Below are 57498 nucleotides of genomic sequence, written 5' to 3'. Positions count from 1 at the left end.
CTTTGACTTGTTACATTCTGGAACATAGCACTGTTCCCTTGTCTGCATTTGCTTGTTTTTTCGAAATATCACATTTTAAAATTGTATTGTCATTCTCGGTGACAATACCAACAGACTCACTTTGCCAGAGCGTTACAGACAAGTCATGGACAATTGCGCATACTTTCCATGAATAAACACTATCACCTAAAAAGGTGAAGAGAGAAAAATGCTCGTCAGCTGGCAATAGAAACTTGCCTTCTTCATCAGTGACCACCTCATGATAAGTGTCGGGGCAGCCTTCAGCCGTTTTAGGCCAACTTGTACGCGCAGCTTTGATAGTAATGCCTGGCATAGGCTTAGCACCATCCATAAGCACACCTTCAATTTCCGGCGCCCACATTTCAGTATGTGGATTAATTGCGCACGCCGTTATCAAAAATGTGATTGCTAGCAATATTACTATTTTCATAGCTTTAGAATGTAACAGCCTTATTCAATGCCTCGGAGGCGTAATATATTACGCCTCCGAGGCACATATCCAGAGCTGGACCTTCGTGCCAGCCCAAACTCCCGTTTAATTTCAGTAACTTACCACATTTAAATTCAGCGGGCGTAAAATAAAACGCCTCCGAGGCATATATCCCAGTAACGCATTTTTCCCAGCGTTATTAAAGTCACCCACCCCAACAAATCATTTTCAGGAACCACTAAAGTGGCATATCTACAACCCACCCATCACATTCCAAAAGCCCACTCCCTCCAGCACTTCGCAAGCCACAGGGATGTGGCGCAAGCGACTCAATGCAGGGACGCATTGATGGAGCGGTGAAGTGGTGGGGGGAGTGGGCGCCTGTGCGATGTTCTTTTGCGATATATACAAACAAAGCAGTTGAGCACTCGATATGAAGCTGCCGCAATAAGGGCACCCACCCTAACAAAACATTCCCAGTCACCACTACAACGGCAAATCTACAACCACCCACCACACTCCAAAAGCCCACTCCCCCCAGCACTTCGCAAGCCACAGGGATGTGGCGCGAGCGACTCAATGCAGGGACGCATTGATGGAGCGGTGAAGTGGTGGGGGGAGTGGGCGCCTGCGCGACACTTTTGCGGCCCAGTCAAAAAATCTGGGCGTTCGATATAGAACTGCAATAGTTACCGAAGGCTAAGTTCAGAAAATTAAATGATAGGAAAAGTAAACCGGAGCCTCACCTTGATCTGAGCTACAACCCCTCACAACACACCCGCCACGCATACAAACACGCCTTTGCTAAATCCGTATGGTGCGGCAAGTGCGCCACTTGATCTTTGCTCGGCACAGGCATGGTTTGCAGTTCGCCTTCGGCTTTTTCTGCGCGCGCGCTGGTGATGTCGGCGCGCACGCCCAGGAAGTTGGCCTGCACGGCGCCGGTGTCGGTTTCACGGGTGATGGCGACCCAGGTATCGATGGGCAAGGTTAAATGAATGGCCGCCTCTTCGAAGGCTTCGCGAGTGGCGGTGGTTCGAAGGTCATCGTTGTCGTGCGGCTCGCCGTCGCGGGCGGGATTAAATCCACCGCCCAACACGCTCAGGTAATTTGGAAACAGGTGGCTGCTGGCCGAACGTTTTTGCATGAGCAGCTGCATGCCGGATGGGTCGCACACCAGTGTGGTGGCCGCGATCACTGGCGGCAATTGGCCCGCTTCGCGCAGCGCCAACATTTCGGCAAAACGCAATACGCGATAGTGAATTTGGCTGCCCACATCGGTGCCATCGGGTTCCACCAAGGCGTGCCATTCGTTGGTGCGCAGGCCCTGAGCCAATTGCGAGGCGCGCGCTTTAATGGCGGCAGACACCGGCGCATCGCCCACGTCTACAAGCGCCGGCACCTGCTGTGCAATGCTAAGAAATTCCATGTGTATATCGTGGCTACGACACCAGTGATTTAATTCTTTTAACATTGGCGTGACATCTTGCCTAGTCATTGACCGCTGAGGTTTGCGTTGTGCGCGTGTGTTGTTGTGGGCAGGTCGCTCTGCGTGAGCGGCGCCTGCGCCACAATAGACACGCCATCGGCGCTGTGTTGCACCTGTGCGCGAATGCGATACACGCGAGCCAAATTGTCTTCGGTGAGCACTTGCGTGGGCGTGCCGTCGGCAATTAATTCGCCGTCGTTCATCAATAAAATGCGATCGCAAAAGCGCGCGGCGAGCGTGAGGTCGTGCAGTGCTGCAATGACCAAACCGGTTTCTGCTTTGGTTTTTAAGAGCTGCATAATGTGCAATTGATGCAGTGGATCTAAGGCGGCGATCGGTTCATCGGCCAGCCAAATATCCGCCACCGTGGCGAACAGGCGCGCGCACTGCACGCGCCGCAATTCACCGCCCGAGAGGGTATCCACCGTGCGCTCCGCGAGGTGGGCAACGTCGGCCGCAGTCAGGGCCAAATCAATTAAATTGCCCTCGCGTGCGAGTGCCACCGCTAAACTGCCCGTGTGCGGCAAGCGCCCCAAGGCCACCAACGCACGCACCGACAGCGACCACGCCGGGGCTTCCTGCTGCGCTAACAAGGCCAAGGTTTTTGCCCGCGCTCTGGGCGGCCACTCGGGTAGCGATTGCTGGTTGAGTAGCACTTTGCCGGCGCTGGGTGCCCATAAACCCGCCAAAGTTTTTAGCAGCGTACTCTTACCCGCGCCGTTGGGGCCAATGAGCCCGATAAATTGTCCCGCGCCGGCACTAAAGCCAACATTTTTGAGCAGCGCGCGTGCACCAACGCGGTAGTGCAGCGCCTCGCAGTGCAACGACAAGGGTGTAGTGTTTGTCATCTATATGAGCCGCCGCTTGCCGGTGATTAATAAGTAGATAAAAAAGGGCGCACCTAGCAGCGCCGTTACCACCCCCAGTTTTAGCTCGCGCGCGACATCGAGGTGGCGCACCAATAGATCGGCACCCAACACTAACAGGGCGCCACCCAAGGCCGACAACAGCAACAGCTTGCCCGGCTGATGCTGGGCCCAAGGGCGCAATAAATGCGGCACAATTAAACCCACAAAACCGATGCTGCCGGCCACCGCCACGCCGCCACCCACCGCCAAGGCAATACCCGCCAAGAGCATGGCGCGCTCGCGCCCGGCCGAAAAACCGAGGCTGTTGGCGGTGTCATCGCCCAGGGTCAGTGCATCGAGGTAGGCGTGGCGGCTGTAGATAAGCGCCATGCCCAGCACACAGGTGGGCAGCGCGATCATGACGTGGTCCATGCTGCGATTGGCCAGAGAACCCATAAGCCAAAATATAATCTCCTGCAGCGCAAACATGTTGTCGGCAAAATTGAGTGCCACCGCCACCAGTGCACCAAACAGCGAGTTGAGTGCGACGCCCGCGAGAATTAATACCAACACACTTTGACTGCGACCGGCCAAGGCATAGATGGCAAATAGCGCCACAAAACTGCCCACCATGGCCGCCGCCGGCAACACCAACCAGCCCCATGCGGTGAAGCCAAAATACAGGGTAATCACTGCGCCCAATGCAGCGCCCGCGCTCACCCCCAACACGCCCGGCTCGGCCAAGGGGTTGCGCAACAAGCCCTGCATGGCGGCGCCGCTCATGCCGAGACCGGCACCCACGATTACGGCCAACAGCGCGCGCGGCAGGCGCACATCGAAAACGATACTGCGGCTGGCCGACACGTCGCCCGCCCAGGCATCGGAGAGGGCCGCCCACACCGACACGTCCACGGCGCCCAAGGTCAGCGAGATGGCGAGCAACAGCACTAGCACCACAGACAAACCGAGATACTTCAATGTGATTTCCTTTGCGAGGTCATGCATGGGGTCATCGCGAGACTCCGCCAATGGTAGCAAGGTCAGCGATGCGCGCTTGAATGGCCACCAGCGCCGACAACAATGTATTGATATTGGGCGCTGGACACACCGCTAAATTACTGGGTAGGCGCGCTACGCGCTGGGGCCCAATGGCAGCGTTGAGAGCGGGGTGTTGCAACACCTCGTGCGCCAAGGAGAATTGATGATCGGCGGCGACATCCACAATCAACACGTCGGGCGGTTGCTGCACCAGCTGCTCAAGATTCACCGTGGCAAAGCCCGGTTGATCGGCGGCCCAATTGCGAAAGCCCGCCAAGACCAGCAATTCGTGCTCGAGGGTACCGGCCCCCGGCGCAATGTGGTTCGGCCCGAGCATGAGCGCGCGCGGGCGCGCACTGTCGGGCACCTGTGCATTGGCGGTTTCACGGGCCTTTTTGTGCTCCAGCCACGTTTGCCGGTACGCCTGTAGCGCAGCCGGCTCGCCCAATAGTTCGGCCATGCGCAGTAGATGCGCGTCGATATCCGCCAATTTTTCCGGCAGCGGCACGCGCTCTACCCGATAACCCAATTGAGACAGCAGCGCCGTCGCTTGGCGCGCACCGTAAGCACCGGCCAGCACCACATCCGGCGCCAGCGGAATAATCTCTTCCACTAAACCGTGGTTGCGGTGCAGGCCCTGTGCGTCGGCTGCATAGGGCGACATTGCAGGGTTGTTGGCAAAGTAGGTGACGCTGGCGATGTCGTCGCGGGCGGCAAAGCGCAGCAGCATCTGATCAACACACAGGTTGACCGACACCAGCCGCGCCGCCTGTGCGCTCGACAGCCACAGGCTAAGTGCGCACAGGGCAATCAGTGGGTAGTGGCTTCGCACGCACCGGCCACCCAGCTAGTGAGCCCCGCATTGGCGGCCTTACAGGCATTGCTGTGGGTTTTGCCGTCGCAGCCACACACGGGGGCGTAATCCATGGTGCACATGCGGCTCGGGTTAATTTTGGCGGGATCAACGCACTGCTCTTGCGCTTCCTCTTGCGCCTCCTCTTCAACGCGCTGCTCGGCGCTTGCTGCAGGGGCCACGGCGCTTCCGTCGGTTACAGAGTGGGCAATGGGCGCGCGCTCCTGTCCACAGGCAGTTAACAGCAGACCGGCCAGCAACAGGGAAATAAACGTGGTGGTATTTAACATGGGTGTCCTCCCTAAAGTTGCGCCATTATAGGGACATAACTGCCCGCGAACACCCCACGCGGCGTGGAAAACGACTACACTGGTTAGAGACCTATGACCCATTTGTGGGAGGCCCTGTGACTGATCCGCAAGACCGACGGAACTTTGCCCGCGTCGCCTTCAGTGGCGCAGTCACGCTGCGCCAAGGCGAACAGGTTTGGCTGGGTACCGTGGCTGACATCTCGCTCAAGGGCGCGCTGGTGTGTTTGCCAACGCCCTGTTCATTGGATGGCCAAACACCCATTCAGCTGACGCTGACCCTCACGGACGACATCGTCATCGATATGACCGTCGGCCTTTGCCATCGACAGGGCGACATGATTGGCGTCGCCTGTCAGCAAATCGACGTGGAAAGCATGGCGCACTTGCGGCGCATTATTGAGCTAAATACCGGCGACCCCATCGCCGCCGAACGCGAATTGCACCGGCTCGGTCAGCCCGTTTAAACAACCCTTGGCGAACGGCATCAACAGCACTATAGTACTAAGAAGGTCTTTATCGACCCATCATGGAAGCGCCAGGGCTATCCCCAGACGGCGAAGTACGAAAGGAAAGCAGTATGACCCTAACACCCTCAGAAGAGCGTGAACGCCGATATTTCCCCCGGGTTAATTACCGGGCCTATGCGACGCTCACCACCACCAAAAAGAAATTCGACGTGCACATTGTGGACGTCTCCTTTAACGGTGCATTAGCAGCTTTGGTGCGGCCGCACGACCTGACTCCCGGCGAGGAGATTATCCTCACCATCGAAGCCAGTGACGACAACCTGATTAAGATGCAGGGCAAGCTCGCGCACCAGCGCGACCACATGCTCGGCATTGAGTGCCGCGCCCTCGGTATCGACAACCAGAGCCGCTTGCGCGAACTGCTAAAAACCGAATCTGAGCGCGCCAATGAGCGATCGGTCACCACTATGATGGATGACCACGAACGACGGCAGTAAATCGCTCGCGGTGGATTTTTGCTAAGATGCCGGCTCTATCACCGGCTGGAGAACTCCCGCTTGCGCAGTCTCTGTTTTGTTTGGGCGCTCTTTTGGAACAGCTTGCTACTGGCCGATGCCACCCCGCTGCGGGTGGCTGTAGCCAGCAATTTCAGCCCCGCGCTGAACGAGCTAATACCCGACTTCAATGCCCAGCACCCCGACATCGAACTGCTGGTTAGCACCGGCGCCTCTGGCCAACTGTTCGCCCAGATTACCCAAGGCGCGCCGTTTGATGTCTATCTCGCAGCCAATGGCGCTTACCCACAACAACTGCACGCCCAAGGCCTGGCCGCGGCCCCCGTCACCTACGCGCACGGCCGCCTGCTACTGATAAGCCGGCACGCAGATCCGGACTGGCTCACCGTGCTCGGCAACACGCAGCGCTTGGCCATCGCCAACCCCAAGCTGGCCCCCTACGGCGCTGCCGCCCAATCGTTAATCGCGCGCGCAACCCGTGAAAAGTCAGCCTTTAACGGTCGCATTCTGACGGCCAACGCCGTGGCCCAAGTACAGCATTGGTTTGCTGCCGGCCATGTGGACAGCGCCTTTGCCGCCGCCTCTATGCAACCTGTCGATGCCGATTACCCGCAGCTGGATGTGACCCACCTACTCGCCGCCCCCATCATCCAACAACTTGCCGTGCTGCATCGCACTCGCCACGCTGAAGCCGCCGACGCACTGGTGCAGTTTCTGCAAAGCCGCGCGACTCAGGCCCAACTACAACGGTTGGGTTATGCGGCCCTCACACCAAAAGAGGCGCAACATGCTCAGCGCTAGCGCCTGGCAAGCCGTGGGGCTAACGCTGCAGCTAGCGGCCGTGACCACGCTGCTGCTTATGCTGCTCGCCGCGCCCTTGGCATGGTGGCTACACCACTCCCGCAGCCTAGGCGCCCGCATTATCGAGGTGTGTGTTGCGCTGCCGCTGGTGTTGCCGCCCACCGTCATTGGCTTCTATCTCTTGCTGGCCTTTTCACCCAATCACTGGTTTGGCGCCCAATGGCTTAGCGCGACCGGTCAACCGCTAGCCTTCAGTTTTAGTGGATTGGTGATCGGCTCCATGATCTATTCGCTGCCCTTTGTGGTGCAGCCATTGCAGACCGCCTTCGCCCAACTCGACCACAAATTGCTCGACATGGCGCGCGTGCAAGGGCTCTCTCTTTGGGGGCGCGGTAAACACATCATCTTGCCGCTATGTGCGCGCGGCTTTATCGGCGCCGCGGTGCTTGGCTTTGCCCACACGCTGGGAGAGTTTGGCGTGGTACTCATGATTGGCGGCAATCTGCCCGGCGAAACACAGGTGGCCTCTATTGCCATTTTCGACGCCGTTGAAGGCCTGAATTACGGCGAGGCGCACCGCCTGTCGCTGGTGATGCTTGCCATCGCAGTGCTCGCCATTGCACCGCTGTATCTGCGCCGGAGTCGCCCATGAGTTGGCGCATTCAACTTACGGGCCCCCGCTGCCAGCACAGCTTGGCACTGCCAACGCAGGGTATCACTGTGGTATTTGGCCATTCGGGCAGCGGCAAAACCAGCTTGTTACTCGCCCTCGCCGGCTTGGCGCCATCGCCCGGTGAAATTTATTTTAATGATCAATGCTGGCAAGCCGAAGATCGCTTTATGACACCGGCGCAACGCCACTTGGCCATGGCATTTCAAGAGCCGCGACTGCTGCCTCACCTCAGCGCGGAGCACAATATCCGCCTGGGGCCGCACCTTATTGACCAGCAAAACTTTCAACACTGGGTGAGCCATTTAGGTTTGGCCCCGCTGTTAAAAAAGCGCGCCAGTCAACTCTCAGGCGGCGAGCAGCAGCGGGTGTCGTTGGCGCGGGCGCTTTTAAAGCCTAGCCAAGCGCTGCTGCTCGACGAGCCCTTCACGGGGCTCGACCGCAAACGCCGGCACCAACTGATGCCCGCGCTCAAAATTGCCGCCAAAGCAAAACCCATTGTGATCGTCACCCACGAGTTAGAGGAGCTGCTGGCGCTTGCCGATTACCTGGTGCTCGTCGATCACAGCGGATCGGTGAGTGGCCCCATCACCGAGCGACTCAACCACCCACTCATCACCCAACAGCGCGGGCACGTGGTCAGCATTTTACGCGCACAACCCGCGCCGGCATCGAGCAGTTGTGGGCTACAAAATTTCGATATCGGCAGTGGGCTGCAATTGCGCATTGCCACCGATCACACGCCCAGCGCGCCCTATATCGCCGTCGACGCGCGCGACGTCAGCCTGACCCTGTCGCGCGCCCAAGACACCAGCATTCTCAATATCTTGCCAGTTACCGTAACCGCTATCGATCCATCAATCCAAGGGGTGCAACAGGTGCACTTGCGGATGGGCGAGCAATCACTGGTGGCGCAGTTATCTAGCCACTCCGTTGCGCACTTGCAATTAACGGTGGGGATGAATGTGTTTGCACAGGTAAAAGGAACGGTGTTTGTTGGGCGATAGCTGCCGAGTAAAACGTTTCCTCACGATTGGCGCACGTTAAATTAATCCATTAATGCGGCGCTACAGGGCAGCGAATTGCTCGCGTGCAAACCGTGCTGTTTTTTTAACTCATCCACGCGCGCGCCGTTGCTCACCAAAAACGCATCAAATTTCTGAAGGATTTCCGGGTGTTTAATGGTCGACAGATGGTAATGGCCAGAAACAATTGGCGCACTGCAGTTAAATTGGATCTTCTCTTCAATGCGCAATTGTAACGACACCTGCCGTGCCACCGTCTGTTCGACATAGGCGGCGTCGATGCGCCCCTGAACAAGGGCCCGGAGCATATCGTCTGGGCCATTGAAATAGAGTACTTGCTCAACGAGCAGTAGATTACTTGAAAGCAACTCCGCAGGAGTGATACCCCGAATCGAACCCAGCATATTGACCTTAGCTAGATCGACGTCCTCGCCCCGTCGACTTAACAGGACATTGGCATATGCGATCACCGGACGACTGTAGCTAATCACAGGGTCTGTAGCACTGTTGACCACCCACGTTGGATTGTCGGGAAATTTAAAGCCGATGCGGGCCTCGTCAAAAAGCAACCGATACAACCGGTTGATGGGCAATGGCTCATATTCAAATTGCACGCGGGCCTCGCGTTCAAAATCGGCCAACAAAGCGCCCATAAAGCCTGTCATAACACCGTTGCGATGGCCAAACAACGGCGCATATTGCAGATTCTCAAAGCCAACAACAAACGCGCGCTCGGGCGCCCCGACTGCAACAGGACTGGCCAAGGCAGCGGAAATACCAAGCACCGAAAAGCAATAGGTGAAAATGCGAAGACTCAAATCAGTCCCTCTGACATTGGCCATTGACTGGCCGGAGAATATTAAGGATAGCAAACGTGCTTATAACCAGAGGGCACAATGACACCCCGCGGTAAATCGAAATAGCGCTGTCACGGTTATAGAGTAGTGGTCACATCACCCCGCCAGACTGCTGACTGCTGACTGCTGCTAAACTTACCCGACAGAAATCGCTCCCACAATGCGCAAGGACATCATGACCCAATTACGCACCCTATTCTGGCGGCTTATTTTGATTTCACTTCTGCCGTTCACCGCAGCGCAGGGCGAATCTACCGATGACGCTCGCGCGCTTGTGGTGACCATCCCGCAACAACTGCACAGCAACTCAGCGCAATCCAATTACTTCCACACGTTGCTACAAGATGCGCTCAATCACAGCAAGTCAGACAGTGAAGAAATTCGCGTACAACAAATCGATCGCTACTTATCACAGGGGCGTATGCTGCGCGAATTGAACACGGGTAACTCGCTCGATGTGGTGTGGACCATGACCTCTGTGGAGCGCGAACAAAACATGCTCCCTATCAGGATTCCACTGCTTAAAGGATTGCTCGGACATCGCGTCTTTCTGATTCGCGCCGATCGCCAAGCCACGTTTTCAAACATTCACCACCCCGACCAACTGCGCCAACTCATGGCGGGCCAGGGCTCACACTGGCCCGACACCGGCGTGCTGCAGGCGAATGGATTTCCGGTGATGGGCACAACTAAATTCGAACAGCTATTTACCATGCTCAAAAATGGCCGCTTCGATTACTTTCCCCGCGGGCTGAATGAGGCATGGGTAGAACTTGCGCTGCACCCGCACAAACAACTCGCCGTGGAAACGACACTGATGCTGTCCTACCCCGCACCCATGTACTTTTTTGTGCGCAATGGCAACACGGCAATGGCGGCGCGCATCGAATCAGGCTTGAACGCCATGATCGACGATGGCTGCTTCGACAAATTGTTCAATAGCCACCCCACCACGGGCAAAGCCATCGAGCGCGCCCAACCCCACACCCGCCGGGTATTCCGTTTGGAAAATCCCGCGCTGCCTGAAAAAACACCCTTAGATGTTCCGCATTACTGGCTAGATTTTAGTCACCCGACGACGACAGATGGTGACCCCCGCGCCGAAACACACCACTAGCGATACAACGCGGTACCACACTATAGAAAAATATAATCTATTTATTGGTAGCCCCATATCACTCTGAAAATAATTTGTGCACAACCGCTTTGCACTTGATACCATCTGCCTTCCTCACAAATAATCACAACAAGGAATCGAGATGTTTAGCCATATCTTCAATGGAAATACGCTGAAATTTACTGCCCTTGCGGGGCTTATAGGCCTGTCCCAGGCTTGTACTATTGCACCCTTTCAAACGGAAATTGATAGCCCTGAGCCATCCAAGGCGGCGTTTGTGTCCGAGGACACCGACACTGCCACAGCGCTTGGCTATAGCCATCAGTTGCCTGAGCAAAAGGTACACGCCAAGGGCGCGATACTGAATTACATTTATCAGCAAAACAAACAACCCATTGATACACCCGAATTTTTTAAAGCAGCGCTCAGCAACGAACTTACCGCGCGCGCACTGCCCGTTGAGCTGGCCGATCAAGGCGCGGGCCAATTGGCGCTCTTGCAATACGACACCATCGTGCATCGCAACAATGGGTTTTCACCGCTTGTAATGATCGCGCTCGCAAAATTGGATTTAACAGCCAACGACAAGCGCTATCGCATTGGGGCGATGATCAAGCGTGCAAAAGTGCCAATCTGGACACTCACCGAAGAGCCGTTGGTGGAAGCCACCATCAACCAACCACAGGAATTGTTGGTTAAAGAGGTGGCCGCAAAAATCAATTTGGCGTTGTTTAACAATAAATTGCCGGACGCACAGGTAGCCGCACTGGTGCAAAGCATCAAGACCAACTTAAACACCGATGAAGATAGTGCCTATCAAGATGTGTATGAACTGGGTTACTCCAACAACCCTGCCGCGCTGCCCGCACTGAGAGAATTTAGCCAGCACAGCGCTGAGTACATTCGCTTAGCGGCAATTTCCGGCATGGGCATGATTGGTAAAAATGCAGTATTGGAAGAACTTAAGTCGCTCTACGCATCGGGTCGCCAATGGCAAGATCGCGCCGTTGCTTTGAAGGCAATTGGCGACATTCAGTCGGAGGAATCCACTGCGTTTTTGATGCAAGAACGTGAAAAGTGGAAAGGTCAGCACTCGCTAGAAGCGAGCTGGAACAAGCAGATTCTAGCCATCTACCTCGATTAAGCATTCAAAAGACCCGCGCCCCAGCTCATCTGGGGCGCGTTTCACTCGATTGCGGTGAGTTCATTTTGATAGTTTACTCGGTATCAATTTGCCAAACCTGACACCGATGCCCACATAACCACAAGGCTAGCACTGTAATTTCAACACCTATTCTGCGCGCACCATTACCGCGACAAACATCGTATCCGCATCTTCAGACGGACAACCTAACAAACGCTGTGACACCAAGCTGAAGCCATTGTGCTGCGCTAAAAACCACGCCACTTGCGCCTCGTTTTCTGCCACATCCCACGAGCAGGTGGCGTACACCAAATGACCACCCGCGCGCACCGCAGGTGCCGCCTGCGTCAAAATTTGTTGCTGAATGGCAACCAGCTCACGGGAATCGGTAGCAGAGAAGCGCCAGCGCGCATCGGGATTGCGCCGCCAAGTACCGGCCGACGTGCAGGGCGCATCTACCAGCACCCAATCAAAACCCTGTTGGCGCGCCACCTCTTGCGGCAACTTCAAGGGCGCCTTGGCATCCCAGGTGAAACTGCGAATATTAGAAATTTCAGCGCGTTTAGCGCGGCGCTTGAGCTCCGTTAATTTGTGCTCGTGTAAATCCGTGGCGTAGAGAGATCCCTTGTTGTGCATGCGCGCAGCAATGGCCAGTGATTTTCCACCCGCGCCGGCGCAGGCATCCCACACTTTTTGGCCGGGTTGAACGCCTACTGCGGCAGCAATTTGCTGACTGGCGAGATCTTGAATTTCCAACTGGCCACGTTTATAGGGCAAAGTGGCCTGCACGCCGCGACCGCCCAAGGCGCACAGGTGCTCGCCCACAATTTTGGCGTTGACGTCATCGGCCTGCAGCTGTGCGCACACCGCCTGCAGATCTTGATTCGGCAACAGGCGCAGCCAGAGCGGCGGGGTTTGGGTTTGGCGCGTGATGAAATGGGCGCGGTCGCGGTCGGACCAACCACTGGCGGCGGCGCGCTGGTCGAGCAAGCTGCGCCAACTTGGGCGCAAGCCATGCCACAGCAGCTGTAGTGGACTGCCGGCCACCACGGCGCCAGACAGCGAGCCAAAACAGTGCCGACGCCCCTGCCATTCAAACTGATGGTAGGCGCGCCCGTTGGGCAACTTACCCTCAACGCGCAGGCTCAGCCAACCCCAAAAAACCGTGGGGTCCATGGGCGCTAACTGCTGTGGCTGCCACTGGGCATCCCATGCGTGCCAGTCGATGGGGGCGTCATCCTCCTGCTCAAAAGCACACTCGCACGCCGCCACTAATTGCTGAAAGCGCAGGGCTTCAATCATCGCCAGCGCGAGGCTTGCGCGCTCGGTTTTGGCATCCTCAAAACGCAAATGCAATTTCGGCAGCTGATACTTCAACCATTTATCGAGGGCTTGGCCTGGGGGCGCTTTTTGCCACTCTTGCCACACCTCGATTAAGCGCGGGTCAGAAAAGTTTGGGGCGGAGGCTTTTTGAGTTTGTTTCATTTTTGGGGCCAGCTTAGGGAGCAGTCGCTCAGTGTAGGCTATGGGTGAGGCGGACATAAAAAAACCGGCCGCAGCCGGTTTTTTAAAACAGCCTAGAATTACTTCTTGGCGCGCTTACGCTCGTTTTCGGTGAGCAATTTTTTGCGCAGACGAATGCTTTGTGGCGTAACTTCCACCAGCTCGTCGTCTTCAATAAATTCCAGCGCCTGCTCCAAGGTGTGCTTGATGGGCGGCGACAATGTCAACGCATCGTCAGTACCGGAGGCGCGCACGTTGGTGAGCTGCTTGGCCTTAGTGGGGTTAACCACCAAGTCATTACCGCGGCTGTGCAAACCGATAATCTGGCCTTCATACACTTCTACCGCTGAGCCCAAGAACAAACGACCGCGATCCTGTAAGGGGTGCAGGCCATAGGCCAAGGTCTTGCCCTTAACCATGGAGATCAACACACCGTTAATACGCTTGGCCACTTCGCCGTCTTTTACCGGGCCGTAGTGATCAAAGATGCTGGTCATGATGCCGGAGCCCGAGGTCAGCGTCAGGAACAAACCACGGAAGCCGATCAAACCGCGCGAAGGCACGATAAATTCCAGCTTTACCCGGCCCTTGCCGTCGGGCTCCATGTTTGTCATTTCAGCTTTGCGCAAGCCCAGCTCTTCCATGATGGAACCCTGGTGCTGCTCTTCGACGTCGATCACCACTTGCTCGAAGGGCTCGTGAATTACGCCGTCAACTTCTTTGCGAATAACTTCTGGGCGCGACACGCCTAGCTCAAAGCCTTCGCGACGCATGTTTTCGATCAGTACCGACAAGTGCAGTTCACCGCGACCCGACACAATAAACTTGTCTGGGGTATCGCCCTGCTGAACGCGCAGTGCCACGTTGTGAATCAGCTCTTGGTCCAAGCGGTCTTTGATATTGCGCGAGGTAACGAACTTGCCTTCTTTACCGGCGAAGGGTGAATCGTTCACCTGGAACGTCATGCTCACGGTGGGCTCATCAACCATCAACGCGGGCAGCGCTTCAACGTTTTGCGGGTCGCACAAGGTGTCGGAAATGTTCAAGCCTTCGATACCGGTGACGCACACGATATCGCCGGCGAACGCTTCGGTTTCTTCAACGCGCTCAAGGCCCAAGTAACCCATTACCTGCAGCACTTTACCTTTGCGAGATTTACCTTCGTGATCCACAACCACCACTTGCTGGTTGGGCTTTACGCTGCCGCGCTTGATGCGGCCAACACCGATAACACCCACGTAGGAGTTGTAATCGAGTGCAGAAATTTGCATTTGGAAGGGGCCGTCGCGGTCCACTTCTGGCGGATTCACCTTATCTACAATCAATTGGAACAGGGGCGTCATGTCTTCTGCCATGTCGTCCAATTCCATGCCGGCGATGCCGTTCAGGGCAGAGGCATAGATGACGGGGAAATCCAGCTGCTCATCGGTGGCACCCAAGCGGTCGAACAGGTCGAACACCTGATCCATTACCCAGTCCGGACGCGCGCCAGGGCGGTCAACCTTGTTGATGACAACGATGGGGTTCAAACCCTTTTCGAACGCCTTCGAGGTCACGAAGCGCGTTTGCGGCATGGGGCCATCGACGGCGTCAACCAGCAAGCACACGCAGTCGACCATCGACAGTACGCGCTCTACTTCACCGCCGAAGTCGGCGTGACCGGGGGTATCCACGATGTTGATGTGGTAGCCGTTCCACTCGATGGCGGTGTTCTTGGCCAGAATGGTAATACCGCGCTCACGCTCCTGATCATTGGAGTCCATGATGCGCTCGGTGCCCACATTCTTGCGATCGAGGGTGCCGGACTGGCTCAGCAGCTTGTCCACAAGGGTTGTTTTGCCATGGTCAACGTGGGCGATGATGGCAATATTGCGTAATTTCTCGATCACAACAGGAATCTCTTAAAAAAAAGGGGTACTTAAAGGTACGATAAAATAAAGCCTCTGCCACTTAAGCGACAGAATAAAGGGCGCGCATTATACCGGTGTCAGTGCTCAATAAACAGACAAATTACGGCAAAAGTCGGATTCATTTGCCCCTATCGGCGATGGAATTGGCTGGCGCTGCCGGCTCTGGCGAGCTAGCAACCGCCTGCAGCACCACCCCCAAAGCGCAATAAACGCAAACTTGGGCTGGTGCAGGGCCAACGCTAGCCTTTCAATTCACAGCCCGCAGCTGCGGGGTCGGGCCGATAAACGCCAACATTGTCGTGACCCGCGTCCTTCAGGTGCTCGGCGTGCAACTGGCTCATGACGCCCTTATCGCAATACAGCAAATATTGGCGGCTCGCATCGAGCTCGGCAAAGCGGTTATTCAAGCTGTAGAAGGGGATTTTTTGCACTTCTACGTTAGCCAGGCGCAGGGGCCGCAGCTCCTCTTCATTGGGGTGGCGAATATCCACCACCACCGCCTGCTGTGGATCGGAAACCTGATCGACACTCACCACTGTCTGCTCTAAATCGGCCACCACGTCCGCAATAAATTGCGTGCGCCGCTCGGCAATGGCGGCATCCAAGGTATCGAAATTGAACTTGCTTTCGGCGTGCAATACGCGATCCATTTTTGCGCGGGTGGTGGGTTTCACGGAGATAACCCCACAGTATTCCGGCATGGAGGCCGCGAAATCTTCGGTGCCGATGGCGCGCGAGATATTGATAATATCGCCCTTGTCCATCACTACCAGCGGCCGCAACACGAGCGTGTCGGTCACCGCATCGATGGCCGCCAAGTTGGGCAGCGTTTGGCTCGACACCTGCGCCACCGCCTCGCCCGTCACCAGCGCCTGCAAATCCAACTCTGCCGCTACTCGGCTCGCCGCGCGCAACATCATGCGCTTGAGCACCACCCCCATGTAGCTGTTGTCGACGTTCTGCAGAATCTCACTCACCACGCCCTCAAAGGGCACGGTGACGAACTTGACCTGGTGCGACGAGCCAAACTTATTCCACAGATAAAAGGCCACCTCTTTAACGCCCAGCTCGTGCGCCTTGCCACCCAAGTTAAAGAAGCAATAGTGGGTGCGGATACCGCGCTTGATCATCAAGTAGCTGGCCACGGTGGAGTCGAAACCACCGGATATCAATGACAACACACCCTCTTGCGAGCCGAGCGGAAAGCCACCCAAGCCCGGCGTTTGCTCTTCGACCACATAGAGGGTGTCGGCGCGAATCTCGAGCTTCACGGTCACATCGGGCTGCTTCAAGCTCACGCCCTTGGCCTCGGTGTGCTGGTTCAAGCCACCGCCCACGTACCTTTCCACGTCGATGGAGGAAAATTCGTGATTACCCGTGCGCTTTACCCGCACGCAAAAGGTTTTACCTGCCAGTTTAGGCCCCCAAATGGGCAAGGTTTTTTGAAAGATGTCATCCATGTCACCCAAGGGGTAGGCCTGTACCCGCACAAAGTTGGCGATCCCCGGTGTGCGTGCCAATACGTCGGCCACTCGGGCCCACAGCAGCTGATCGCCCGAGTCACAGGTCACTTCAATTTTTTCCCAATCCCGCACGACGGCGATGGATTTGTCTACCTGCGCCAATTGCACGCGCAGATTATCGCGCAGCTGTTTGATGAAGCGCTTGCGCACTGGCGGGCTTTTGATGGTGATTTCTGGGAATAACTTGATGACAAAATGCATGTTTGATTTCTCCTCGAGCACTTCGGCTCCGCGCCACCCAGCATGGTGGTGGCTAGACTTTCGTCGATTGTAAAAGGGCGCGCATTATACATGCTCATTCTGTGAGCGTCTCACGCCCGAATTGACCTATAATGGTGCACGCAAAGCTCACCAGCACCATGGTGGTGCACCATTATTGCGCCAGCGACGCACACCACTGGCGCACAGCGTGTATTGACGGCTTTTTTGGGATATTTCGATTTGGCATATATTTTGCCCTTACTCGACTAACCTTCATTGGCGTCCCGTGTTCGATGGGCTCCCATGGCCGCGCACGCAGGAAGGACACAATGAACTTACTCAATGAATACACATTGTTAACCGGTCTGACTACTCGGAGGCATCCATGTCAAAAACTTTAGACCTGATCAAAGAACACGAAGCCAAATGGGTTGATCTGCGTTTTACCGACACCAAAGGTAAAGAGCAGCACGTATCTTACCCAGCCAGCACTATCAGCGAGTCTTTCTTTGAAGAGGGTCGCATGTTTGATGGCTCCTCCATCTCCGGCTGGAAAGGCATTAACGAATCCGACATGATCCTGATGCCCGATGACGACGCCTCGGTCATGGACCCCTTCACTGAAGAGCCCACCGTTATCGTGCGCTGCAACATTGTTGAACCCTCAACTATGCAAGGCTACGACCGCGATCCGCGCTCGATCGCCAAGCGCGCCGAAGACTTCCTGACCTCTACCGGTCTGGGCGACAAGGCCCTGTTCGGCCCAGAGCCCGAGTTCTTCATCTTCGACAGCGTGCAATTTAACTCTGGCATGGGCGGTTCTTTTTACAAGATCAACTCTGAAGAAGCGGCCTGGTCTTCGGGCGACGATTTCGATGGCGCCAACACTGGCCACCGTCCACGCGTGAAAGGCGGCTACTTCCCCGTGCCACCACTGGACAGCCTGCACGACATTCGCGGCGCCATGTGTAACGCCATGGAAGCCATGGGCCTGGAAATTGAAATTCACCACCACGAAGTGGCCACTGCTGGCCAGTGTGAAATTGGCGTTGGCGCCAACACCCTGGTGAAGAAGGCTGACGAAGTGCAGATCCTGAAGTACTGCGTACACAACGTGGCGCACGCCTACGGCAAAACCGCCACCTTCATGCCCAAGCCCCTGATCGGCGACAACGGTTCCGGCATGCACGTGCACCAGTCCTTCTCAAAAGACGGCGTCAACCAGTTCGCCGGCGACAGCTATGCGGGCCTGTCTGAAACCGCACTCTTCTACGTGGGCGGGATCATTAAACACGCGCGCGCACTGAACGCCTTCTGTAACGCCTCTACCAACTCTTACAAGCGCTTGGTTCCCGGCTTCGAAGCACCGGTCATGCTGGCCTACTCGGCCCGCAACCGCTCGGCTTCTATCCGTATTCCTTTCGTACAGAGTGCCAAGGCCAAGCGTATTGAAACCCGCTTCCCAGACCCGACTGCCAACCCCTACTTGTGCTTTGCCGCTCTGCTGATGGCCGGTATTGACGGTATCCAGAACAAGATTCACCCAGGTGAAGCAGCGTCTAAGGATCTGTACGACCTGCCACCGGAAGAGGAAGCGGAAATCCCAACCGTGTGTTCAAGCCTTGAGCAGGCGCTGGACGCACTGGATGCAGACCGCGAGTTCCTGACCCGCGGCGGCGTATTCTCCGACGACTTCATCGACTCTTATATCGAGCTGAAGAAGGGTGACATTCAGAAGATCAACATGACCCCACACCCCGTAGAATTCGAACTCTACTACTCGGTGTAACTGCACACCGCCCCTCGCGGGGCGACTGATGCCACTGAAACGCCCGCTGGGAAACTTGCGGGCGTTTTCTTTGTCTAATCCCATGCCGCCGTGGTTTATACTCGGCCGACCAACCACGCGAGGAGCGCGCATGAAATTCTTAATCAGCTTGGTATTGAGCCTACTGCTGTGCAGTGCAGCCCACGCCCAAATTTATAAAACTACCGACGAAAATGGTCGGGTGATCTTCACCGATACCCCGAGCGATAAAGCCGAATCCGTCGAGTTGCGCGAAACCAATGTAGCGCCCAGCATTAGCGGCCATTCGGAGGGCGATGCCGGCGCACTGCCCAAGCGCCCAGCCATCAAGGCAGCGCAATCCGCCTATGAACTGTTCATCACCAGCCCCGCGCCCAATACCCATTTAACCCCCGGCGACCGCAGCCTGACCGTGAGCTTCGAGGCCAGCCGGGCGCTGAAGCCTGGCTTGCGCTACCAAGTCCTGTCCAATGGCGAACCGCTGGGCAGGAGCGGTACGGAAACCTCCATTACCGTCAATGAGATTCATCGCGGCGAACACCAAATCAGCGTGATCGTGTTTGACCAAAACCAAGCAGTGCTGGCTGAATCCCCGCCAGTGACAGTATTCGTGCAGCGGGCCAAAGTTAAGCAGCCCAATTAGCCCGGCCCAGCAAAGCTCGCCCAGCCTAGGCCCCAACAACACCCCAATCCTCACATCGCGCACCATAATGGTGCGCGATGCCGTTATGGGCTAGTCTATACGCCTCACTTTGGTGACCATTCCATTGGCTATTGCCCCGTAAACGCCCAATTTCAAGTTGGTTTGGTTTTTGCAGTGCAGTGCTTACACGCCTTAGGGGTATTGCAGTGACGAAGTCCGAATTATCTTTTAAAACCCTGCTCGACAGCCTAAACACCGCGGTGGTGGTGGCCGACGCCAACCTGCGCATCCAGCACATCAACCCTGCCGCGGAAATGCTGTTGGCGGTGAGCGGTGAGCGGGTCGTGGGCGAGCAGATGGTCAACTTCGTACACGAGTCCGAGGCGGCCCTGCAGGACCTGCAGGAAGCCATCAACGAGCAACATCAATTCACCCGGCGCCGGGCCGAGTGGACCTTGGGCAATGGCACTCACCTCACCGTGGATTACTCGGTAACGCCCATTAGCCAGCCCCATGGCCTGCTCATCGAAATTCAGCCCCTCGATCGCCTGCTGCGCATTTCCCGCGAAGAGGCCTTGCTATCGGCGCAAGACACCAGTCGCAATTTGGTGCGCGGCATGGCCCACGAAATTAAAAATCCACTCGGCGGTATTCGCGGTGCAGCGCAATTGCTGGCGCGCGAATTGGACGACGGCAACCTCAAGGAATACACCCAGGTGATCATCGAGGAGGCCGACCGGCTGCGCAACTTAGTGGACCGCATGCTGGGCCCACGCCAGCCGCCCAACTTTGCGCCCATCAACATCCATCAGGTGCTCGAACGGGTGTGCGTGCTGGTCGATGCTGAGAGCGGTGGACAGGTCACCATTACCCGCGACTACGACCCGAGCATCCCCGATCTGGGCGGCGACGCCGAGCAATTGGTGCAGGCCACCCTGAACGTGGTGCGCAATGCCATGCAAGCGCTACAGGAAAATAACGTTGAGGAAGGCCACATCGCGCTGCGCACCCGCGTTCAACGCCAGTTCACCATCGGCCGCTTTCACTACGGCTTGGTGTGCCGCATCGACATTATCGACAACGGCCCCGGCATTCCCAAAGAGCTCATCGAAGATATTTTCTATCCCATGATTTCCGGCCGTGCAGAGGGCACGGGCCTAGGCTTGGCCATCTCCCAGCAACTCATCAACCAGCACCACGGCTTAATCGAGTGCGAGAGCTGGCCAGGTCAAACTCAATTTACCCTATACATCCCTATGGAACAGCCCAATGCAAAAGACTAACCGCGTTTGGATCATCGACGATGACCGTTCGATTCGCTGGGTGCTGGAAAAATCCCTACAGCAGGCGGGCCTAGAAACCCGCAGCTTTGAGTCGGGTGACGGCGTGCTGGCCAATCTAGATCGCGACCAACCCGATGCCATCGTGAGCGACATTCGCATGCCCGGCATTGACGGTCTCGCGCTACTGCAACAAATTCACGACAGCCACCCCGCCGTGCCGGTGATCATCATGACCGCGCACTCCGACCTAGACAGCGCAGTGCAGGCCTACCAAGGGGGCGCCTTTGAATATTTGCCCAAGCCTTTCGATGTCGATGAAGCGGTTGCCGTAACCAAGCGCGCGCTGGCGCATGCGCAAGAGCAAAAGGCACAGGCACCCGCGCCCGAAAACAGTGACGAAAGCACTGAGATCATCGGCGAAGCGCCCGCCATGCAGGAAGTGTTTCGCGCCATTGGCCGGCTGTCGCAATCCAATATCACGGTGCTCATTAACGGCGAGTCCGGCACGGGCAAAGAACTTGTGGCGCGCGCACTGCATCGCCACAGCCCCCGCAAGCAGTCGCCGTTTATTGCATTGAATATGGCCGCCATTCCCAAAGACCTCATTGAGTCTGAGCTATTCGGGCACGAAAAAGGCGCCTTCACCGGTGCGGGAGGGCAACGCCAAGGTCGCTTTGAGCAAGCCAATGGTGGCACACTGTTTTTAGATGAAATCGGTGACATGCCCGCCGATACACAAACACGCTTACTGCGCGTGTTAGCCGACGGAGAATTTTATCGCGTGGGCGGCCACACGCCGGTCAAAGTGAATGTGCGCATCATTGCCGCCACCCACCAAAATCTCGAAAACTTGGTGGCCGAACACCGCTTTCGCGAAGATTTATTTCACCGCTTAAACGTCATTCGCATTCATATTCCTAAGCTCGCCGAACGGCGCGAAGACATTCCCAAGTTAGCGCAATTTTTCTTGCAAAAGGCCGCGCGTGAATTGGGCGTAGAATCAAAGATCCTACAAAAAGATGCAGAGAACCTGTTGTGCAAGCTGCATTGGCCCGGCAATGTGCGCCAGCTGGAAAACACCTGCCGCTGGATCACCGTCATGGCCTCAGGGCGCGAAGTCCAGGTCACCGATCTGCCACCTGAGTTACTCGAAGCGCAGGAAAAAGACACGCCTAACGGGGACTGGGATAAAGCGCTACGCACCTGGGCAGATCAAGCCCTAGCCCGCGGCCAACAAGATATTTTAAGTCAGGCCGTGCCCGCCTTTGAGCGCGCACTCATCGAAACCGCACTCAAACACACCGCCGGTCGCAAGCGCGATGCCGCCAACCTCTTGGGCTGGGGCCGCAACACCCTAACGCGCAAATTAAAAGAACTGGGGATGAACGATGATGGTGACGAGGGGTTAGGTGACGCGTAATCAATTCGAGCAGAAGCGGTGTATCACGAGACACCACGAGCCGCTAAGCGGCTCGTGGTATAGACGAGCAAAAACACTTAGTTCGCATCACCTAAGTAGGCGCCCTTAGTGGGATTCTGGAGCCATTCAGAAATGTCTTTAGCGATGGACTTAGCGCAGCGGCCAACGATAGAACAGGTTCCTTTAAAACCCGCAAACACACCGCCCGTTGAGTAGCGAGTAGCTACAAAATCGCCGATCAAGGTGTCGCCTTCATACAGCTTACCTTCGACAGTCATCGACTTGGCACCCGACCAAGCACCGCCACCGGAGGCATTGGCGCTGACAATTTCCATCTCCAAGCGACGGCCCGTGGCCGACAGGTCGCCGTCAACCAAGCTCACTGACTTGCGCGCAAATTTTGCTAAGAACGCGGGCACTTTGTTTTGCAGTTCGCATTCATCTACAACGGCCTTGCGCACTTGGGCAGTTTCGGCGAAGGCGATGACCTTTTTTACTTGAACAGCGTCACCGGCAAGTGTAGCGCCCGACCAAGCCAGCAATGCGGCCAATGCCGCCATTAATCCTATTTTCATCTTGTGAATTCCTTAAAAAATGAGTGGCAATGATTGAATCGCAAAGAAAGCGATGGAGCATGGTAGCAAACTCTCACCCCCTAAGGGTAATCCGTAGTCCAAAATGCGCACCTCGGCTCATATTCATCACCAACCCCAGAGCCTACAAACATCAGCAAGGGTGTGCGTCGATTCCGTTGGTGATGTTTAACCACTAAAAAATATCGGGCTAAAAACGTTGGACTAAGAAACATTGGACTAGGAAACATTGGATAACCATAAATCAATCGATTGCAACCAGTGGCATAGGGGCGTAGATTTTTTCCCCAAACTGCACCTATTAAAAAAACCAGCACTTACTAACGCACACTAACTAACGCACAATCACTGCGCGCCTAAATCGGTCTCGACGTCGCTAGCTCGCGCGCAGATGGCGCGAAAAATTCACGGCGACCTCAGGTGCAGCACCATCTACCTGTTGCCACAATCGCTCGGCCAGCGTGCAAACGGACTCAGTTCGCCCTGCGACTATCCATCGGGCGATCGCCTGTGCCACATCCGGGTATTTTATTGGCGCTGGCGCTGGTGTTTGCAAAAATTCTGTTAACGCAGCGGGATTGAGATCATGCATCACCGACGCACGCGCCAGCAGCTTCAATGCCCGAGCATTGGAACCCTGTTCAAACTGACCACGCAGGGGCTGCACCAATATTTTTTTACCCAATTGCAACGCCTCTGAGGGCAGTTCAAAGCCGGCCCCGCAAATCACGCCTTCAGCGCGCGCCAAGTCTTCCTTAAAATGCGTGCGCGAATAGGGTTTGACGTGAATATTTGCTTCGCGAAACGGCGATCTAACATCGCTGTAAAACACAAATTTCGCCTGACTAAACTGGCGCAGCAAGCCCATGACTCGCGCCGTGGAGTCGAAGGGTAAATACACCAAATAAGTGCCCGGTTGTGGCGCGCAAAAATGTTGATCCATTTCGATGATGGGCGGCAATATTGGGCAATTAAAATGATCCCAATGCAAACCCAAGGCCGTGCTCGCGGGCGCGAACCCACGCAACAACGCGCGCGCAAAGAAGTTGCCCGACTGTTTTGGTACCGAGTGGCGAAACGCATACTGGTGGCCTACGCCAATGCATTCCCGTTCGCGCAACTTCGCCGCCCACGCGGTGACGGGCTCGAAATCTGTCAGGATCAAATCGTAGTCCTGCACATTGAGGTCGCGCACATCGCGCCAGAAACGAGAGAAGTCGGCCTTTAGCAGCGTGTGCAAAGGGCGCACCCGGCCATCGGCAAGCGCAAATGTGAAACCCTGACGTACCCGGTAGTGACCGAATACCTCCATGCCAAATAATTCGCCGCGCGGCCTGCCGCTAAACAACACATCCACCTCACAACCCAGTCGCCGCAGCCATGGCACCAGTGCCCGCGCACGGGTAATGTGGCCATTGCCGGTGGCTTGTACACCGTAAAGAATACGCATTGTTAAACCTCCGAGTTCTAAAAGGTAAAAACCGCAAAATCACCCATGCTGGGCATACTCACTGCAACCACAAACACACAGGCCAACCCCAGCAGTGCACCCGCCAAAATGTCTCCGGGAAAGTGAACCCCCAGCACCACGCGCGCAGCACCCACAGCGGCCACAAAAGCAGAGAGCAGCAGCACGCTCTCCACGTAAAAAATGCCCAGCAAACCTGCGAATACCGCCGCTGCAGCAGTGTGGCCTGAGGGAAAACTAAACTCATCGGCCGGGACTATGCGGTGCCCGCAATTGAGCTGACGAAAGGGCCGGGCGCGTTTAAATAATCGCTTTAGAAAAACGTAGAGCGGGAGTTCGAGTGCGTAGCTGCACAAACCTGCGAGCAAAAATGCCGAGCCATGGCGCGGCTCTAGAAGCGCCAACAAGAGTCCAACAACGCAATAGGCGGGACCATCGGCCAAGCGCGAAAGATGACGTGCGAATTGCTGCACCAGATTGCGATTGGCGAACCCCGCCACCAGCAAAAATGCGTGGATGTCGGCCTGATTGAGTCGTGAGATTGTCTGCTTCATCATGGTTTCAGTGTCGATACTGACCATGAATGAGATATGACGCGGCGGTGAATTTTATGTGACAGACTAGTCGTCGGTTGCTTTCAACTCTGCGCTAGACTCGGCCGGCGTGGGCGGTGTTGACGCCCAGTTGTAGGTGATGTCGATGGCTTGCGTGGTGCCGGACGACGTTTCCAAGGTCAGCTGATCCGATAGTTTGTACTGCAAGATGAAATTTCCCGCAGACCCTAACAGCCCGTAGACATATTTTACGTACAGTCGATCGCTCAGCCGCTTGCCCGCGGCGATAGAACTGTCGCCATTGCTGGCCTCCTCGATGGAAATATCCGACAGCCCAAACTGACCGCCGATGCGCTGCAACAACGGCAGTGCTTGCTTCAGTCCAAGACTCAGCGCCGCCGCCTGCATGTCCACCACATCGCCCTGCCCCGACTGCGAGATAGGCTTGCCGCTGACGATATAGGCAAGAATGTCGGCCTCACTCATGGAGGGCGTGGAGTAGAGTTCAGTTTTTGGAAATTTGGCGGTGCCCGTGAGCCAGATTCCCGCTTCCACATCCTCAACTTTGCGGGCAGCGCGAACGTCGAGCACGGGATTGTCTACGGGACCGGAAAAAATGATCCGGCCATTTTTAATATCTAACTTTTGCCCGTAACTTCGAAAGCGCCCCTCCGGCAAGCCCAGCACGCCTTGCATTTGATTGGTGCGGTTTTCATCGCGGGTAAAGCGCAGGCTACCGTCTACGGACGTCGTGAGACCAAAGCCCTCAAAGCGCACAGCCTCGCCCAACTGCAAGCCCACGTCGCTCGTAAACAACAACAAACTGCGGCGCGGCGTGGTCTCCGCCTCATCGCCATAGACCCGCGCATCCTCAGACACTTCAGCGGCGGCTTCCGGCAGCTCTTGCAACACCACGGACGAATTTTCAACCAACACATCACCCGCCAAGTGCCAGCGGCGACCATTGCCAACAAGGGTCAAATCGGGGCTCGCTCGCAAGCGCACATCGGGTAATTCTATGAGGCCCAGATCATCACCCGTGATGTGCAGTCGCGCATTGAAGACGGGCCCTGCGCCCCCATGGTCGGCCTTGATGTCGCCGTTAATCGTGGCTGCGCCACCGCCCAAAAGGCCGCCTCCCGAAACCAGCAAATCGCCTTTGGCTGCCTCCACCAGCAACCGCCAGTCCTGCAAGCGCGTGCCCGCAGCGGGCACCAACATGCCCACATCGGCCAACACCATGCGCCCGTCATACAAGGGCTCGTTGGCGCCCGCAGCGAGACTGAAGGACAAATCCACTTCGGCCCGGCCCGCGAGCTCCTGCACGCTGGGCACAAACGGCTGGAGGTAAGTGAGCTGCTGTAAATTTCCCACTAAACGTCCGCTACCGGCGCGTTCCGCCGTCAACCAGTCGCTCGCCTGCGCACTCAACTGCAGCTGCTGATTCTCAGCCAAGGTGGCATTACCCTTGGCTTCCAACAATTTTTCAGTGCCGGCAATACGCAGCCGAAAGGCCTCGACCGGTAGGTCGAGAGCCGTTTCATCGCCCTCAAGCAAACGCAAGCCCGCCCCCTTAAGTGCGAGCGAGGCATCCATATTCAGGCTCAAGGGTGCGCCGGGGGGGACACTTAGGGCCAACTGCCAATCGGCCGTTGCCTCCCCGCGCAATTCCCATCCGGGCGGCAGGCTATCGTGCAGCTCTGGCGCAAAACTGCGCGCGCGGTCTAGGTAGACACCCGCCACGCGCCCGCGCGCGGTCAACGTCTGCCAATTCTGCAATTCCAGCGCATCCCAGCAGACCTTGGCCTTCGCGCGCTTGAGACACAATGCCTGCCAAGTAAGCGAGCTCTCACCAACCTGCCCCCGAGCGGGCGCGGCCAACCGCCATGGCTCGGCCAACCAGGGGTCGTGAATCACCAGCGATTCGAGCTTCGGACGCCATTGCAAAGCCGCCAGGAGCGCCGCCCCATCGGCGGCGTCAGCGGGCAGATCCATCGCGCCTGACAGCGCCAACTGCTCCAACGTCACAGCGTCGGGCTGCCAGTGGCCTGTGACAGCAAGTTTGTGCGCGCGGGCATTGCCGGAGGCGCGGAGATTGATCTCACCCAACGGGTCACCGGCATAGGCCAAGCCCTGCGCCTTGAGATCTAGTTGATCGAGCTGGATACCTTTTGCGCGCGCCACCCAGTCCGCAGTATCTGGGGCCTGCGCCTGCACCTGTGCTTCCATGTGTAGACTGGCCGCCTGCCACTGGGCCACGGCCAACCCGGCGCCCTCGGCCTTGAGGCGCACTGACGGTGCGCTCAACGTGCCGTCGGCATCCACGGCAACCTTTAATCGGCCCGACAGCTCCGGCACGATGCTGGCCAGATCGGTGGCATCGAGTACCGCCGCCATCGTCAGCGCCTCGTCGTCGCCGTAATAAAAATCACCTGTGAGGCTGCCGCCAGCGCTGGTGAGGGACACATCGGACAGGCTCATACCGGTGGGCTGCAAATTAAACGTCGCCCGCCCCGCGATGGGGCGCGCACCAAAATTTAATTGCATCTGATCAATGGCCCAGAGCAAATTCACACCTTGCGCGCCACTGTGCAAGGTCAACTGAGAGGTCAACTGAGCTTTAGACTCCGACAGCGCGGGCGGCAACCACTGGGCCAACGACAGGCCTTGAGTCGCCACGCGCGCCTCAAGGTCAAAGTCTTGGGCCCAACGCAACTGCCCACTGGCCTGCACTTGGCCCCCTGCAAAACCGCCTTCTAATCGACTCACCGTCATTGCGCTGCTGGCAAAATCCACCGCTGCTGCCAGCCGCAGGCGCGTGTCGATCGGGGCGGCCGCCAGTGGCCACGCGAGGTCTGCCTCACCCACCACGTCGAGGGTGTCGCCGCGCAGTGTCAAGGCCAGCTCGCCACTGGGCGAGAGAAATTCACCGGTCAATGGATGGCTGAACTCAACCCAGCGCAAGTTCGCTGAGCAGTCCCACGGCGCGGCCGAGCGGCACTGTGCATCGGCGTTGATCCCGTGTGACGTGACTTCAGCGCGCAGCGTTAATATCTCGGCAAATTGCGCGCGGGCCGACAAGGCATAGTCCACCGACTCCCATTGAAAGCGCAGGCGCGAGATTAAAACATCCTCGCCTTGAGCCACCAACCGCAACTGTAGATCTGGCAGCTCCTGTGTTTCGCCGGCGCGCACAAGGCGCACGGCTTGCGTGTGCAGGCGCCGTAAATCAACGTGCATAGGCATCGAAAAGGCGGGCAGGGCCGGGGGCGAATCGGCGCCGGCGGGGGCCTCGCTCAGCAGCACCTCCACATCGCGCAAGGCCAGCTGTTCAAATACCAGCCGCCCAGACATGAGAGCCAACGGCTGCCAGCGATAGGCCACTTCAGCGGCGGTGATGCGCTCAAAACCCAGCGCATCATCGCTCGCGCTGACGGTCAATTGGCGCAACCTAAGGCCGCGCCACAGGGTTCCCGTCAGGTCGTAATATTGAATGGAAACCGGCGCCAGCGGCAGCAGCCGCTGTAGGCTCCAACGCGCGCCCGACTCGGTAAACAGCAGCCAGCCCAAGCACAGAAACGCCAACGCCAATAGCACCGATACGGCGCCACTTACATAAAACCCAATGCGTTTGAGCAACACCATTTACAGGTCTGCCCCCACCGACAAATGGAACCGGTAGCGGTCACTGGGGTCGTCGGCATCGAGCGGGTGCGCGATGTCGAGCCGCAATGGCCCCACCGGCGAATACCAGCGCAGGCCAAGGCCAACGCCGCGCTTGAGGTCGAGGGTCGCATCAAAGGCGTTACCAGCATCCATAAACACCGATGCCGACCACTCGGGCAGGAACAAATAATCGTACTCGACGCTGGCCACCACTAAATTGCTGCCGCCAATGACTTCGCCCTCATCGTTCTGTGGGCCCAGAGCATTGTACTGATAGCCGCGCACGCTGTTGTCGCCACCGGTATAAAAGCGCACCGAGGGCGGCAGATCCGCGAAGTCATCCTTGAGCGTGGTGGCCAGCTCACCGCGCGCCAATAGGCGCCCCTTGGCGCCGAGCGGCACAATGAGCTTTGACTTGACCCGCAGCTGCATAAAGTCCGCATCCGATAGCCAGTACTGGCTACTGCCGGTGAGATCTGCCTGCAGCCGAATGCCCATGGTTTGCCGCACATCCTTGGGCGCGTTGACCCAGCTCAAACCGATACCCGGCACCACTAGCAACTTACTGTCTTCCGGCTCGCTGCCGATGATGTAGGTTTCGTTGCGCAGGTTGACGCCGGTATTGAGCACCCAATCCTGGGGCAGAGCCTCGACGATGCGCAATTGCGTGGTTTCGGTTTTGCTCTCATAACTGACCGTGTCTTCCTGCAACAGCCCTGCATTAATTTCATACCATTCGCGGGCGGGGTCGTGCCTTGGAATGGTGTAGGTGGCACCCAGTTCTTTAAAGGTGCGCGACCACAGGCTATCTATGCGCCATTTGTGGCCCCGACTATTGGCATAGCGGTTGCGATAATCGGCTCGCACGCGCGGGCCTTGATCGCTGGAATAGCCAACACCCGCGGTAAAGCTGGTCTGGCTGTGCATGCCCAAATCCACTTCAACCGGCACGGTCTGACTGTCGGTCTGCACATCCACATGGGGATTTAAGAGTACGCGCCGAAAGTAATCGCTGCTTTGCAGGCGGCTGTAAATGCCTTGTACGGCCTCGCTGGTATAGGGCTCGCCTTTCACATCGCCCGCTAGGCGGCGCAAAAACTGGGGTTCCAGCCCCACGTCGGTAAATTGATAGTCGCCGAAATAAAAGCGCGGCCCCAATTGCAGTGTCAACATGACATCAGCGGCCTGCTCTTGCGGATAGATCGCCAGTTCGGCCTCGGTAAACGCGGCGCGCCAGTAGCCTTGGGTCCGTGCGGTTTCAAGCAGCAATGCCTTGTAGCGATCGTAGTCGCCGTGCACCAGCGCAGCGCCCTTGCGCAGGGGCGGCGCATCCACTAAGTCTCGCAACTGTGCATCCAGCGCGTCCTGCTGGTCGCCTATGGCCACTCGAATCTGGCGCAGCCTTACGCGCTCACCGGCGTCCACCGCCAAATGCAACTGCCAACAGGTGTCTGACTCGGAATAGGCTTGCTTGAGCGTGGGCTGATAATACCCAAAGGCGTTGAGGGCTTTATTGACTTGCTGTTGGACGGCTTTGCGACGCTGAACCAAGCGCCAGCGCGGGGCGTCACAGGGCTCTTCAGCGAGTGACACATGGGCTTTAATGTTGTCGGCCAACTCGCCTTCAACGCCCTCGATAACCACCTCGGCCGTGGCACAGTTCATTAGCAGTGCGGCGAGAGTGCCAACCCAAGTGCGAGCAAGAATTTGGCGAAGCGATGTATCCATGCGCCGACTAATTAATCCTGTGAGGTTCATCCATTGCGGCAGTGTGCCCTTTGCCTGCGGACTTTGCCAAGGGTCTCAGTGGCTTGCGCGCAAAAATAAAAAACGGCGCCAGTGCGCCGTTTTTTAATTGCCTGCCGTGCGCTTTACTGCTCGGTGGCTGGCTCGGCTGCACCCTGAGCTTCCTGCTGCGCTTTGGCCTGTTGAACGGCGTGCGCAAACAATGCGTCAAAATTGACGGGCGGGAGCATCAGAGCAGGGAAGCTGCCCTTCACAACCACATTGTCGATGGCTTCGCGCGCATAGGGGAACAAAATCTGTGGGCAGGCGGTGTTGAGCACCTGCGGCAGAGCCTGCTCGGGCAGGCCGCTAATGTGGAACAAGCCACCCTGCTGCACTTCAACCAAAAACGCGGTCTCTTCGCCCAATTTCACGGTGACGGTCAAGGTCAGCGTCACTTCAAAGCTGGTGTCATCCACCTTATTGGCTTTGGTGTTCAGCTCTTGGTCGACTTGTGGCTTCCACTCTTGCATGAACGCCTTAACGCCCATGGGCGCTTCGAAAGACATGTCTTTCAGGTAGACGCGCTGCAGTGCAAATTGTTGGCCCGGGGTTGCTGCTTCTTCGGTGGCCGCTGCGGCGCCGGTGGTGTTTTCTTCTGTCATGACAAATGCCTTTCGATATCGCTAATTATTTAGAGTTGTTGTTATGGGTTCCCATAACATGTGGTCGCTGGGCCCGATTTCAAGCCCCTGCATTCAGCCCGCCAGCAGCGGGTCTAACTTACCGGCGCGATCCAGCGCCCAGAGTTCATCGAAGCCACCTACGTGGGTGTCGCCCACCCAAATCTGCGGCACCGTACGCCGCCCACTGCGGCGCATTACCTCGTCGCGCAGTTCGGGGTTGCGGTCGAGATTGATATCCTCATAGGCCACGCCCTTCTGACTCAACAATTGCTTGGCCCGCACGCAATAGGGACAAATGGTGGTGCTGTACACCGTCACCGGAACACTCATACTTAACTCCTGCAATTTATGCATTGGGGCTGACGACCCTGCCCGGGCGCAACCCCAGCCAAAAGGTCAGTGCTATTTCTTGACCAGGGGTAAATTTTGCCCTTGCCACTCGGCCATACCGCCGCCTAAACGCGACACATCATAGCCCTTGGCGCGCAACATGCGACCCGCGTGGCCGGTGTGCTGACCCAGCTTGTCCACCAACACGAGCGTTTTTCCCTGAAATTTTTCCAGCTCCGCCAGCTGCTTTTCAAGCTTGGCGTGGGGGATATTGATGGCATCGACGATGTGCCCAGCCTTGAACTCCGCGGCATCGCGAATGTCGATCAACACCGCATCACCCTTGTTAATGAGGGTGGTCATTTGATGAATGGACAGGTTGGCGCCCGCCTTGGCGCCTTCACGCCAAAAGTAGACATAGACCAACAAACACAACAGCGACACCAAAAGCCACTGCTCGGTAAGAAAAATGATTAAATCCACGGATGTTCCTTTGTTCGAGTCTCGCGAGCGCGCCAGTATAGCGACTCACCCCTTAAAAAGCATGACATCTGACGTGCCAGCAGATTTCCACAAAATTCACCCATTGATCACCCTATGCCACTAACAAGCATCGGGTTTACCGACAAATATTGCCCTGCGCCCAGCGCCAACATAGAGTTCTGCATCGGTAACGCGGTAGAATGTGCGCCCCATTTTCAGTAGCAAGTAAAAGGCCTCCCGTTCATGTCTGCCAAAAAGCCCCTGGTTCTGATCATTCTCGATGGATTCGGATACTCCGAGCGCACCGAACACAACGCCATTCGCGCGGCCAAGACCCCCACTTGGGACCGCCTCTGGGCCGAACAACCCAAAACCTTGATTGGCACCTCAGGCATGGCCGTGGGTCTGCCAGAAGGCCAGATGGGCAACAGCGAAGTGGGCCACATGACACTGGGCGCAGGGCGCGTGGTGTACCAAAGCTACACGCGGATCAACAAAGCCATTAGCGACGGCGACTTTTACACCAATCCCACCTATTGCGCCGCCATCGACAAAGCGGTCAGCGCCGGCAAAGCAGTACACGTCATGGGCCTGCTGTCGCCGGGCGGTGTGCACAGCCACGAAGATCACCTACTGGCGATGCTCGATTTGGCCGCCCAGCGCGGCGCCAAAGAAATTTACCTGCACGCCATGCTCGATGGCCGCGATACCGCGCCGCGCAGCGCCGAGGCCTCACTGGCCAAAGCCCAAGCCAAATTTGAGGCCCTCGGTGTGGGTCGCATTGCCAGCATCATTGGGCGCTTTTATGCGCTCGATCGCGACAATCGCTGGGATCGCGTACAGGCCGCCTACGACCTGATGACCAGCGGCGCCGCCGAGTTCGATGCCGACGACGCCATTAGCGGGCTAAAAGCCGCCTACGCGCGCGACGAAAATGATGAGTTCGTGAAGGCCACGGTGATTGTCGCGGAGGGCGAAGAGGTAGCCACCGTCAACGATGGCGACGCCCTGATTTTCATGAACTTTCGCCCCGACCGCGCCCGTGAAATCACCCGCGCCTTCGTCGAACCCGAGTTTGACGGCTTCACCCGCGAGCTAGTGCCGCAACTGGCAGACTTTGTCATGACCACGGAGTACGCCGCCGATATCAAGGCACCCTGCGCCTTCCCGCCGGAATCCATGGCCAACTCCCTGGGCGACTACCTCTCCGCGCAGGGTAAGATGCAATTGCGCATCGCAGAAACCGAGAAATACGCGCACGTCACCTTCTTTTTCAGTGGCGGCCAAGAGGCCTTATACGACGGCGAAGAGCGCATATTAGTGCCCTCACCCAAAGTGGCCACCTACGATTTGGCCCCTGAAATGAGCGCACCCGAAGTGACCAAAAAATTGGTGGCAGCCATCGAATCGCAAACCTTTGACACCATCATCTGCAATTATGCCAACTGCGACCAAGTGGGCCACTCAGGCGTATTTGATGCCGCAGTACAAGCCGTTGAGGCGGTTGACGCCGCACTTGCCGAAGTACTGGCAGCGGTCGAAAAAGTGGGGGGCGAGGCCCTGATCACCGCCGACCACGGCAACGTCGAAGAGATGTTTGATGACAACACCGGGCAGGTCAGCACCCAGCACACCACCCTGCCCGTGCCCTTCGTCTACGCGGGCCAGCGCAGCCTAGCGCTCGCCGATGGCGGCTCGCTGGCCGATGTGGCGCCCACCATGCTGGCGCTCATGGGCATTGCCCAGCCCGCTGAGATGACCGGACGGAATCTGGTCAAATTCCTGTAAGCTCGGGCTGGCGTTCGCGCGCTCGGCATTTTATGCTGGGCGCGCAACTCGCCTTCGCACAGGCGCTTGTTTCAATCGACCAGGTTACACCCCTATGAAAAAAATTTACGCCGCCCTCTTTGCACTCTGCCTCGGCATGGCGCCCCAATTACACGCACAGGATCAGGCCAGCTACGAAGCCAAGCTGACCGAACTGCAAGCCACGATTGAAAAACTGCAGGGCGAGCTGAACGCCGCCAAATCCAACCGCGATGAACTCAACGTCGAACTGCGGCGCAATGAAAGCGACATCGCTGAGCTGCTCAAAAACATCGAGCGCATTAACAGCGAACTGGCCGCGCAAAAAAAAAGCTAGCTGAGCTACGCGCTCGCGAGCAATCGCTTAACGGCGCCAAACAACAACAGCAGGCCGAGTTTAGCGAGCAGCTGGTGGCCGCCTATAAAACCGGCAGCCCGTCCCAGCTGCAGTTGCTACTGAGCCAAAATTCGCCTGCAACCGTCTCGCGCATGGCCTACTATAACGCGCGCCTACTCGACGATCGCCAACAGAAAATTGCCCGCTACCAATCCACGCTCGATGAACTGGCTAACATAGCGCCGGCCATTGAGCGACAAACTGAACGACTCGCGCACACCCAATCCCAACTCACATCCAGACACCAACAATTACAAGCGCGTAACGTCGAGCGCACGCGCACCCTCGCCAAACTCAACGCCGCCATTGCATCCAAAGACGCTAAATTGCAAAAGTCTGAAGCCGATCGCGCCCACCTCGAGAAAATCATGTCGGAAATTGCGCGCCAATTGAGCGACACCGCGCTGGCGCTACCCGGCCAAGCGTTTAAGGCGCGCAAAGGCGACATGGGCTGGCCCACCAAGGGCACGCTGAAGGCGCGCTTTGGCAGCAACCGCGCCGGCAACAGCCTCCGATGGCAGGGCGTTTTGATTGGCGCTCCAGAGGGCCGCGAGGTTAAAGCCATCCACCAAGGACGGGTGGTCTTTTCCGAATACATGCGCGGCCAGGGCATGCTAATCATCATTGACCATGGCGATAATTACTTAAGCCTCTATGCCCATAACCAAGTGCTCTATAAAGAAACTGGCGACTGGGTAGCCAGCGGCGATGTAATCGCCCGCGTCGGTGCCAGTGGCGGCCAACAGGATCCAAACTTATATTTTGAAATTCGCCACGCCGGCAAGCCGGTTGATCCCGCGCACTGGTGCCGCGGATAGCGCGCCTTGTCGCAAATGCGTGAACTCGCAAGGCAATTTATTGTCACCGTATGAACATAAGGCTGCACCATGCATTACACTGTGATGAAAGCTTGACGTCGCAGCTGTCACACTCAGGAGCAATTTTTTAATGAAGTACTTTCGCCACTCAGCCACTTTGCTCGCTGCCGGCCTTTCACTGTGTCTTGCGGGTGCCGCCCTCGGCGCGGAGAACGCCGCTGAAGACCCCGGTTTACTGCCACTGGACGACCTGCGCACGTTTACCAAAGTGTACGACCACATTCGCCAAGGCTATGTCAAAGACATCAGTGATCGCGAACTGCTTGAGTACGCCATCAAAGGCATGCTGGCTGAACTAGATCCCCACTCAGCCTATCTCGACGCCAACTCCTTTGACGATTTGCAGACCAACACCACCGGTGAATTTGGCGGACTGGGTATTGAAGTGGGCATGGAGGACGGATTCGTCAAAGTGATCTCGCCCATGGATGACACGCCAGCCTCTAAAGCGGGCATAGAATCCGGCGACCTGATCATCAAACTGGGCGAAAAGTCCGTGAAAGGCATGACTCTAACTGAAGCCGTAAAAGCCATGCGCGGCCCCAAGGGCAGCAAAATCGACGTCACCTTGATGCGCGAAGGCGAAGACAAACCCCGCGAAATCACCTTGGTGCGCGATGCCATTAAAGTGCAAAGCGTGCGCGCCAGACGCCTAGGTGACGACTACGGTTACGTGCGCATTGCACAGTTCCAAATCGGGACGGGTAAAGACATGATCGACGCCATCAACAAGCTGCAAAAAGAGCGTCCGCTGCAAGGCATTGTGCTGGATTTGCGCAACAATCCCGGCGGCGTATTGCAAGCCTCCGTTGAAGTGGTCGACGCCTTTGTGGAGCAGGGTCTCATTGTCTACACCGAGGGCCGCATTGAAAATGCCGACAACAGCTACAGTGCCACCCGCGGTGACATCACCAACGGCCTCCCTATCGTTGTGCTGATTAACGACGGCTCCGCCTCCGCTTCAGAAATTGTTGCCGGTGCACTACAAGATCACAAACGCGCCATTATTCTTGGCACGGAGAGCTTTGGTAAAGGCTCGGTACAAACGGTCATCCCCATCAGCGAAGAGCGTGCCATCAAACTCACCACGGCGCTCTATTTCACGCCCAGCGGGCGCTCAATTCAAGCCCAAGGCATCGCCCCGGACATTCACGTGGAACGCGCCAAACTCACTGCCATTCGACCGCGCTCACAGTTCACCGAAGCGGATTTATCGGGGCATCTCAACAATGGCAATGGCGGCGAGGAAAGCAGGGCCAAGCAGCGGGCAACGGCGCAGAAGGAGCACCGAGAAATGCTCGAGAAGGACAACCAACTGTTTGAGGCCCTCAATTTATTGAAGGGATACAAGCTGTTCGGCCGGCCCACCTCCACAGCGGGAACCAAGGAAGAACCCACCGTTATCAGTGCCAATGGTCACGCTTCCGATACGCCCTAGGTGAAGCGCGCCGTGAGCTACCTAGCGCGCCTGAAACGTGGCTTAGCGTCGGCATTGTTTGGGTTCGGCGGACTCCTGGCACAGGCTTCCGCCCAAGAGCCTGCCCAGCTCGCCATCATCATCGATGACATCGGCTACCAGCGCGCCACCGCCGAGGCATTGATTGCACTGCCCTACCCCATCAGTTTTGCGATTCTGCCCGTGGCACCGCACTCGCAAGCCTTGGCACAACGGGCTTGGCTGCGCGGTCGCGATGTCTTACTACACATCCCCATGGCCACCATCAATCACGCCCCCCTCGATCCAGGCGGCATCGATGAGCAACTGCCCGCCACCCAAATCCACCATCGCCTCAACCAACACTTCGACGCCTTCCCCCAGGCCGAGGGCATGAACAACCACATGGGCAGCCTGCTCACCAGCCAAGACCTGCCCATGCAGGCGGTGATGCTTACGCTCGCCGAGCGCGATAAATATTTTGTCGACAGCAAAACCAGCGCCCAAAGCGTGGCCTACGATAAAGCGCGCAGTCAGGGGGTGATGACCGCCGAACGGGACGTGTTTCTCGATAATGACCCGTCTACCGGCGCCATAAAGCGCCAGCTGCACAAGGCCATTGCATTGGCTCAGCGCCAAGGGTTTGCCATCGCCATTGGCCACCCCTACCCCCAAACGCTCGCCGTACTGCGCCAAGAGCTGGCGCTACTGGACAAGTCAGTTGAATTAGTACCTCTGTACAGACTACTGCGACAGCTATCACACAACCAATCCCAAGGCCGTCACATTCAGCCCGTTAACTGGCGCGTAAAAACCCCTTGGCAGCAAGGATTAGCGCGGTAGGGTAATAAGCAGGGCATACATATATATCCAATTAATATAAGACTTGACCCCGATGTTCGATAAACTTAAAAAGGTTGGCGGTCCTATCCGTCAACCAATGTGGTCATAGGGCTTGGCGCTCTTTTCTTGGCTGCCAAGTACTGAATTGGACCCCTCGTTTGAGGGAATGATCTCGCAGTTGACGACCCGCATAAGCCTGCGGTGACGCTAAAGAGATCGCTAAGTCAGCTAGCTGACATGACGAGCAAAGGCAAAATTATGAGTCTGCAACGATTGGGTGAACAAGGAAGCGTGCCCACACGGATTGAGCGTTTCTTCAAAAAAGAAGACTACTGGTACTACAACACGCGTGAAGGTGTGGCCATTGGGCCCTTTGATAGCCTGAGCGAAGCCCGTGAAGGTGCCTCGGAATTTATCGAGTTCATTATGGGTGCCGGCGCGCCGCTGATCCCAACGCTCGAGCGCTACGGACGCCACGCCGCCTAACTGCACTCGGAACACGCTTAAAAACGCGGATGCTACGCAGGTAGCGTCCGTTTTCTGCTGTCTGCCATTCTGGAATTCGAAACCCAACGCCAGCAACCGGGCTGCAGGGGCGAACGCCCTACCGAATCATTGCTGTAGATCGCTAACCGAACGGCGCACATGAATGACAGGCCGAGGGCTGAAGTTTGCTTAGAATTAGAGGCGCATCTCGATGCCCTGCGCCGCCATGTAGGCCTTCGCCTCCGCCACCGTGTATTCTCCAAAGTGAAAAATACTGGCCGCAAGCACGGCATCCGCACCGCCCTGAAGCACGCCATCGGCTAGGTGTTGCAGATTGCCAACGCCACCCGAGGCGATCACGGGTATAGGCACCGCCTCGCTGATCGCACGGGTGACACCAAGATCGAAGCCGCTCTTCATGCCGTCTTGATCCATGCTGGTGAGCAGAATTTCACCGGCGCCGTACTCAGCCATGCGCACGGCCCACTCGACCGCATCAATTCCGGTGGGCTTGCGCCCCCCGTGGGTGAATATTTCCCAGCGCGGCGTTTCGCCCTCGCCCGACACCCGCTTGGCGTCGATCGCCACTACGATGCACTGAGCCCCAAACCGGTCGGAGGCCTGCTTGACGAACTCGGGGTTAAACACGGCGGCGGAATTGATCGACACTTTGTCGGCACCGGCATTGAGCATGCGCCGAATGTCGTCCACCTTGCGAATGCCGCCCCCCACAGTCAGCGGGATGAACACATCGGACGCAATGGCTTCCACGGTGTGCACGGTGGTCTCTCGCTCTTCGTGACTGGCGGTGATATCGAGAAACGTAATTTCGTCGGCGCCCGCTTCGTTATATCGGCGAGCGATCTCTACGGGATCTCCGGCATCGCGAATATCCAAAAATTGCACGCCTTTAACCACGCGGCCATTTTCCACATCCAAGCAGGGGATGATGCGTTTAGCGAGTGCCATGGTGTGCTGTCCTCTCCGTCTTAGGCGTCACAATACTGCTGGGCTTCGCCCATCTTGAGCGTGCCCTCGTAGATGGCGCGCCCAGTGATGGCACCGCAAACCCCCTGGTCGGCCACGGCTTTTAGTGCGCGAATATCATCCATGTTGGTGATGCCGCCCGAGGCGATAACAGGAATGGAAGATGCCCGCGCCATGGCGAGGGTCTGCTCAACGTTAACGCCTTGCATCATGCCGTCGCGGGCGATATCGGTGTACACAATGGACTCTACACCATCGGCCTCAAACCGCTTGGCCAACTCCGTAGCCTTCACATCGGACACTTCGGCCCAGCCGTCGGTCGCCACCAAGCCGTCTTTGGCATCCAAACCGACGATCACATGACCCGGAAACGCCTTGCACATCTCCGTTACAAAGCTCGGCTCTTTGACCGCCTTGGTGCCAATAATTACGTAGCTCACACCCGCATTTAAATAGGCCTCAATAATTTCGGCACTGCGAATACCGCCACCAATTTGAATCGGCAGTTCCGGGTAGGCTTTGGCTATGGCGGCAACCACTTCGCCGTTCACCGGCTTGCCCTCAAAAGCACCGTTCAAGTCCACCAAGTGCAACCGGCGACAACCCTGCTCAACCCACTGTGCGGCCATGGCCACCGGATCATCGGAAAACACCGTGGAATCATCCATTAAACCTTGGCGCAAGCGCACGCATTGGCCGTCTTTCAAATCGATGGCGGGAATAATTAACATGGAAAAATCCTGACTAAATCAAAAAATTAAGGCTGGCCCTTCCAGGCCACAAAATTGCGCAGTAATTGCAGCCCGGGGGCATGGCTTTTTTCGGGATGAAATTGCACGGCAAACAAATTGTCTTGCGCCAGCGCCACATCGCAGTCGACGCCATAATGGCAGCGGCCCACCACTTGCCCAGTACTCGCTGCCCGCACGTAGTATGAGTGCACGAAATAAAATCGGCTTAGGTCTTCGATGCCATGCCACAAGGGGTGGGCCACCTGAGTCACTTGATTCCAGCCCATATGCGGTACTTTCAAGCGCTCGACAGCACCGGGCTCATGTAAATCGTGGCCAAAAAAGTGCACCTGCCCAGGCAGTAAACCCATGCACGGGACGCCGCCATTCTCTTCACTGCTATCCATTAACGCCTGCATGCCCACGCACACGCCGAGCACCGGCTTGCCACTGGCGACCTGTGCGCGCACTAACTCATCAAAGCCAAGTCGACGAATTTCGGCCATGCAATCGCGAATGGCACCCACACCGGGGAATACCACCCGATCGGCCATCGCCACCTGAGCCGGGTCGGCGGTCACCAGTACGCGCGCATCGGGCGCCACATGTTGCAATGCACTGGCCACTGAATGCAGGTTACCCATGCCGTAGTCGATCACCGCAATGGTTTGGCTCATGATTTATAGCGAGCCTTTCGTGGACGGCATTTGCCCGGCCATGCGAGGGTCCGGCGTCAGCGCCATGCGCAAGGCCCGACCGAAAGCTTTGAACACGGTTTCAATCTGATGGTGCGCATTAGAGCCGCGCAGGGTATCTATGTGGAGCGTGACCTGCGCGTGATTGACAAAGCCCTGAAAAAACTCCCAAAACAATTCGGTGTCAAATTGCCCGATGCGTTTTTGGGTAAACGGAATGTCCATAATCAGACCGGGGCGGCCTGAAAAGTCGATCACTACGCGCGACAGGGCTTCATCGAGCGGCACATAGGCGTGGCCGTAGCGACAAATACCTTTTTTGTCGCCCACGGCTTTCGCCACGGCTTGGCCCAGCGTGATGCCGATATCTTCCACCGTATGGTGGTCGTCGATGTGCGTGTCGCCCTTGCAGGTGATGTCCAAGTCGATCAGCCCGTGGCGGGCGATCTGGTCCATCATGTGCTCAAGAAAAGGCACGCCGGTATCAAAGCGCCCATGACCTTTACCGTCCAAATTTAATTGCACGGTGATTTGTGTTTCCAGCGTATCGCGGCTGACGTTAGCGGTGCGCTCCACAGAGACTCCAGTGGCTGGTTTTCGAGGAGCGGGGATTATATAGGCTAGGGCCAAGGCTGCCCAGCGCTGCTAGCGAGGGATTACGGTAAATAAGCGATCAAAATTCGCATAACCCAGCAATCGGCACACATCGGCACTGCAACCTTTGAGCAGAAACTGGGATTGCTCCAAGCCGATCAAATCGCGCAGGATCAACAGCTGCGCCAAGCCGGCACTGTCGATGCCCTCGCAATCATGCAAATCAATTTCACAACGGCGCGCACGCATCAGGAAGGGTTGGTAGGCATCGCGAAATGCCTGGTGGGCATCCAAGCCAAAGCGGCCCGAGACTGAAATGCACAAAGTCCGCCGTTCGCCTAGGCTCGCACGACTGCTGGCACCCCCGCCAATAAGGCGATCCTGTTGATGATCTGTGCTCAAGCGCGCTCCTCACGGTGACCGATTCCGAGGGTCTCGGTCGCTAATGGACTAGCGCCAAAGCCCCAATAAACTGTAGACTAGTAGGCTGAGCCTGAACTACTCAAGTTGCCGACTATGTTCAAAACCATCGCCCTTCGCAAGCCCCGCGCCCTGCTATTTGCAGTGCTGGCATTGTGTCTGGTGTTTTCGCAGGCACTTGAAACCCAGCACGACCACCAGCAGTTGCGCGCCGACTGCTACCTGTGCCAACACGCCCCTACACTCGCCTGCGATGACGATAAAACCGAGCTGCAACGCCCGGAGCCTGGCCTGTGGCTTGAAACGTCCCCGTATCACCGAATTCATCGCCATACCCAAAAGCGCGGTAAGCGCGACCCCCCCTCTACCCGCGAAGCATCTGCCTAACCCTATTTTTGACTAATGCTTTTGCCGAGCACGCTGTGCTTGGCCGTGGAGAATATCTATGTACCACCGTTTTTCAGCCCCAGTATGGGGCCGGTCAGCCTTGTGGCTGGCCATTGCCTGTGCGCCGCTGTCTGTAAATGCTGCCAATTCCGACTTAGAAGAGGTGCTGGTCACCGCCTCACCGCTGGCCAAACAAAGTGATGCGTTGACCCAACCCGCCACGCAATTGTCGGGAGAGGCTCTGCGACGCAAGGCCAGCAGCACCCTAGGCGAATCTTTGCAAGACGAGCTGGGCATGCGCTCAGCGTCCTTTGGCCCCGGCGTGGGCGCGCCCGTCATTCGCGGCCAAAGCGCCAATCGCGTCAAAGTTATGCAAAACCACTTGGGCAGTATGGACGTGGCCGGCGCCAGTCCCGATCACGCCAATAGCGTTGAACCCCTGCTCGCTGAACGCATCGAAGTGCTGCGCGGGCCCGCCACACTGCGCTATGGCAACGATGCCATTGGCGGCGTGGTCAACGTCATCGACAACCGCATTCCCGACGAGGCCATCGATGGTCTGCGTGGTGCGGGCGAAGTGCGCTACCACTCAGTCAATCAACAATCGGCAGCCATTGGCCTGCTGGAGGGCGGCAGTGGCAACTGGGCCTGGCATCTCGACGGCCTGCACCGCGACAGCGATCTGATGCGCATTCCTGGCGAGGCGCACCTAGACGCTGACACCCATTCAGACGAAGAGCCGGAAGCCGAGGCTGACCACGGTCGCCTACCCAACAGTCAGGCCGAGGCCAGCGCAGGAGCGTTTGGCGTCAGCCGCCAGTTCGAGCAGGGCTATATCGGTTTTTCAATCAGCTCCCTCGACAATCATTACGGTATTCCTCCGGGTGGCCACGCGCACGCCCATGAGGAGGAAGCCGAAGAGCCGGAGGGAGAAGAGGAAGAGCAAGTGCGCATCGAGATGCACCAAACCCGCTACGACCTCAAGGGCGAATTGCACGATCTGGCCCCCTGGGCCGAACAACTGAGCTTTCGCCTCGCCTACAACGACTACTCGCATACCGAGTTAGAAGGTGGCGCACCCGGCACCCGCTTTATCAATCAAGCCTGGGAGGGGCGCGTCGAAGCCATTCACCTCGACGGCGATGCCCGACGCGGCGCTGTCGGCCTGCAATGGGGCCAGCGGGAGTTCTCGGCTCTGGGAGAGGAAGCGTTTATCCCTCGCTCTGATATCGGCAACCTCGGCATCTTTGCGCTGGAGGAATACACTCGGGGCGCCTGGGTGTTTGAGCTGGGGGGGCGGATTGAGCACAGCGAGATCAAACCAGATCACAACCGCGGGCGCGACTTCACCAGCCTAAGTCTCTCGGGCGCGGCGCACTGGCATATCGATGAACAGCACCACCTCAGCCTTGGCCTCGCGCGCGCACAGCGAGCCCCCTCCGTGGAGGAGCTTTACGCTGAGGGTCCACACCTCGCCGAACAGCTTTATGCCCGCGGCGACAGCGCACTCACCCCCGAAACCAGCCATAACATCGATTTGAGCTACCACTACGAGGGGCCAATTCACGCCACGCTAAACCTGTTCAACAACCGCATTGCCGATTTTATCTACAAGATCAACACAGGCACCGAAGCAGATGAACTGCCGTTGTACCAATACACCCAAACGGGGGCGCGCTTTTACGGAGCAGAAGTCCAGTTTGACGTGGCGCTACACGAGCACTGGCAGCTTTCGGCCTTCGGCGACACGGTGCGGGCGCAAACCCACGCCGGCGAAGACTTGCCGCGCATTAGCGCACCCAGAGCCGGATTGACACTAGACCACTCCCAAGGGCCATGGCAGGCGGAGCTGCGCACCAGCTACGTTTGGCCTCAGCGCAACCCGGGGCTGGAGGAAGTCGCGGTTGATGGCTATACCCGCGTGGACCTGTCGGCCAGCTATGCGCTCGATATCGGCGACCAGCAAACCGTGTTGCTGTTCGCACGCGCCACTAACCTCACCAACGCGGAAATCCGCAACGCCAGCTCAATCCTGCGCGCCTATGCACCCGACGCCGGGCGCAGTCTGGCACTCGGGGCGCGCTGGCAGTTTTAGTGACTGCAGCCGGCGCCCCATGGCGGCGCCGGCTGACTCCCAAGTCGCCCTTTCGAGTTGGCGAGCGCTGACCCACTCCCTATAATCGGTCACACTTGGCCTCACCACCAATTCGCTATACCCTCTGCAATCATTCACATCGAACCGCCCTATGAACGCACGCACGCTCGCCCAGGCCAACATCAATAGCGCACAGGCCATTTCTGGCTTAGCAACAGACGGGCAACCTGCGCTGCGCATTTGCCTGTTGGGCTATCGCTCGCACCCGCACGTGGGCGGCCAAGGGATCTACCTGCACTATCTCAGCAAAGCACTGCTGGCAATGGGCCATCAAGTTGACGTGATTTCCGGCCCGCCCTACCCCGACTTAGTGGACGGCGTGCGGCTCATAAAAATGCCGAGTCTCGACTTATTCGCCGTAGAAGATCCGCTGCGCGCGCTGCGCCTGCGCCACCTCACTAGCTACACCGACACCTTTGAATGGTGCAGTAAGCTCACCGGAGGGTTTGCCGAGCCCTACACCTTTGGTCGACGAGCTGCCAAATACTTGCTGCAATATGGCCAGCGTTACGACGTGATTCACGACAACCAGTGCTTGGCATGGGGGCTGCTCACGTTGCAGCGGCGGGGCCTGCCCGTAGTTGCCACAGTGCACCACCCCATCACCCGCGATCTGGAATTGAAGCTCGAACAAGAATCCAACTGGGGCATGCGACTGCTCATCAAACGCTGGCATTCTTTTTTACGCATGCAAAAGCGCGTCACCCAAAAACTCGCACACGTAGTGACCGTTTCGGAGCAGTCGCGCACCGACATTGCCACTGCGTTTGATCGCCCCGCGACGTCCATAGATGTGATTCCCAATGGCATCGATACCGAAGTCTTTAAACCCGACTCGAGCATCGCCAAAACGCCCTTCAGCCTGATCACCACCGCCAGTGCCGACCAGCCCCTCAAGGGGTTGCGCTTTTTACTGGAGGCCATGCACCAATTGCGACCGCACTACCCGGCCATCCAGCTCACGGTCATCGGCAAGTTGCAGGCCGGCGGCGATACCGAGCGACGCCTCGATGCCTTGGGCCTGCGCAATTGCGTGACCTTTATCTCCGGCATTAGTACCGAGGCATTGGTGCGACATTACAACGGTGCGCTGGCCGCCGTTGTGCCCTCGCTCTACGAGGGATTTGGATTGCCGGCCGGTGAAGCCATGGCCTGCGGGCTGCCACTCGTGGCGAGCAGCGGCGGCGCCATTCCCGAAGTTGTGGGCGACGCCGCGCTAAGCGTGCCCGCCGGCGATGCCACCGCCATCGCCCAGGCCATTTCGCAAATTTTCGACAAGCCCGCCCTGCGCGCCATGCTGAGCGCCAAGGCGCGCGCGCGCATCGAACAAAACTTCAGCTGGGCGCGCGTTGCCGAAACCTTCACCACCTACTATCGAGCGCGCGTAAACACCCCTTCGCAATCTGGAGCCCACCGTGCTCACCGTTGATTTTACGCACTTTCCATTGACGGCCGGCGACACGCTACTAGACCTCGGCTGCGGCGAAGGCCGACATGTAATCAACGCCTATATAGCCGCCGACATTACCGCCGTCGGCGTCGACCTGAGTGCAACGGATTTGCGCACTGCGCAAGCGCGCCAGCGCCCCTTCGCCAAGGTCGGCGGCCACTTCTTGCTGCAACAGGCTGACGCACTGCAACTGCCCTTCGCCGACCACAGCTTCGACAAAATTATTTGCAGCGAGGTGCTCGAGCACCTGCCCGATTACGCCGGTGCACTGCGCGAAATTCAGCGGGTACTGAAACCCGGCGGCCTGCTCGCCATTAGCGTGCCGCGCGCGTGGCCAGAAAAAATTTGCTGGGCTTTTAGTGCCGAATACCATCAGGTAGAGGGCGGGCACATCCGCATCTTTGACAGTGGACAACTCAATGGCGAAATTGAACAGCTCGGTTTCCGCCGCTACAAACGCCATTGGGCGCACGCACTGCACGCACCGTTTTGGTGGTTAAAATGCGCGCTTTGGCAACGGCAGGATCAGTCGCGATTAATTCGCGCCTACCACAAATTATTGGTGTGGGACTTAATGCAAAAACCTTGGCTCACCCAGACCCTGGAAAAATTACTTAACCCCCTAATGGGGAAAAGTGTGGTGATGTACTACCGCACCGAGGAATCACAGTGACATCACTTCTGCTACAAAAAGGCCGATTTCCCAAGGCGCTGCTAGCACCCACCGTCAATTACATTTTGGCGCAGCAATTTGAAGACGGCTGCATTCCCTGGTACCGCGGCGATAAAGCCGACCCTTGGGATCACACCGAGGCGGCCATGGGCCTGTCTATCGCGGGCGAGTGGGCGGCGGCCGAACTGGCCTATCAATGGCTCGCCGATCAGCAGCTGGCAGATGGCAGCTGGTGGAATCACTACCGAAACAACCAAGCCCTGTGCAAAAAAAAGCGCGAGACAAATTTTATCGCCTACGTCGCCACGGGCATTTGGCACCACTATTTGATCACTGAAGACCGCAGCTTTTTACAGCACCATTGGCAAATGGTGCGTCAGGCCATCAACTTTGTGCTGCGTTTCCAAAGCGTCCACGGCGAAATAGACTGGGCCGTCGATGAACAAGATTGCGGTCTTGGCGATGCCCTGATTACCGCCAACAGTTCCATTGCCAAAAGCTTGGAGTGCGCCATTAATATCGCCGTAGTTTTGGCGGAAGACTGCCAGCACTGGCGCACGGCGCGCACCCGCTTGGTGGATTGCTTGCGACATAAACCCGAGCGCTTCGATCGCACCTGGGAGAGCAAGGCACGCTATTCCATGGACTGGTTTTACCCCGTGCTCACCGGCGTCATCACTGGCGACGACGCGCGCAAACGCATCGACAGCCGCTGGTCCACTTTCGTAGAGAACAATCTCGGTTGCCGCTGTGTCAGCGATGAACCCTGGGTCACCATTGCGGAGAGTTGCGAGCTGACCATGGCCCTACTCGCCATTGGCGACCACGCGCGCGCCGTGAATTTATACAGCTGGCTACACCAATTTTTAGACAGTGATGGCGGCTATTGGATGGGCTACCAATTTCGCGACAAGGTCGTCTGGCCCGAGGAAAAGACCACCTGGACCAGCGGTGCAATTTTATTGGCCGCCGATGCGCTCACCGAGCACACGCCGGCGGCGCGCTTGTTTACGCAGGTAAACCTATTGGCACCCGCGCAACAGCGCAAGTCACGCACGCTCACCGTTTAAAGACGGCGCAGTACACCGAGGGTATTGATTGTTGGCAAGGCTTCAAACAGGCCGGATGCCAGCGCCAGCTTATAGATGTCGTAAGGCGCTTGGCCGCCATCTGCGGGGTTGGGAAAAATGTCGTGAATCAGCAACAAGCCGCCCGGCATCACATGGGCGGCCCAGCTGCGGTAATCACCCAAGGCAGTCTCATAGGCGTGACCGCCATCGATGAAAACCAAGGCCAGTGGCGTCGCCCAATGGCGTGCAGCCACCGTGGATGGCGCCACGATGGGCACCACGGTATCTTCGAGTCGGGCACGGCTTAGGGTGTCGCGAAAGGTGCGAAAGCTATCCATTTTTTGTACGCTGCCATCAAACAAGTCTGGGTCGTGGTACTCCTCGCCCAGCTGATGTTCTTCGGAACCGCGATGGTGGTCAACGGCAAACAACGTTTGACCGTGCTGCTGACAAGCTGCACCCAAAAACACCGTGGATTTACCACAATAGCTGCCGACTTCTAAGCAGGGGCCCATTTCACTGGCAGTGAGTGCCAATTGATACAAGCCCTCGCCTTCGTCCTCAGCGAGAAAACCTTTCACGGTGGAAATATCAAAATTTTCAGTGTGTAGCAATTTCATAAAATCTACGCTGCCAGTGGTAAAAATTAAAGACCCAGTGTACCGCAAAATTGCAACGCCAAACTCAAAAATGACCCGCGCAGAGGAATGACGTAAATACACATGCGAAAAAATAATCGCCCCTACGCCCTCAAGTGGCTGAGCAATCAATTCAATCGCTTTTACACGCGGCGCTTTCTACGGCCACAATTTGATCGCTGTGGTCGCGGGCTGCAAGTGGTGGCGCCATGGACGGTTTCGGTGTTTGGTGCCGGCATTCATCTGGGCAGCTGTGCCCACATTATTTCCGCGCGCCACAATCCCGTTCAGTTGACTTGCTGGTCAGGCAAACAAAGCCAAGGCGCCATCTACATAGGCGACAATGTTTTGATTTCTCCGGGCGTGCGCATCGCATCAAATGTGGGCATCCACATTGGCGACAACAGTATGCTAGCCGCCAACGTGTACATTTCAGATTCAGACTGGCACGGCCTCTACAATCGCACGCGCCCGTTTCGCTGCAGCCACCCCATAACGCTAGGCAATAACGTTTGGGTGGGCGACAGCGCCATTGTCTGCAAGGGCGTGACCATCGGTGACAACAGTGTGGTGGGTGCCGGCAGCGTCGTAACCAAAGATGTTCCTGCCAATACCGTTGTCGCCGGCAACCCCGCAAAGGTGGTCAAAACCCTAAACCCAAAACGCAAAATGCTTACCCGTGCCTCGCTGTTTCAAAACCCAGAACACTATTACCGAAATCAGGATCAACTGGATAAATATGTAATGGCGGGCAATGGCTGGTGGAATTGGCTGCGCTCCGTGTTTTTTCCGTCGCGCCACGATTAGCCTGAGCCCCTTCATTGCCGCGCCGTCCCTTCACTGGTAAGTTGCAAGTCCAGCTTACGAACGAATGGACTATTTATGCACGCGTTACGCACGATGACTGTCGCCCTACTACTCGCCACCGGCGCAGTGGCAACTGCCGCTCCGGCCCCGGCACAAGAGGCCTTTTTTAGCAGCCTAAAACCCCTATGTGGCAAAGCCTTTGCGGGCAAAGTGACGGTCGACAATGCCCCCGGTGGTGACTTTGCAAACAAGCCCCTGATCATGCACGTGCGCCAGTGCGGTGAACGCGCGATTCGCATTCCCTTTCATGTGGGCGAAGACGCCTCGCGCACCTGGGTGCTCACTAAAACCGACACCGGCCTCCAGCTCAAACACGACCACCGCCATCGCGACGGCAGTGAAGACGCTATCACTCAGTACGGCGGCCACACGCAAGAAACGGGATGGGCGCAGGTGCAGTCATTCCCGGCCGATGGCGCAACCAAAGAGATGTTTGTGCGAGAGGGGATACCACAATCCAACGGCAACACTTGGCAGTTCTATCACTACCCAACGGTCTTTACTTATCGAATGGTGCGCGAGGGGCGGGAGTTTCGCGTGGACTTTGATTTGAGCCAGCCAGTGCCGACGCCCGTCGCACCATGGGGCTCTGAGTAAGCGCGGCCTTTACCAAGCGGTGCCGCGGGGACCTTTAACAGAAATATAGGGGCAGTTAGGCACCGCCCGGTAGCTGGGCGTGAAACATTCCCAACGAATACTTTGGCGCGCATCGATACTGGGAATCAACTCAATAATGCCATTGTGCACGCCCGATTTTTTATCGTAGGTCAGGGTAATAATTCCCCCCGTCGAAATGGCGAGACGGGTTAGTGACTGCCCCTTATAGCTACTGGGTGGCGGCAGCGCCACAGCTTGGTTAGAGGATGGGAACTCGCCGTGCATCTGGTAGTACATCGCCACCTGCATTTTAACCGGCGCGCCAATAACCAGCCCTTCACTGAGGTAGGCCAGCGCCTCATAACGTGCCGTGCGCGCATTGCTGTACCACTGAAAACCAATGATCACCAACACTAACATCAGCAGTGGCGCATATTTTTTTAGTAACATCTTCATCGCACGCGATTACCCTAGCCCTGCCAAATACGCACGATATGTCGCGTCTCCGATAACTCAATATTCACGCGATCAGGCAGATGATCCTGCGTCAAAAAGTCGCCCGTAGTATAAATTCGCACCTGCTTACCTACGAGCGTTGCTATCAATTCGCTGTGCACATTGTTGCTCATACTAGTCTCCTGAATGCGAGTAATTATAGCGGGCCATTGTCTACGAGTTTTTCAAGCTATTAACCACTCGACACACCTAGCTTGAAGTCTTTCACGTGATCTTAACGGTTGCCGAGAATCGCGGCGACGGATTTGACGACACTTCAACCCCTCCGCAATGTCATTTTGCACCGAACAAAAACCTCACTACTTTAAAGGGGTGTATATACAAATGATAAATTGCCGCACTAATGATAAAACAGGCCACCAGTAAAAATACGTATTTAAACGCATCACTGTCTGCCGTTTGCACGACATAGTAGCCTAAAACGACTATTACAGTTTGATGCAAAATGTAGAATGGATATACAGCCCTATTGCAATAGGAAAGCACACTAGAGCCTCTATTCAGATAGCGCTTGCCATATCCCAAGAGAGCCATCACCCAAAACCACGAATTGACACTAAGTAAGATCAGGAACAAATAGGACGCCGGGTGACTCAGCCAGTCATCCCATAGGTATCTAGGCTCCCAACCGTTCCATCGCACAACGTTAATCAACACTATAGCCAAGAAGGCTAAGCGCAAAAAAACTGCCCTTTTTTCTTCCAGAAAATCAGCAATGACCTTAAATTTGTACGCAAGCAATCCCGCAACAACAAAGGGGAAAAATTGCGCGTGGCGCGCATAGTCGTGAATCAAGTCGTAGGTTACAGGGTAGTTTACACTGAGCCAAATGTAGGGGATTACAGCGACAGTCACAAAAAGACAAATCAAATAAGAGACCGACTTACTTGACATGGCTGCTGGAAATTTAACACCTACTCTTTGAATGACATAGAGCACAGGTATTGATAGCAGATTGTAGACAAACAAATAGGGGATAAACCACAAGTGCAACCAGTGAAAATTGCCCTCTGGCCACCACTTGAATTCTAAGAAAGTACTGTAGAACTCAATATAACTATATTCCGCCCCCTGCAGCTTACGCTCAAAGTATATCTGAGGTGCCACAAGCACAAATGTCCAGATAACTGTTGGCAAAATAAGGCGATTGAACCGCTCGGCGATAAACTTTCGACTAGACCACTTTTCCAACAGGATGCAAGAAATAAAGCCGGAAACGAAGAATAATAGCGGCATTCTAAAGAATGCCATCCAATAATTAACCTCCATCAATACGTTGCTTTGACTCACATTTTTTATATGCCAGTCCCATTCGGCCACGAATATCATGTTTACATGAAAAATGAACATCATGACAATTGCCGCAACCCGCAGAAAGTCGATATAGAAAAATCGCCCATCTGCGCTTCGGTCTACCACATGCTTTTCCATCATTCATCCCTGATAGATTATTATAGATACTCGCTCGAACAACTCAGTCGCATAAAAAAGCCCTAAGGTTCGCCTGCCCTCAACTTTGTCGACGAACACGCCTTCGAGAAGCGCTACAATTTAACCTTTATAGGCACAGCGCACAACGAAAAGGATTTGCGAGGCCGTTAACTATCGACGCCAGCTGGATCTTTTTGTCTAAAAGGATCAATCTGTGATCGGTGCTTGATTGATAGATCTAGCTGACGTCTGCTTTGTTAAGAGCGCACAATATCTCAATATTGGATTGCAAACATGTGCTAATTGGATGCCAACTCCTTCGCTTTATTCAATATCCGTAACTGCTCCACGGCCCGCCCAAAATCGGCCTTCATTAGTGACACAATAACGTGCATAGCCAGAAGCATACGTTTTGGCGCAACGGCTTGTCGATTCATCGACTGCATTGCGGCCTCCACACCCTCGAGCTCCAAACGCTGTAACAACGTAACCGACCGCTCTTCGGCCGTGATCGCCCGAGGCACCGGCACATAGCCCAAGGCAGCCACCATTTCTTCGGCCACCGTCCACACCGACCAAGGATTTTGACCAGTAATGAGTGACCCATCCACGACCACGTGGTGCAGATACAAAGGCCCCTGACTAAAATTTGCCCCCTGAGCAATCAGCGCGTCTTCCAATAAAAAGCCAAATCGCGTGCGGGCATCGGGTATTAGAAATAGCTCCTCGGCATTAGTGAAACCGGTGACATTACGGCCGGCAAGCGATGGCGCATTTAGCAAAGCTGCCGGTCCGTGACACACCGCTGCCACCACGCCGCCGCGCTCGAACTGCACGGCCAACAGGTTGGCGATGTGTGGATTATTGGGAAAATCGAACATCGTGCCCTTGCCGCCGGCAAAATAAACGGCCCGATAGTTTTCCGGATTGACGTCGGCCAAGGGCATTGTGTGCTTATATTTTTTTTGAGCGGCGGGGTCATTCAGAAATGCGTAATCGAAGGGCCCCATATCATCATTGTCGAGCACCATAGGCGCGTAACCGCCCTGCGGACTTGCCACGTCAACCTGAAAACCATTGGCAGTAAACACGTAGTAAGCGCGCGACAATTCTGTCAACTCGTAGCCTGTTGCAGTATCGGTACCAGGGAAACGTGCCTGACTGGTCACCACAATCAAAATATTACCGCGGGTTGGCGGCAAACCACTGGCCACATAGGCAAGCGATTCGGGTTGCGTGTTGGGCAGCTCTTGCACGTCTACCTGACCGGTGAACAAGCTAAAGAACCAATAGACAGCTACGAACAAAGTGGCACACAGCGCACTGATTGCCAGCAAAAGTTTTTTCCACATTACATAGTGCTCCATTTCACGGTTGGAAAGACTGTATCAACCCTCACAGCATGAGCGGGGCAACGTGAAGCGGAAGTGAAAAATTCAGATTTAGTTGAACGATTGTGCTTAGCGGATGTTGACGCGCACTAGAAAACGATCGGCTGCCACCTCGTGGCGCAACTTCCAATTCATGGCCTCGGCCAAACGCGCAGATAAACTCAGCCCCTGTTGCATCCCACTGCCAGTGCTAGCAGCCGTTGCACGGCACGCGTTGTTGAAGCTGATGTCAGCATTCGTCAACTCGATAAGCAGCCCTTGATCGCTGCCGTGCAGCTGGGCATTCTGAATAAGGTTTTTGAACAGCAACAACACCGGCCGCTGGTGTGCATCAACCCGCACTGCTTCGGCGTTTTTAGCGCAGTCCAGAGTGATGCACAGTCCCGGGGCATACTCAGCCGCATCGACGATGGCCTGTTCAACCAATGCTAATACCGGAAGTGGTTGTGTAGGGAGCGACTCCTGACGTGCCAGCGCCAGCAACATATCCAACAGGTGCACCGCCTCGCCCACGGCTGTTTGCATACGCGCCCAGGCCACTGTATCGCGCGGCGCTTCGATGCCGCCCCCACCACATGAATCATCCAATGGCGCGCCACGTTTGTTTCCTACCTGCATCGACTGCGCCAGCAGTGCCAACTGGTTTTGCAATACCGTCAAAGGTGTACGCAACTCGTGGCTTATATCGCGGGTAAACGCCTGCTCACGGGCCAGCGCATCTCGGTAGGCCCTATTGATGTCGGATAGCTGGGTGGCCAATTGGTGCAGCTCATTGCTTGCGAGATCGGTCGCAATGCTATCGCCCGGAGCATCTGGCAAGGGCTGTGTTTGATACTCATGTAGAATATCACGCAGTGGTTGCGTCGCGCGCCGCGCCGACAGATAGGCAAGCCAAAGCGCTACTGCTAACGCCAAAATCCAAAACACACTCAGCACCGCAAACCACACGCCGGAAAGCTGCGAGACTACTAAAAGCCCACTGACTTCCGCCACCAACCAGCCGCGCTGTCCGTCAAGTCGCCGCACGTGGTAGTGACTGCTATCTGGCGTGTGCACTTCGGAAATGTTTGGATTGAGGGCTAGCTGCTCGCGCACCAAGGCGGGCGCTTGCTCGACCGCTTGAATCCACCGCACACCCGGGGCCAGCGCCACTGGGTAGACGTCGCCATCGACCACGGGCGCTCCGGCAAGCGCTGCCGCTTGCTGCGTCAACATGGCATCAAGAATGCCATCCTCCACTATGTAGGCCAGCAACAACGACAGTGCGGCGAAGAGTACGCAAACGCCGGTAATTATCGAAGCAAACGACAAAAAAATGGTCCGGTGCAACGGTCGATCAGCCATCGTTTACACGCTCCAGCCGATAGCCAACTTGAGTTACCGTGGTCAACATGGGTGTGACAAAAGGTTTATCAAGGACTTGGCGCAACGCATAAATGTGGCTGCGTAGGGCATCACTGGCCGGCGGCTCATCACCCCACAGCGCGTGCGTCAGGATCGATCGGGTCACTGCCGCCGGGTGAGCTTTGGCCAGCGTCAGCAAAATGTTGAAACCCAGTTGCGTCAACTCTAACAGACAGCCAGCGCGATACGCGCGCCGTTCGTGAACTTTTAATAGCAAATCACCAATTTCAATTTCGCCCTGTTGGTGCAGCGCTTGACGGCGGCACAGCGCTTCACAGCGCAGTTTTAATTCGGGCAGAAGAAAAGGTTTGGTGAGGTAGTCATCCGCGCCGGCGTGAAACCCCACTGTCTTGTCCTGCAGACTGTCGCGCGCTGTGAGCATTAACACAGGTGTGGCACGGGCCGACATTGATTTCAGCGCGCGGCAAATTTCCACACCGTCACAATCGGGCAACCCCAAATCCAACACCACCACATCGTAGTGATTGCGCGCGCCCAATTGCAACGCCAGCGCTCCGGTATCGGCGAAATCGCAGCGCCAATCCAGCGGCTCGAAATACTCGGCGAGCTGTTGGCGCAAGGTGAGATTGTCTTCTACAAATAAAACCACAGGTTTTGTCATTGCTGATCACTCTAGGTCAAACGGCATTCAATAGCACCGCTAACGCACTCACTCAGAACCATAGCGGCACGCCTGTGAAATCTTTGTGAAGTTTTTCACGCTACATTCCACCCAGATGATTAACCGCAACCCAACAAAAACCTCATTGAACATTAGCTTCTAAACCAGCGAATTCAGCCACACCTACGGCCAAAGCTCCATACCTCTGTCGAGTGACGCCGATTGAGGCAAGCAGGATAATAACATTCAAGAGGCGATGGCCATTGTTACAAGGGCCAAACCGCTCCGTAAATTTCAACCGCTGGTTTCCAACACAATGCTCAACACGTCACCATTAAACTCAATCACATCCCCGCCCACTATTTGGCGACGCTTGCGCAGTTCCTGCTCGCCATTGACCTGCACCAGCCCATCCGCCACGGCATTTTTTGCCTCGGCACCACTGGCACACAAGCCTTCGAACTTAAGTATTTTGTAGAGCTCTACGGGCTCTCGATCTATGGCTACTCGCTGCATGATAAGTACACTGAAAATTGAGGGAGATGTTTGAATTGCGCGTTACGCGTTAAAGTTTTTTCTGCATGAAAATGCCGCTGCCCATGGCCGGATCTAGCGCGTAGCCTTCAAAGCCCAAATTCTCATACAGCCCGATGGCCGAATGATTGCCCGTTAGCACTTCAAGAGTGAGCTTACAGCAGTTGCGGCTTCTGGCGTGCTCGGCCAAGGCTTCGATTAAGCGCCGCCCCACACCTTGTCCGCGCACGCTTGGCTGCACGGCCAAATCGTGGATATTAATAAGCGGGCGCGCGGCAAAGGTCGATACCGTTTCAAAGGCATTGAGTAAGCCCACAGCCTCTGCACCAAGGTAGGCAATAAAACTGACCGCCTGTGGCGTGACTTTTAACAGTGGCAACAAATCGCGGCGCACTCTATCGGATATCGGCTCACCGCCGCCCATGGGATCGCGGGCGTAGTTGTCGAGCAACATCAACAGGTGTTCGCCCTGCTGTGGATTCCTATAATCCACCCGCTCAATCCTGAGTTCGGCTAATTGATTCATTGGTTTGGCATCTCGCTGGTTGGAGACAAGGCATTTAACGTTTTGATTTGCGCGCTGAGCGCTTGCGTGACATCGGCAGTGGGCGACAGATTTTCCGCGTGGGCCACGACACTTAATTCACCCTTCAAAAAGCGCCATGCATGAGCCGTTAAGTAGCTGCCTGTGCCCGCGCTTTCAAATACAACAATGAGCTCCTCGAATAAATCGCCATCCACATCGGCCAGCTCAACAGATTTTAAAAAACCGTCGCGCGCGAGTATTTCGCCGGTGATAAAAACATCCTGCTTACCCGCATCGACGTTGTGCTGGTAAATACGCACACTGTAGCTACCTAGGCTCTTGGGCTCTGCCGCACCCTCAGACACCACGGCAAACAGCGGTTGCGCCAACAATTTTTCGCCCCAGACTAGAGACAACTCGGTGTTGTCATCGCAGTCGATATCGGCGTTGATCTCACACCCCATCATCGCGCACGCGAGCGCGGCGATGATCCAAAAACGACGCATTACCCACCAGTTTCTCACGGCGCCTTCACCCCCATTGCATGATGAATGAGCGCGCGCTTTAACAGCGGCTGCCGATCCACTTGTCGCAAACCTTCATTGCGCAGCCAGCGCAGCCAATGAGAATCCGCACCGAAAAGCCGCTTAAAACCTTCCATACCGGCCATGGTTAATAAGTTGTCCGCCTTGCGTGCGCGCTGGTAGCGTCGCAAGGTCGCCATGCACCCCAATGGCAGATCGCGACTTAATGCGCGCTCAATTTCCGTTACCAGTGCCGCCACATCCTTTAACCCGATGTTCACGCCCTGGCCTGCAAGCGGATGTATGGTATGGGCCGCATCGCCTACCAGCGCTAAACCCGGCGCGCAATAATCCACGGCGTGGCGCTGCCACAGCGGAAAACTGAAACGTCGATCGGCCGCCGTCACCCGCCCTAGGCAACCCTCAGCGGCATCGGTCAACGCACGACAAAATGCGTCATCGTCCAGCGCCATAATCGCCTCCGCCCGTGCGCAGTCCGCCGACCAAACGATGGAACACTGATGCCCCGGCGTTGCGCCGGTAGTGAGTGGCAATAATGCCAAGGGCCCGGTTTTCATAAATCGCTGGCGCGCCACTTGATCGTGCGCGCGCTCGGTGGTGATGGTGGTCACGATGCCCTGCTGTTGGTAATCCCATTCGCGCACGGCCATGCCGGCCAACGCTCGCACCGTGGAATTGCCACCGTCGGCGGCGAGCACCAGCGCCGCCGTCATCTGGCGACCGTTGGCGAGCCCCACCTGCACCGCGCCAAACTGATCATCGCCATTCACAGACGGCAGCTGAACCTCTGCCACCTGCTCGCCCATGAGCAATTGCACATTGGGTTGATAGCTGAGCGCTTGCTGCAGCTCGCTTACCAACAGCGAATTTTCAACGATAAAACCCAGCTGTGGTCGATCAACCAAGGCGCCATCAAATTCGATCCGCCCCGTGCCCTCGCCATCCCATACAGTCATGTGCGTGTAGGGGCTGACGCGCTGGGCCGCGACGCGATCCCAAAGCCCCACCGCCCGCAACATGGCCACTGAATTTTCCGTGAGTGCCACCACGCGCGGATCAACCCGGGTAGCATCAAAGCGCGTAGGCGCGTCGGCCGCCTCCAATACCACAAGCGACAATTGCGGCAATTGACGCGCGAGCTGTAAACCGAGCAGCGCACCCACTAAACCCGCGCCCACAATGACAATATCGGCGTCTGTCGAAGTCTTCATCATTTCCTTGTTATCCCGTTGTGCGCGACCACAAACCGCGCCCCATGGATTGCTCCGCCAACAGCTGTTTCAACGCAGGCACTGCCTGCAAGGCCATGATCCCCACTTGCCTTGGCACATATCGAAACCAATCGTCGCTGCTAAACCACGCCACCAACTGGTGACTGTATTGCACAGTGAGGTGCTGATCGCGCGCGCGCAGCTCGCTATAACGCAGTAGCGATGGCAAATTTCCCAACCGGTCAATTCCGTGCGCCGCCACGTCTTGCGCGAGCGTATCCGTCAAAGCCACCAAATCGCGCACCGATAAATTAAAGCCCTGTCCCGCCACCGGGTGTAAAAAATGCGCGGCATTGCCGAGCAACACTAAATGCGCGCGCACCTGTTCGCAGGCTTCGTGTAACACCAAGGGATAGACATCGCGCTTTCCGACGGCCACAAAATTGCCGAGTCGATCGCCAAAGTGCGCCTGAGCTGCGCGACAAAAATCGGCGTCGGCCAACTCAGCGGTTGCCGCTTTTGATTGAGGCAAGGTCCACACCATCGCGAGTTGGTGCGGATCGCCCAGTGGCAACAATGCCATGGGACCGTCGACGGTAAAGCGCTCAAAAGCACGCCCCCCGTGAGGCTCACTGACCTGCACATTGGCAATGGCCGCGAGCTGATGATAATCCGTTTGCCGACTGGCGATGCCGAGCTGTTTTTTCAAGGTATCGCTGGCGCCATCGGCAAGAATTAACAAGCGCGTGAAAAAACTGTCCGACGCCGTCTGCACGCGATAGCCGCCGGCCATTGCGCACACCTGTTGCACTGTCTCTGGCGCGCGCA

General features: G+C 56.6%; 59 protein-coding genes (1 of these 59 cut by a window edge). 24 read left to right on the top strand and 35 right to left on the bottom strand.

Annotation, left to right across the window (positions count from 1 at the left end):
• Positions 1–10: 10 nt before the first annotated feature.
• The 6 genes from FHS30_RS01675 to FHS30_RS01650 form a co-directional block, all read right to left on the bottom strand.
• Complete coding sequence (locus tag FHS30_RS01675; protein ID WP_343048925.1) at positions 11–382, bottom strand: DUF6795 domain-containing protein; 372 nt, start codon at positions 380–382, stop codon at positions 11–13.
• Between the two features lie 826 nt (positions 383–1208).
• Positions 1209–1880, bottom strand: coding sequence for an NUDIX hydrolase (locus tag FHS30_RS01670; RefSeq protein WP_183907664.1), 672 nt, complete (start codon positions 1878–1880; stop codon positions 1209–1211).
• A 65-nt stretch (positions 1881–1945) separates the two neighbouring features.
• Positions 1946–2788: an ABC transporter ATP-binding protein gene (locus FHS30_RS01665; protein WP_183907662.1), complete on the bottom strand. Its 843-nt coding sequence runs from the start codon at positions 2786–2788 to the stop codon at positions 1946–1948.
• Positions 2789–3793 carry a FecCD family ABC transporter permease gene (locus FHS30_RS01660; protein ID WP_183907660.1) on the bottom strand — a complete coding sequence of 335 codons (1005 nt, stop codon included), beginning with the start codon at positions 3791–3793 and terminating at the stop codon, positions 2789–2791.
• A 4-nt stretch (positions 3794–3797) separates the two neighbouring features.
• Complete coding sequence (locus FHS30_RS01655; protein ID WP_183907658.1) at positions 3798–4658, bottom strand: ABC transporter substrate-binding protein; 861 nt, start codon at positions 4656–4658, stop codon at positions 3798–3800.
• Positions 4637–4969 carry a Kazal-type serine protease inhibitor domain-containing protein gene (locus tag FHS30_RS01650; RefSeq protein ID WP_183907656.1) on the bottom strand — a complete coding sequence of 111 codons (333 nt, stop codon included), beginning with the start codon at positions 4967–4969 and terminating at the stop codon, positions 4637–4639. The genes FHS30_RS01655 and FHS30_RS01650 overlap by 22 nt, the downstream gene beginning before the upstream one ends.
• Positions 4970–5085: 116 nt before the next feature.
• On the opposite strand from FHS30_RS01650, the gene FHS30_RS01645 reads away from it, so the two are divergent.
• The 5 genes from FHS30_RS01645 to FHS30_RS01625 all read left to right on the top strand — a co-directional run bounded on the left by FHS30_RS01645 (position 5086) and on the right by FHS30_RS01625 (position 8450).
• Positions 5086–5454: a PilZ domain-containing protein gene (locus tag FHS30_RS01645; protein ID WP_183907654.1), complete on the top strand. Its 369-nt coding sequence runs from the start codon at positions 5086–5088 to the stop codon at positions 5452–5454.
• 113 nt (positions 5455–5567) lie between these two features.
• Positions 5568–5954 (top strand): PilZ domain-containing protein, encoded by a 387-nt coding sequence (locus tag FHS30_RS01640; RefSeq protein ID WP_183907652.1) that lies wholly within the window; start codon positions 5568–5570, stop codon positions 5952–5954.
• Positions 5955–6014: 60 nt separating this feature from the next.
• Positions 6015–6773, top strand: a complete 759-nt coding sequence (modA, locus tag FHS30_RS01635) for a molybdate ABC transporter substrate-binding protein (protein ID WP_183907650.1) — start codon at positions 6015–6017, stop codon at positions 6771–6773.
• Positions 6760–7425 (top strand): molybdate ABC transporter permease subunit, encoded by a 666-nt coding sequence (modB, locus tag FHS30_RS01630; protein WP_183907647.1) that lies wholly within the window; start codon positions 6760–6762, stop codon positions 7423–7425. The genes modA and modB overlap by 14 nt, the downstream gene beginning before the upstream one ends.
• A complete protein-coding gene (locus tag FHS30_RS01625; protein WP_183907645.1) occupies positions 7422–8450 on the top strand; it encodes an ATP-binding cassette domain-containing protein in 1029 nt (342 codons plus the stop codon). The genes modB and FHS30_RS01625 overlap by 4 nt, the downstream gene beginning before the upstream one ends.
• Positions 8451–8491: 41 nt before the next feature.
• Here FHS30_RS01625 and FHS30_RS01620 read toward each other — a convergent pair whose 3' ends face one another.
• Positions 8492–9286: a substrate-binding periplasmic protein gene (locus FHS30_RS01620; RefSeq protein WP_183907643.1), complete on the bottom strand. Its 795-nt coding sequence runs from the start codon at positions 9284–9286 to the stop codon at positions 8492–8494.
• 214 nt (positions 9287–9500) lie between these two features.
• Here FHS30_RS01620 and FHS30_RS01615 point away from each other — a divergent pair, with 214 nt between their 5' ends.
• Positions 9501–10442: a substrate-binding periplasmic protein gene (locus tag FHS30_RS01615; protein ID WP_183907641.1), complete on the top strand. Its 942-nt coding sequence runs from the start codon at positions 9501–9503 to the stop codon at positions 10440–10442.
• 142 nt (positions 10443–10584) lie between these two features.
• Positions 10585–11586, top strand: coding sequence for a HEAT repeat domain-containing protein (locus tag FHS30_RS01610; protein ID WP_183907639.1), 1002 nt, complete (start codon positions 10585–10587; stop codon positions 11584–11586).
• 147 nt (positions 11587–11733) lie between these two features.
• Here FHS30_RS01610 and FHS30_RS01605 read toward each other — a convergent pair whose 3' ends face one another.
• The 3 genes from FHS30_RS01605 to thiI all read right to left on the bottom strand — a co-directional run bounded on the left by FHS30_RS01605 (position 11734) and on the right by thiI (position 16723).
• Positions 11734–13071: an RsmB/NOP family class I SAM-dependent RNA methyltransferase gene (locus FHS30_RS01605; protein ID WP_183907637.1), complete on the bottom strand. Its 1338-nt coding sequence runs from the start codon at positions 13069–13071 to the stop codon at positions 11734–11736.
• A 98-nt stretch (positions 13072–13169) separates the two neighbouring features.
• Positions 13170–14978 (bottom strand): translational GTPase TypA, encoded by a 1809-nt coding sequence (gene typA, locus FHS30_RS01600; protein WP_183907635.1) that lies wholly within the window; start codon positions 14976–14978, stop codon positions 13170–13172.
• Positions 14979–15238: 260 nt separating this feature from the next.
• A complete protein-coding gene (thiI, locus tag FHS30_RS01595) occupies positions 15239–16723 on the bottom strand; it encodes a tRNA uracil 4-sulfurtransferase ThiI (protein WP_183907633.1) in 1485 nt (494 codons plus the stop codon).
• Between the two features lie 385 nt (positions 16724–17108).
• Between thiI and glnA the strand changes: the two genes are divergently transcribed.
• The 4 genes from glnA to glnG all read left to right on the top strand — a co-directional run bounded on the left by glnA (position 17109) and on the right by glnG (position 21876).
• Positions 17109–18512, top strand: a complete 1404-nt coding sequence (glnA, locus tag FHS30_RS01590; protein ID WP_183907631.1) for a glutamate--ammonia ligase — start codon at positions 17109–17111, stop codon at positions 18510–18512.
• A 130-nt stretch (positions 18513–18642) separates the two neighbouring features.
• A complete protein-coding gene (locus FHS30_RS01585; protein ID WP_183907629.1) occupies positions 18643–19173 on the top strand; it encodes a DUF4124 domain-containing protein in 531 nt (176 codons plus the stop codon).
• Between the two features lie 206 nt (positions 19174–19379).
• Positions 19380–20456 carry a nitrogen regulation protein NR(II) gene (gene glnL, locus FHS30_RS01580; RefSeq protein WP_183907627.1) on the top strand — a complete coding sequence of 359 codons (1077 nt, stop codon included), beginning with the start codon at positions 19380–19382 and terminating at the stop codon, positions 20454–20456.
• On the top strand, positions 20443–21876 hold the full coding sequence (glnG, locus tag FHS30_RS01575) for a nitrogen regulation protein NR(I) (protein WP_183907625.1): 1434 nt from the start codon (positions 20443–20445) through the stop codon (positions 21874–21876). Before glnL ends, glnG begins: the two co-directional genes overlap by 14 nt.
• A gap of 77 nt (positions 21877–21953) precedes the next feature.
• Here the strand turns inward: glnG and FHS30_RS01570 are convergent, their stop codons facing one another.
• The 8 genes from FHS30_RS01570 to FHS30_RS01535 all read right to left on the bottom strand — a co-directional run bounded on the left by FHS30_RS01570 (position 21954) and on the right by FHS30_RS01535 (position 31372).
• Positions 21954–22451, bottom strand: a complete 498-nt coding sequence (locus tag FHS30_RS01570; protein ID WP_183907623.1) for a hypothetical protein — start codon at positions 22449–22451, stop codon at positions 21954–21956.
• Between the two features lie 394 nt (positions 22452–22845).
• Positions 22846–23919: an MJ1255/VC2487 family glycosyltransferase gene (locus FHS30_RS01565; RefSeq protein ID WP_183907621.1), complete on the bottom strand. Its 1074-nt coding sequence runs from the start codon at positions 23917–23919 to the stop codon at positions 22846–22848.
• Positions 23920–23936: 17 nt separating this feature from the next.
• Positions 23937–24491: a phosphatase PAP2 family protein gene (locus FHS30_RS01560; RefSeq protein WP_183907619.1), complete on the bottom strand. Its 555-nt coding sequence runs from the start codon at positions 24489–24491 to the stop codon at positions 23937–23939.
• 66 nt (positions 24492–24557) lie between these two features.
• Positions 24558–28136, bottom strand: coding sequence for a translocation/assembly module TamB domain-containing protein (locus tag FHS30_RS01555; RefSeq protein WP_183907617.1), 3579 nt, complete (start codon positions 28134–28136; stop codon positions 24558–24560).
• Positions 28137–29885 carry an autotransporter assembly complex protein TamA gene (locus tag FHS30_RS01550; protein ID WP_183907615.1) on the bottom strand — a complete coding sequence of 583 codons (1749 nt, stop codon included), beginning with the start codon at positions 29883–29885 and terminating at the stop codon, positions 28137–28139.
• A 143-nt stretch (positions 29886–30028) separates the two neighbouring features.
• Complete coding sequence (gene secB / locus FHS30_RS01545; RefSeq protein WP_183907613.1) at positions 30029–30547, bottom strand: protein-export chaperone SecB; 519 nt, start codon at positions 30545–30547, stop codon at positions 30029–30031.
• 93 nt (positions 30548–30640) lie between these two features.
• Complete coding sequence (gene grxC / locus FHS30_RS01540; RefSeq protein ID WP_183907611.1) at positions 30641–30898, bottom strand: glutaredoxin 3; 258 nt, start codon at positions 30896–30898, stop codon at positions 30641–30643.
• A gap of 72 nt (positions 30899–30970) precedes the next feature.
• Complete coding sequence (locus FHS30_RS01535; RefSeq protein ID WP_183909198.1) at positions 30971–31372, bottom strand: rhodanese-like domain-containing protein; 402 nt, start codon at positions 31370–31372, stop codon at positions 30971–30973.
• Between the two features lie 252 nt (positions 31373–31624).
• On the opposite strand from FHS30_RS01535, the gene gpmI reads away from it, so the two are divergent.
• From gpmI to FHS30_RS01505, 6 genes are all read left to right on the top strand, one after another.
• Positions 31625–33169: a 2,3-bisphosphoglycerate-independent phosphoglycerate mutase gene (gene gpmI, locus FHS30_RS01530; protein ID WP_183907610.1), complete on the top strand. Its 1545-nt coding sequence runs from the start codon at positions 31625–31627 to the stop codon at positions 33167–33169.
• A 94-nt stretch (positions 33170–33263) separates the two neighbouring features.
• Positions 33264–33524 (top strand): hypothetical protein, encoded by a 261-nt coding sequence (locus tag FHS30_RS01525; RefSeq protein ID WP_183907608.1) that lies wholly within the window; start codon positions 33264–33266, stop codon positions 33522–33524.
• 74 nt (positions 33525–33598) lie between these two features.
• Positions 33599–34402 (top strand): peptidoglycan DD-metalloendopeptidase family protein, encoded by an 804-nt coding sequence (locus tag FHS30_RS17345; RefSeq protein WP_183907606.1) that lies wholly within the window; start codon positions 33599–33601, stop codon positions 34400–34402.
• 130 nt (positions 34403–34532) lie between these two features.
• On the top strand, positions 34533–35900 hold the full coding sequence (locus tag FHS30_RS01515) for a S41 family peptidase (RefSeq protein ID WP_183907604.1): 1368 nt from the start codon (positions 34533–34535) through the stop codon (positions 35898–35900).
• Between the two features lie 12 nt (positions 35901–35912).
• Positions 35913–36740 carry a divergent polysaccharide deacetylase family protein gene (locus FHS30_RS01510; RefSeq protein WP_183907601.1) on the top strand — a complete coding sequence of 276 codons (828 nt, stop codon included), beginning with the start codon at positions 35913–35915 and terminating at the stop codon, positions 36738–36740.
• A gap of 258 nt (positions 36741–36998) precedes the next feature.
• Complete coding sequence (locus tag FHS30_RS01505; protein ID WP_246341108.1) at positions 36999–37226, top strand: DUF6316 family protein; 228 nt, start codon at positions 36999–37001, stop codon at positions 37224–37226.
• Positions 37227–37421: 195 nt separating this feature from the next.
• Here the strand turns inward: FHS30_RS01505 and hisF are convergent, their stop codons facing one another.
• The 5 genes from hisF to FHS30_RS01480 all read right to left on the bottom strand — a co-directional run bounded on the left by hisF (position 37422) and on the right by FHS30_RS01480 (position 40635).
• Entirely contained in the window at positions 37422–38195 is a 774-nt protein-coding gene (hisF, locus tag FHS30_RS01500) for an imidazole glycerol phosphate synthase subunit HisF (RefSeq protein ID WP_183907600.1), read from the bottom strand.
• Positions 38196–38215: 20 nt separating this feature from the next.
• Positions 38216–38944: a 1-(5-phosphoribosyl)-5-[(5-phosphoribosylamino)methylideneamino]imidazole-4-carboxamide isomerase gene (hisA, locus tag FHS30_RS01495; RefSeq protein ID WP_183907598.1), complete on the bottom strand. Its 729-nt coding sequence runs from the start codon at positions 38942–38944 to the stop codon at positions 38216–38218.
• A gap of 26 nt (positions 38945–38970) precedes the next feature.
• The gene (hisH, locus tag FHS30_RS01490) at positions 38971–39624 is read right to left on the bottom strand and encodes an imidazole glycerol phosphate synthase subunit HisH (RefSeq protein WP_425502342.1); all 654 of its coding nucleotides are present in this window, start codon (positions 39622–39624) and stop codon (positions 38971–38973) included.
• Complete coding sequence (hisB, locus tag FHS30_RS01485) at positions 39625–40215, bottom strand: imidazoleglycerol-phosphate dehydratase HisB (protein WP_183907594.1); 591 nt, start codon at positions 40213–40215, stop codon at positions 39625–39627.
• Positions 40216–40284: 69 nt separating this feature from the next.
• Positions 40285–40635 carry an STAS domain-containing protein gene (locus FHS30_RS01480; protein WP_183907592.1) on the bottom strand — a complete coding sequence of 117 codons (351 nt, stop codon included), beginning with the start codon at positions 40633–40635 and terminating at the stop codon, positions 40285–40287.
• A 114-nt stretch (positions 40636–40749) separates the two neighbouring features.
• Between FHS30_RS01480 and FHS30_RS01475 the strand changes: the two genes are divergently transcribed.
• From FHS30_RS01475 to FHS30_RS01455, 5 genes are all read left to right on the top strand, one after another.
• Complete coding sequence (locus FHS30_RS01475) at positions 40750–41040, top strand: hypothetical protein (RefSeq protein WP_183907590.1); 291 nt, start codon at positions 40750–40752, stop codon at positions 41038–41040.
• Between the two features lie 58 nt (positions 41041–41098).
• Positions 41099–43135, top strand: coding sequence for a TonB-dependent receptor (locus tag FHS30_RS17260; protein ID WP_183907588.1), 2037 nt, complete (start codon positions 41099–41101; stop codon positions 43133–43135).
• 151 nt (positions 43136–43286) lie between these two features.
• Positions 43287–44624, top strand: a complete 1338-nt coding sequence (locus FHS30_RS01465; protein WP_183907586.1) for a glycosyltransferase family 4 protein — start codon at positions 43287–43289, stop codon at positions 44622–44624.
• Positions 44611–45318, top strand: coding sequence for a methyltransferase domain-containing protein (locus FHS30_RS01460; protein ID WP_183907584.1), 708 nt, complete (start codon positions 44611–44613; stop codon positions 45316–45318). Before FHS30_RS01465 ends, FHS30_RS01460 begins: the two co-directional genes overlap by 14 nt.
• Entirely contained in the window at positions 45315–46388 is a 1074-nt protein-coding gene (locus tag FHS30_RS01455) for a prenyltransferase/squalene oxidase repeat-containing protein (protein ID WP_183907582.1), read from the top strand. The genes FHS30_RS01460 and FHS30_RS01455 overlap by 4 nt, the downstream gene beginning before the upstream one ends.
• Here FHS30_RS01455 and FHS30_RS01450 read toward each other — a convergent pair.
• Complete coding sequence (locus FHS30_RS01450; RefSeq protein WP_183907580.1) at positions 46385–47008, bottom strand: class I SAM-dependent methyltransferase; 624 nt, start codon at positions 47006–47008, stop codon at positions 46385–46387. The genes FHS30_RS01455 and FHS30_RS01450 overlap by 4 nt on opposite strands.
• Positions 47009–47110: 102 nt before the next feature.
• Between FHS30_RS01450 and FHS30_RS01445 the strand changes: the two genes are divergently transcribed.
• Both FHS30_RS01445 and FHS30_RS01440 read left to right on the top strand, forming a co-directional pair.
• A complete protein-coding gene (locus FHS30_RS01445; RefSeq protein ID WP_183907579.1) occupies positions 47111–47833 on the top strand; it encodes an acyltransferase in 723 nt (240 codons plus the stop codon).
• Positions 47834–47908: 75 nt separating this feature from the next.
• Positions 47909–48490, top strand: a complete 582-nt coding sequence (locus tag FHS30_RS01440; RefSeq protein WP_183907577.1) for a hypothetical protein — start codon at positions 47909–47911, stop codon at positions 48488–48490.
• 9 nt (positions 48491–48499) lie between these two features.
• Here the strand turns inward: FHS30_RS01440 and FHS30_RS01435 are convergent, their stop codons facing one another.
• The 11 genes from FHS30_RS01435 to FHS30_RS01385 form a co-directional block, all read right to left on the bottom strand.
• Complete coding sequence (locus FHS30_RS01435; RefSeq protein ID WP_183907575.1) at positions 48500–48946, bottom strand: pilin; 447 nt, start codon at positions 48944–48946, stop codon at positions 48500–48502.
• Between the two features lie 14 nt (positions 48947–48960).
• Positions 48961–49119, bottom strand: coding sequence for a hypothetical protein (locus FHS30_RS01430; protein WP_183907573.1), 159 nt, complete (start codon positions 49117–49119; stop codon positions 48961–48963).
• Between the two features lie 160 nt (positions 49120–49279).
• Positions 49280–50437 carry an acyltransferase family protein gene (locus FHS30_RS01425; RefSeq protein ID WP_183907571.1) on the bottom strand — a complete coding sequence of 386 codons (1158 nt, stop codon included), beginning with the start codon at positions 50435–50437 and terminating at the stop codon, positions 49280–49282.
• Positions 50438–50736: 299 nt separating this feature from the next.
• Positions 50737–51789, bottom strand: a complete 1053-nt coding sequence (locus tag FHS30_RS01420; protein WP_183907569.1) for a type 1 glutamine amidotransferase domain-containing protein — start codon at positions 51787–51789, stop codon at positions 50737–50739.
• Positions 51790–51897: 108 nt separating this feature from the next.
• Positions 51898–53172: a sensor histidine kinase gene (locus FHS30_RS01415; RefSeq protein ID WP_183907568.1), complete on the bottom strand. Its 1275-nt coding sequence runs from the start codon at positions 53170–53172 to the stop codon at positions 51898–51900.
• On the bottom strand, positions 53165–53854 hold the full coding sequence (locus FHS30_RS01410) for a response regulator transcription factor (protein ID WP_183907566.1): 690 nt from the start codon (positions 53852–53854) through the stop codon (positions 53165–53167). The genes FHS30_RS01415 and FHS30_RS01410 overlap by 8 nt, the downstream gene beginning before the upstream one ends.
• Positions 53855–54148: 294 nt before the next feature.
• Positions 54149–54370 carry an RNA-binding S4 domain-containing protein gene (locus FHS30_RS01405; protein ID WP_183907564.1) on the bottom strand — a complete coding sequence of 74 codons (222 nt, stop codon included), beginning with the start codon at positions 54368–54370 and terminating at the stop codon, positions 54149–54151.
• Positions 54371–54419: 49 nt separating this feature from the next.
• Positions 54420–54914, bottom strand: a complete 495-nt coding sequence (locus tag FHS30_RS01400) for a GNAT family N-acetyltransferase (RefSeq protein WP_183907562.1) — start codon at positions 54912–54914, stop codon at positions 54420–54422.
• Positions 54911–55438 (bottom strand): PliI family lysozyme inhibitor of I-type lysozyme, encoded by a 528-nt coding sequence (locus tag FHS30_RS01395; protein ID WP_183907560.1) that lies wholly within the window; start codon positions 55436–55438, stop codon positions 54911–54913. The genes FHS30_RS01400 and FHS30_RS01395 overlap by 4 nt, the downstream gene beginning before the upstream one ends.
• Positions 55435–56673 (bottom strand): UbiH/UbiF/VisC/COQ6 family ubiquinone biosynthesis hydroxylase, encoded by a 1239-nt coding sequence (locus FHS30_RS01390; protein ID WP_183907558.1) that lies wholly within the window; start codon positions 56671–56673, stop codon positions 55435–55437. Before FHS30_RS01390 ends, FHS30_RS01395 begins: the two co-directional genes overlap by 4 nt.
• A 7-nt stretch (positions 56674–56680) precedes the next feature.
• Positions 56681–57498, bottom strand: partial view of an FAD-dependent monooxygenase gene (locus tag FHS30_RS01385; protein ID WP_183907556.1) — the 3' portion only. 403 nt of this gene lie beyond the right edge of the window; the window shows 818 of its 1221 coding nt (coding positions 404–1221); its start codon lies off the right edge, out of view; the stop codon is at positions 56681–56683.

Source organism: Simiduia aestuariiviva (assembly GCF_014192475.1).
Taxonomy (GTDB): domain Bacteria; phylum Pseudomonadota; class Gammaproteobacteria; order Pseudomonadales; family Cellvibrionaceae; genus Simiduia; species Simiduia aestuariiviva.
The sequence above is the reverse complement of the archived record's forward strand: the minus strand, read 5'-3'. Positions and strand labels throughout refer to the sequence as shown.

Excerpts from the sequence above, each read along its gene's own strand:
- FHS30_RS01675 (WP_343048925.1), bottom strand. The coding sequence starts at position 382 with ATGTGGGCGCCGGAAATTGAAGGTGTGCTTATGGATGGTGCTAAGCCT.
- FHS30_RS01670 (WP_183907664.1), bottom strand. The coding sequence starts at position 1,880 with ATGGAATTTCTTAGCATTGCACAGCAGGTGCCGGCGCTTGTAGACGTG.
- FHS30_RS01665 (WP_183907662.1), bottom strand. The coding sequence starts at position 2,788 with ATGACAAACACTACACCCTTGTCGTTGCACTGCGAGGCGCTGCACTAC.
- FHS30_RS01660 (WP_183907660.1), bottom strand. The coding sequence starts at position 3,793 with ATGCATGACCTCGCAAAGGAAATCACATTGAAGTATCTCGGTTTGTCT.
- FHS30_RS01650 (WP_183907656.1), bottom strand. The coding sequence starts at position 4,969 with ATGTTAAATACCACCACGTTTATTTCCCTGTTGCTGGCCGGTCTGCTG.
- FHS30_RS01640 (WP_183907652.1), top strand. The coding sequence starts at position 5,568 with ATGACCCTAACACCCTCAGAAGAGCGTGAACGCCGATATTTCCCCCGG.
- modB (WP_183907647.1), top strand. The coding sequence starts at position 6,760 with ATGCTCAGCGCTAGCGCCTGGCAAGCCGTGGGGCTAACGCTGCAGCTA.
- FHS30_RS01625 (WP_183907645.1), top strand. The coding sequence starts at position 7,422 with ATGAGTTGGCGCATTCAACTTACGGGCCCCCGCTGCCAGCACAGCTTG.
- FHS30_RS01615 (WP_183907641.1), top strand. The coding sequence starts at position 9,501 with ATGACCCAATTACGCACCCTATTCTGGCGGCTTATTTTGATTTCACTT.
- FHS30_RS01610 (WP_183907639.1), top strand. The coding sequence starts at position 10,585 with ATGTTTAGCCATATCTTCAATGGAAATACGCTGAAATTTACTGCCCTT.
- FHS30_RS01605 (WP_183907637.1), bottom strand. The coding sequence starts at position 13,071 with ATGAAACAAACTCAAAAAGCCTCCGCCCCAAACTTTTCTGACCCGCGC.
- thiI (WP_183907633.1), bottom strand. The coding sequence starts at position 16,723 with ATGCATTTTGTCATCAAGTTATTCCCAGAAATCACCATCAAAAGCCCG.
- glnA (WP_183907631.1), top strand. The coding sequence starts at position 17,109 with ATGTCAAAAACTTTAGACCTGATCAAAGAACACGAAGCCAAATGGGTT.
- FHS30_RS01585 (WP_183907629.1), top strand. The coding sequence starts at position 18,643 with ATGAAATTCTTAATCAGCTTGGTATTGAGCCTACTGCTGTGCAGTGCA.
- glnG (WP_183907625.1), top strand. The coding sequence starts at position 20,443 with ATGCAAAAGACTAACCGCGTTTGGATCATCGACGATGACCGTTCGATT.
- FHS30_RS01570 (WP_183907623.1), bottom strand. The coding sequence starts at position 22,451 with ATGAAAATAGGATTAATGGCGGCATTGGCCGCATTGCTGGCTTGGTCG.
- FHS30_RS01565 (WP_183907621.1), bottom strand. The coding sequence starts at position 23,919 with ATGCGTATTCTTTACGGTGTACAAGCCACCGGCAATGGCCACATTACC.
- FHS30_RS01560 (WP_183907619.1), bottom strand. The coding sequence starts at position 24,491 with ATGAAGCAGACAATCTCACGACTCAATCAGGCCGACATCCACGCATTT.
- FHS30_RS01555 (WP_183907617.1), bottom strand. The coding sequence starts at position 28,136 with ATGGTGTTGCTCAAACGCATTGGGTTTTATGTAAGTGGCGCCGTATCG.
- FHS30_RS01550 (WP_183907615.1), bottom strand. The coding sequence starts at position 29,885 with ATGGATACATCGCTTCGCCAAATTCTTGCTCGCACTTGGGTTGGCACT.
- secB (WP_183907613.1), bottom strand. The coding sequence starts at position 30,547 with ATGACAGAAGAAAACACCACCGGCGCCGCAGCGGCCACCGAAGAAGCA.
- grxC (WP_183907611.1), bottom strand. The coding sequence starts at position 30,898 with ATGAGTGTTCCGGTGACGGTGTACAGCACCACCATTTGTCCCTATTGC.
- gpmI (WP_183907610.1), top strand. The coding sequence starts at position 31,625 with ATGTCTGCCAAAAAGCCCCTGGTTCTGATCATTCTCGATGGATTCGGA.
- FHS30_RS01525 (WP_183907608.1), top strand. The coding sequence starts at position 33,264 with ATGAAAAAAATTTACGCCGCCCTCTTTGCACTCTGCCTCGGCATGGCG.
- FHS30_RS01515 (WP_183907604.1), top strand. The coding sequence starts at position 34,533 with ATGAAGTACTTTCGCCACTCAGCCACTTTGCTCGCTGCCGGCCTTTCA.
- FHS30_RS01505 (WP_246341108.1), top strand. The coding sequence starts at position 36,999 with ATGAGTCTGCAACGATTGGGTGAACAAGGAAGCGTGCCCACACGGATT.
- hisF (WP_183907600.1), bottom strand. The coding sequence starts at position 38,195 with ATGGCACTCGCTAAACGCATCATCCCCTGCTTGGATGTGGAAAATGGC.
- hisA (WP_183907598.1), bottom strand. The coding sequence starts at position 38,944 with ATGTTAATTATTCCCGCCATCGATTTGAAAGACGGCCAATGCGTGCGC.
- FHS30_RS01475 (WP_183907590.1), top strand. The coding sequence starts at position 40,750 with ATGTTCAAAACCATCGCCCTTCGCAAGCCCCGCGCCCTGCTATTTGCA.
- FHS30_RS17260 (WP_183907588.1), top strand. The coding sequence starts at position 41,099 with ATGTACCACCGTTTTTCAGCCCCAGTATGGGGCCGGTCAGCCTTGTGG.
- FHS30_RS01465 (WP_183907586.1), top strand. The coding sequence starts at position 43,287 with ATGAACGCACGCACGCTCGCCCAGGCCAACATCAATAGCGCACAGGCC.
- FHS30_RS01450 (WP_183907580.1), bottom strand. The coding sequence starts at position 47,008 with ATGAAATTGCTACACACTGAAAATTTTGATATTTCCACCGTGAAAGGT.
- FHS30_RS01445 (WP_183907579.1), top strand. The coding sequence starts at position 47,111 with ATGCGAAAAAATAATCGCCCCTACGCCCTCAAGTGGCTGAGCAATCAA.
- FHS30_RS01440 (WP_183907577.1), top strand. The coding sequence starts at position 47,909 with ATGCACGCGTTACGCACGATGACTGTCGCCCTACTACTCGCCACCGGC.
- FHS30_RS01435 (WP_183907575.1), bottom strand. The coding sequence starts at position 48,946 with ATGAAGATGTTACTAAAAAAATATGCGCCACTGCTGATGTTAGTGTTG.
- FHS30_RS01430 (WP_183907573.1), bottom strand. The coding sequence starts at position 49,119 with ATGAGCAACAATGTGCACAGCGAATTGATAGCAACGCTCGTAGGTAAG.
- FHS30_RS01425 (WP_183907571.1), bottom strand. The coding sequence starts at position 50,437 with ATGGAAAAGCATGTGGTAGACCGAAGCGCAGATGGGCGATTTTTCTAT.
- FHS30_RS01420 (WP_183907569.1), bottom strand. The coding sequence starts at position 51,789 with ATGTGGAAAAAACTTTTGCTGGCAATCAGTGCGCTGTGTGCCACTTTG.
- FHS30_RS01415 (WP_183907568.1), bottom strand. The coding sequence starts at position 53,172 with ATGGCTGATCGACCGTTGCACCGGACCATTTTTTTGTCGTTTGCTTCG.
- FHS30_RS01410 (WP_183907566.1), bottom strand. The coding sequence starts at position 53,854 with ATGACAAAACCTGTGGTTTTATTTGTAGAAGACAATCTCACCTTGCGC.
- FHS30_RS01405 (WP_183907564.1), bottom strand. The coding sequence starts at position 54,370 with ATGCAGCGAGTAGCCATAGATCGAGAGCCCGTAGAGCTCTACAAAATA.
- FHS30_RS01400 (WP_183907562.1), bottom strand. The coding sequence starts at position 54,914 with ATGAATCAATTAGCCGAACTCAGGATTGAGCGGGTGGATTATAGGAAT.
- FHS30_RS01390 (WP_183907558.1), bottom strand. The coding sequence starts at position 56,673 with ATGATGAAGACTTCGACAGACGCCGATATTGTCATTGTGGGCGCGGGT.